This is a genomic window from Brevibacillus laterosporus DSM 25 (assembly GCF_002706795.1).
GTDB classification, from domain to species: Bacteria; Bacillota; Bacilli; order Brevibacillales; family Brevibacillaceae; genus Brevibacillus_B; species Brevibacillus_B laterosporus.
Genome location: NZ_CP017705.1, coordinates 700001 through 757671, shown reverse-complemented (window position 1 = coordinate 757671; position 57671 = coordinate 700001). Strand labels below are relative to the sequence as shown.

At 41.8% G+C, this 57671-nt stretch carries 57 protein-coding genes, 7 tRNA genes and 1 rRNA gene (2 of these 65 running past the window's edge); 54 read left to right on the top strand and 11 right to left on the bottom strand.

Annotated elements, in window-relative coordinates:
- From BrL25_RS03680 to BrL25_RS03595, 21 genes are all read left to right on the top strand, one after another.
- Positions 1-673, top strand: partial view of an XkdQ/YqbQ family protein gene (locus BrL25_RS03680; RefSeq protein ID WP_018674080.1) — the 3' portion only. Its footprint begins 275 nt before the window's first position; only the last 673 of its 948 coding nucleotides appear in the window; its start codon lies off the left edge, out of view; the stop codon is at positions 671-673.
- A 2-nt stretch (positions 674-675) separates the two neighbouring features.
- Entirely contained in the window at positions 676-930 is a 255-nt protein-coding gene (locus BrL25_RS03675; protein ID WP_018674081.1) for a hypothetical protein, read from the top strand.
- Positions 931-1359: a DUF2634 domain-containing protein gene (locus BrL25_RS03670; protein WP_018674082.1), complete on the top strand. Its 429-nt coding sequence runs from the start codon at positions 931-933 to the stop codon at positions 1357-1359.
- Entirely contained in the window at positions 1347-2162 is an 816-nt protein-coding gene (locus BrL25_RS03665; protein WP_018674083.1) for a baseplate J/gp47 family protein, read from the top strand. Before BrL25_RS03670 ends, BrL25_RS03665 begins: the two co-directional genes overlap by 13 nt.
- Before the next feature lie 68 nt (positions 2163-2230).
- Positions 2231-2710, top strand: coding sequence for a hypothetical protein (locus BrL25_RS03660; RefSeq protein WP_155803085.1), 480 nt, complete (start codon positions 2231-2233; stop codon positions 2708-2710).
- A complete protein-coding gene (locus tag BrL25_RS03655; RefSeq protein WP_018674085.1) occupies positions 2704-3003 on the top strand; it encodes a hypothetical protein in 300 nt (99 codons plus the stop codon). The genes BrL25_RS03660 and BrL25_RS03655 overlap by 7 nt, the downstream gene beginning before the upstream one ends.
- A complete protein-coding gene (locus BrL25_RS03650) occupies positions 2996-3616 on the top strand; it encodes a hypothetical protein (protein WP_018674086.1) in 621 nt (206 codons plus the stop codon). Before BrL25_RS03655 ends, BrL25_RS03650 begins: the two co-directional genes overlap by 8 nt.
- A 12-nt stretch (positions 3617-3628) precedes the next feature.
- Positions 3629-5146: a hypothetical protein gene (locus BrL25_RS25075; protein ID WP_018674087.1), complete on the top strand. Its 1518-nt coding sequence runs from the start codon at positions 3629-3631 to the stop codon at positions 5144-5146.
- Positions 5146-5370 carry a hypothetical protein gene (locus BrL25_RS03640; protein ID WP_018674088.1) on the top strand — a complete coding sequence of 75 codons (225 nt, stop codon included), beginning with the start codon at positions 5146-5148 and terminating at the stop codon, positions 5368-5370. The genes BrL25_RS25075 and BrL25_RS03640 overlap by 1 nt, the downstream gene beginning before the upstream one ends.
- Positions 5364-5516, top strand: coding sequence for a CD1375 family protein (locus tag BrL25_RS25070; RefSeq protein WP_018674089.1), 153 nt, complete (start codon positions 5364-5366; stop codon positions 5514-5516). The genes BrL25_RS03640 and BrL25_RS25070 overlap by 7 nt, the downstream gene beginning before the upstream one ends.
- A gap of 86 nt (positions 5517-5602) precedes the next feature.
- Entirely contained in the window at positions 5603-6430 is an 828-nt protein-coding gene (locus BrL25_RS03635) for a baseplate J/gp47 family protein (protein ID WP_018674090.1), read from the top strand.
- Positions 6427-7014, top strand: a complete 588-nt coding sequence (locus BrL25_RS03630) for a putative phage tail protein (RefSeq protein ID WP_018674091.1) — start codon at positions 6427-6429, stop codon at positions 7012-7014. Before BrL25_RS03635 ends, BrL25_RS03630 begins: the two co-directional genes overlap by 4 nt.
- Positions 7014-7310 (top strand): hypothetical protein, encoded by a 297-nt coding sequence (locus tag BrL25_RS03625; RefSeq protein WP_018674092.1) that lies wholly within the window; start codon positions 7014-7016, stop codon positions 7308-7310. Before BrL25_RS03630 ends, BrL25_RS03625 begins: the two co-directional genes overlap by 1 nt.
- Positions 7294-7569: a hypothetical protein gene (locus BrL25_RS03620; protein ID WP_018674093.1), complete on the top strand. Its 276-nt coding sequence runs from the start codon at positions 7294-7296 to the stop codon at positions 7567-7569. Before BrL25_RS03625 ends, BrL25_RS03620 begins: the two co-directional genes overlap by 17 nt.
- A complete protein-coding gene (locus BrL25_RS25065; protein WP_198405896.1) occupies positions 7570-9009 on the top strand; it encodes an Ig-like domain-containing protein in 1440 nt (479 codons plus the stop codon). It begins immediately after the preceding gene.
- Positions 9006-9170 (top strand): hypothetical protein, encoded by a 165-nt coding sequence (locus BrL25_RS25060; RefSeq protein WP_018673616.1) that lies wholly within the window; start codon positions 9006-9008, stop codon positions 9168-9170. The genes BrL25_RS25065 and BrL25_RS25060 overlap by 4 nt, the downstream gene beginning before the upstream one ends.
- On the top strand, positions 9170-9298 hold the full coding sequence (locus BrL25_RS26180) for a CD1375 family protein (protein ID WP_018673615.1): 129 nt from the start codon (positions 9170-9172) through the stop codon (positions 9296-9298). The genes BrL25_RS25060 and BrL25_RS26180 overlap by 1 nt, the downstream gene beginning before the upstream one ends.
- Before the next feature lie 132 nt (positions 9299-9430).
- On the top strand, positions 9431-9697 hold the full coding sequence (locus tag BrL25_RS03610) for a BhlA/UviB family holin-like peptide (RefSeq protein WP_018673614.1): 267 nt from the start codon (positions 9431-9433) through the stop codon (positions 9695-9697).
- Positions 9698-9712: 15 nt separating this feature from the next.
- Positions 9713-10438 carry an N-acetylmuramoyl-L-alanine amidase gene (locus tag BrL25_RS03605; RefSeq protein ID WP_018673613.1) on the top strand — a complete coding sequence of 242 codons (726 nt, stop codon included), beginning with the start codon at positions 9713-9715 and terminating at the stop codon, positions 10436-10438.
- Entirely contained in the window at positions 10439-10624 is a 186-nt protein-coding gene (locus tag BrL25_RS03600) for a hypothetical protein (protein WP_018673612.1), read from the top strand.
- 254 nt (positions 10625-10878) lie between these two features.
- Positions 10879-11307 (top strand): GNAT family N-acetyltransferase, encoded by a 429-nt coding sequence (locus BrL25_RS03595; RefSeq protein WP_018673611.1) that lies wholly within the window; start codon positions 10879-10881, stop codon positions 11305-11307.
- 325 nt (positions 11308-11632) lie between these two features.
- On the opposite strand, the gene BrL25_RS03590 is transcribed toward BrL25_RS03595, so the two are convergent.
- Positions 11633-12139, bottom strand: coding sequence for a DNA-deoxyinosine glycosylase (locus BrL25_RS03590; protein ID WP_018673610.1), 507 nt, complete (start codon positions 12137-12139; stop codon positions 11633-11635).
- A 725-nt stretch (positions 12140-12864) separates the two neighbouring features.
- On the opposite strand from BrL25_RS03590, the gene BrL25_RS25055 reads away from it, so the two are divergent.
- The 4 genes from BrL25_RS25055 to BrL25_RS03575 all read left to right on the top strand — a co-directional run bounded on the left by BrL25_RS25055 (position 12865) and on the right by BrL25_RS03575 (position 16677).
- A complete protein-coding gene (locus BrL25_RS25055; RefSeq protein ID WP_018673609.1) occupies positions 12865-13008 on the top strand; it encodes a hypothetical protein in 144 nt (47 codons plus the stop codon).
- A complete protein-coding gene (locus BrL25_RS03585) occupies positions 13001-15172 on the top strand; it encodes an acyltransferase family protein (protein WP_018673608.1) in 2172 nt (723 codons plus the stop codon). Before BrL25_RS25055 ends, BrL25_RS03585 begins: the two co-directional genes overlap by 8 nt.
- Before the next feature lie 309 nt (positions 15173-15481).
- A complete protein-coding gene (locus BrL25_RS03580; protein ID WP_018673607.1) occupies positions 15482-16300 on the top strand; it encodes a TrmB family transcriptional regulator in 819 nt (272 codons plus the stop codon).
- The gene (locus tag BrL25_RS03575) at positions 16297-16677 is read left to right on the top strand and encodes a hotdog family protein (RefSeq protein WP_018673606.1); all 381 of its coding nucleotides are present in this window, start codon (positions 16297-16299) and stop codon (positions 16675-16677) included. The genes BrL25_RS03580 and BrL25_RS03575 overlap by 4 nt, the downstream gene beginning before the upstream one ends.
- Positions 16678-16738: 61 nt before the next feature.
- Here BrL25_RS03575 and BrL25_RS03570 read toward each other — a convergent pair whose 3' ends face one another.
- The 3 genes from BrL25_RS03570 to BrL25_RS03560 form a co-directional block, all read right to left on the bottom strand.
- Complete coding sequence (locus BrL25_RS03570; protein ID WP_018673605.1) at positions 16739-17521, bottom strand: zinc ribbon domain-containing protein; 783 nt, start codon at positions 17519-17521, stop codon at positions 16739-16741.
- 79 nt (positions 17522-17600) lie between these two features.
- Complete coding sequence (locus BrL25_RS03565) at positions 17601-18536, bottom strand: helix-turn-helix transcriptional regulator (RefSeq protein ID WP_018673604.1); 936 nt, start codon at positions 18534-18536, stop codon at positions 17601-17603.
- A gap of 285 nt (positions 18537-18821) precedes the next feature.
- Positions 18822-19370 (bottom strand): hemerythrin domain-containing protein, encoded by a 549-nt coding sequence (locus BrL25_RS03560; RefSeq protein WP_018673603.1) that lies wholly within the window; start codon positions 19368-19370, stop codon positions 18822-18824.
- 304 nt (positions 19371-19674) lie between these two features.
- On the opposite strand from BrL25_RS03560, the gene BrL25_RS25050 reads away from it, so the two are divergent.
- The 13 genes from BrL25_RS25050 (at position 19675) to BrL25_RS03500 (ending at position 35973) form a co-directional block, all read left to right on the top strand.
- Positions 19675-19830 (top strand): hypothetical protein, encoded by a 156-nt coding sequence (locus tag BrL25_RS25050; RefSeq protein WP_018673602.1) that lies wholly within the window; start codon positions 19675-19677, stop codon positions 19828-19830.
- A gap of 39 nt (positions 19831-19869) precedes the next feature.
- The gene (locus tag BrL25_RS03555) at positions 19870-20304 is read left to right on the top strand and encodes a GNAT family N-acetyltransferase (protein WP_018673601.1); all 435 of its coding nucleotides are present in this window, start codon (positions 19870-19872) and stop codon (positions 20302-20304) included.
- An 82-nt stretch (positions 20305-20386) separates the two neighbouring features.
- On the top strand, positions 20387-21490 hold the full coding sequence (locus tag BrL25_RS03550; protein ID WP_018673600.1) for a C45 family autoproteolytic acyltransferase/hydrolase: 1104 nt from the start codon (positions 20387-20389) through the stop codon (positions 21488-21490).
- Between the two features lie 34 nt (positions 21491-21524).
- The gene (locus BrL25_RS03545; RefSeq protein ID WP_018673599.1) at positions 21525-22421 is read left to right on the top strand and encodes a GyrI-like domain-containing protein; all 897 of its coding nucleotides are present in this window, start codon (positions 21525-21527) and stop codon (positions 22419-22421) included.
- Between the two features lie 416 nt (positions 22422-22837).
- Entirely contained in the window at positions 22838-23947 is a 1110-nt protein-coding gene (locus BrL25_RS03540; RefSeq protein ID WP_018673598.1) for an extracellular solute-binding protein, read from the top strand.
- A 73-nt stretch (positions 23948-24020) separates the two neighbouring features.
- Complete coding sequence (locus BrL25_RS03535) at positions 24021-25154, top strand: ABC transporter ATP-binding protein (RefSeq protein ID WP_018673597.1); 1134 nt, start codon at positions 24021-24023, stop codon at positions 25152-25154.
- A 162-nt stretch (positions 25155-25316) separates the two neighbouring features.
- Positions 25317-26999 (top strand): ABC transporter permease, encoded by a 1683-nt coding sequence (locus BrL25_RS03530; RefSeq protein WP_051088616.1) that lies wholly within the window; start codon positions 25317-25319, stop codon positions 26997-26999.
- Between the two features lie 148 nt (positions 27000-27147).
- A complete protein-coding gene (locus tag BrL25_RS03525; RefSeq protein WP_018673595.1) occupies positions 27148-29694 on the top strand; it encodes an NEW3 domain-containing protein in 2547 nt (848 codons plus the stop codon).
- Positions 29695-29793: 99 nt separating this feature from the next.
- Positions 29794-31314: an argininosuccinate lyase gene (argH, locus tag BrL25_RS03520; RefSeq protein ID WP_018673594.1), complete on the top strand. Its 1521-nt coding sequence runs from the start codon at positions 29794-29796 to the stop codon at positions 31312-31314.
- Complete coding sequence (locus BrL25_RS03515) at positions 31311-32297, top strand: N-acetylglucosamine kinase (RefSeq protein ID WP_018673593.1); 987 nt, start codon at positions 31311-31313, stop codon at positions 32295-32297. Before argH ends, BrL25_RS03515 begins: the two co-directional genes overlap by 4 nt.
- Positions 32298-32347: 50 nt before the next feature.
- Positions 32348-33190 carry a PIG-L deacetylase family protein gene (locus BrL25_RS03510; protein ID WP_018673592.1) on the top strand — a complete coding sequence of 281 codons (843 nt, stop codon included), beginning with the start codon at positions 32348-32350 and terminating at the stop codon, positions 33188-33190.
- Positions 33191-33391: 201 nt separating this feature from the next.
- Positions 33392-34150: a metallophosphoesterase family protein gene (locus BrL25_RS03505; protein ID WP_018673591.1), complete on the top strand. Its 759-nt coding sequence runs from the start codon at positions 33392-33394 to the stop codon at positions 34148-34150.
- 254 nt (positions 34151-34404) lie between these two features.
- Positions 34405-35973 (top strand): site-specific DNA-methyltransferase, encoded by a 1569-nt coding sequence (locus BrL25_RS03500; protein ID WP_018673590.1) that lies wholly within the window; start codon positions 34405-34407, stop codon positions 35971-35973.
- Here the strand turns inward: BrL25_RS03500 and BrL25_RS03495 are convergent.
- The gene (locus BrL25_RS03495; RefSeq protein ID WP_018673589.1) at positions 35939-37153 is read right to left on the bottom strand and encodes a helix-turn-helix domain-containing protein; all 1215 of its coding nucleotides are present in this window, start codon (positions 37151-37153) and stop codon (positions 35939-35941) included. The genes BrL25_RS03500 and BrL25_RS03495 overlap by 35 nt on opposite strands.
- 108 nt (positions 37154-37261) lie before the next feature.
- On the opposite strand from BrL25_RS03495, the gene BrL25_RS03490 reads away from it, so the two are divergent.
- Positions 37262-37621, top strand: a complete 360-nt coding sequence (locus BrL25_RS03490; protein WP_026315319.1) for a hypothetical protein — start codon at positions 37262-37264, stop codon at positions 37619-37621.
- 147 nt (positions 37622-37768) lie between these two features.
- Here BrL25_RS03490 and BrL25_RS03485 read toward each other — a convergent pair whose 3' ends face one another.
- Positions 37769-38200: an EamA family transporter gene (locus BrL25_RS03485; RefSeq protein ID WP_018673587.1), complete on the bottom strand. Its 432-nt coding sequence runs from the start codon at positions 38198-38200 to the stop codon at positions 37769-37771.
- 50 nt (positions 38201-38250) lie between these two features.
- Positions 38251-39504: a hypothetical protein gene (locus BrL25_RS03480; RefSeq protein WP_018673586.1), complete on the bottom strand. Its 1254-nt coding sequence runs from the start codon at positions 39502-39504 to the stop codon at positions 38251-38253.
- A 230-nt stretch (positions 39505-39734) separates the two neighbouring features.
- Between BrL25_RS03480 and BrL25_RS03475 the strand changes: the two genes are divergently transcribed.
- Complete coding sequence (locus tag BrL25_RS03475) at positions 39735-40706, top strand: aldose 1-epimerase (protein ID WP_018673585.1); 972 nt, start codon at positions 39735-39737, stop codon at positions 40704-40706.
- Positions 40707-40837: 131 nt separating this feature from the next.
- The gene (locus BrL25_RS03470) at positions 40838-41170 is read left to right on the top strand and encodes a DUF1904 family protein (protein ID WP_018673584.1); all 333 of its coding nucleotides are present in this window, start codon (positions 40838-40840) and stop codon (positions 41168-41170) included.
- 74 nt (positions 41171-41244) lie between these two features.
- On the opposite strand, the gene BrL25_RS03465 is transcribed toward BrL25_RS03470, so the two are convergent.
- Positions 41245-41727 (bottom strand): small multi-drug export protein, encoded by a 483-nt coding sequence (locus tag BrL25_RS03465; protein WP_018673583.1) that lies wholly within the window; start codon positions 41725-41727, stop codon positions 41245-41247.
- Between the two features lie 198 nt (positions 41728-41925).
- Complete coding sequence (locus BrL25_RS03460; RefSeq protein ID WP_018673582.1) at positions 41926-42129, bottom strand: helix-turn-helix transcriptional regulator; 204 nt, start codon at positions 42127-42129, stop codon at positions 41926-41928.
- Between the two features lie 384 nt (positions 42130-42513).
- On the opposite strand from BrL25_RS03460, the gene BrL25_RS03455 reads away from it, so the two are divergent.
- Both BrL25_RS03455 and BrL25_RS03450 read left to right on the top strand, forming a co-directional pair.
- Positions 42514-46497, top strand: a complete 3984-nt coding sequence (locus tag BrL25_RS03455) for an S-layer homology domain-containing protein (RefSeq protein ID WP_018673581.1) — start codon at positions 42514-42516, stop codon at positions 46495-46497.
- Between the two features lie 85 nt (positions 46498-46582).
- Positions 46583-47455 carry a hypothetical protein gene (locus tag BrL25_RS03450; protein ID WP_018673580.1) on the top strand — a complete coding sequence of 291 codons (873 nt, stop codon included), beginning with the start codon at positions 46583-46585 and terminating at the stop codon, positions 47453-47455.
- A 20-nt stretch (positions 47456-47475) separates the two neighbouring features.
- Here BrL25_RS03450 and BrL25_RS03445 read toward each other — a convergent pair whose 3' ends face one another.
- Positions 47476-47850, bottom strand: coding sequence for a hypothetical protein (locus BrL25_RS03445; RefSeq protein WP_236847743.1), 375 nt, complete (start codon positions 47848-47850; stop codon positions 47476-47478).
- A gap of 487 nt (positions 47851-48337) precedes the next feature.
- On the opposite strand from BrL25_RS03445, the gene BrL25_RS03440 reads away from it, so the two are divergent.
- The 3 genes from BrL25_RS03440 to bluB all read left to right on the top strand — a co-directional run bounded on the left by BrL25_RS03440 (position 48338) and on the right by bluB (position 54965).
- Positions 48338-52933, top strand: a complete 4596-nt coding sequence (locus BrL25_RS03440; RefSeq protein WP_018673578.1) for an immunoglobulin-like domain-containing protein — start codon at positions 48338-48340, stop codon at positions 52931-52933.
- A 19-nt stretch (positions 52934-52952) separates the two neighbouring features.
- Positions 52953-54158, top strand: coding sequence for a hypothetical protein (locus BrL25_RS03435; protein ID WP_018673577.1), 1206 nt, complete (start codon positions 52953-52955; stop codon positions 54156-54158).
- Positions 54159-54311: 153 nt separating this feature from the next.
- A complete protein-coding gene (bluB, locus tag BrL25_RS03430) occupies positions 54312-54965 on the top strand; it encodes a 5,6-dimethylbenzimidazole synthase (protein ID WP_018673576.1) in 654 nt (217 codons plus the stop codon).
- A gap of 127 nt (positions 54966-55092) precedes the next feature.
- Here the strand turns inward: bluB and BrL25_RS03425 are convergent, their stop codons facing one another.
- Positions 55093-56394, bottom strand: coding sequence for an NCS2 family permease (locus BrL25_RS03425; protein WP_018673575.1), 1302 nt, complete (start codon positions 56392-56394; stop codon positions 55093-55095).
- Between the two features lie 410 nt (positions 56395-56804).
- Between BrL25_RS03425 and BrL25_RS03420 the strand changes: the two genes are divergently transcribed.
- The 8 genes from BrL25_RS03420 to BrL25_RS03385 all read left to right on the top strand — a co-directional run.
- Positions 56805-56881 (top strand) — tRNA-Glu (locus tag BrL25_RS03420).
- Positions 56882-56939: 58 nt separating this feature from the next.
- Positions 56940-57016: transfer RNA gene (locus BrL25_RS03415), tRNA-Asp, on the top strand.
- 31 nt (positions 57017-57047) lie between these two features.
- Positions 57048-57123 (top strand) — tRNA-Thr (locus tag BrL25_RS03410).
- Between the two features lie 6 nt (positions 57124-57129).
- Positions 57130-57205 (top strand) — tRNA-Lys (locus BrL25_RS03405).
- Between the two features lie 29 nt (positions 57206-57234).
- Positions 57235-57311 (top strand) — tRNA-Arg (locus BrL25_RS03400).
- A 6-nt stretch (positions 57312-57317) separates the two neighbouring features.
- Positions 57318-57394, top strand: a tRNA-Pro gene (locus tag BrL25_RS03395).
- A gap of 20 nt (positions 57395-57414) precedes the next feature.
- A tRNA-Arg gene (locus BrL25_RS03390) sits at positions 57415-57491 on the top strand.
- 175 nt (positions 57492-57666) lie between these two features.
- Positions 57667-57671, top strand: a 16S ribosomal RNA gene (locus BrL25_RS03385); it runs 1531 nt beyond the window's last position.

Below are 57671 nucleotides of genomic sequence, written 5' to 3'. Positions count from 1 at the left end.
AAAAAATGATTGCTCAAGACCCTATGTAAAAGGAGATGCAGGGAAGGAGCTGGAGAAGATTATGAAGGGGGCAGGCATTTCGTTTCAATGTCCAGCCTTTGGATTTACCGTAAAAGAACGGCTCCCTTCCCAGCCGTATACTTCGTTGTTCACCGATATAGCAGAGAGAGCCTTTGAACGAACAGGACTTCGTTATTTTATCCAGCATGAACGCGATAAGCTAATCGTACTAGCAGAGGGGAACAATCCCTATGTCCCTGTGTTTCAAGCTAACATGCTGGAGGCAAGCTCTACGGGAGAAAGCCTGGAGGAAGTGTACACGGCAGTAACGGTAGAACGCTATGAAGGAGATCGGGTGGCAGGTAAAGTCACGAAGGAACATAGTGAGTTGATGAAAAAGGTAGGACGAATGCAGAAAATCATTGATGCAGGTGAGGAGAAGAACCTCACCTCTTTGGCGTCCAAACAGCTTGCTACGTTAGCTAAAATACCGCGAACACGCTCCATAACCGTTCGTCACACAAACTCACTCATTGCTAGATTGCGGGCAGGCTGGATGGTGAAAATTCAGGAGTCAAATGGTCAACAAAGTAGTTGGATCGTGACCTCCTGCAATACGCGGTGGAAAAACAGGGAGTTTGTGATGGACTTACAACTGGAATGGAGAGGATAGGGATGCAACAAGCAATTAATAGATTGTTTACCCAAGCAAGAAGTGGCATTAGTGATACCCAGATCGAATTTGGTACCCTACAAAATGATGCCCCAGTGGTCATCAAGCTAGATCAGGACCCCACGCCATTAAAAGAGGAAGAGGATGATCTAGTATTTTTCAAAAATGAGCTATTTACACAACTTCAACTGGGGGCAACCTATGCCCTGATGCGGTGTTCCACGGGGCAATATCTGGTACTGGGTGAGGTGAAATAAATGTTTCCTGCTTTAGAGAGTAATGTAGAGCTGACAGATGCTACTTCCCCGATACCCTGGACATATAAATTAGATTGGACTACGTTTCAATTTATCAAAGGAACAGATGGTCGACATGTAAAGACCAGTACTTATGCTGAGTATTTGGAAGAGATTGCGAAAAAAATTCTGCATACCAAGCGCTTCCAATATGCGATTTACAGCGATCGAATAGGGGTAGATTTTTTTGAGCATATTGGCAAGCTACCAAAGCATGTGCCCTTGGCTCTTATCAAGCGTGATGTGGAGGATGCGCTGGAAGCTCATTCAGAGATTGAACGAGCAGAGGTTTTGGACATTAAGTATAGAGACAATCGGATTGCCCTGAGGCTAGAAATTGAAGGAGTACGGGGAAAGACTAAGGTGGTGGTAGATATTTGGAAACGTTAGAGAAGCCGCAAATGCCGATTCTTCAAGAAAGCCCAGATCATATTTATCAGCGAATAGCCAATCGTGCGATTGCTTATGCAAGAGAAAATGGACAATCTCCTCCTGCTACGGAAGAAGGAGAGATTTTTTACGATTTTTGGTATCCGTTAGCAAAAGAAATTTCGGAACAACAACAATTATCTCAATATAGTCTCTTACAGGCATTTGTGGTTTGGAGTGATGGAGAGTTTCTGGATGCCCATGGATATGCAGAAGGAGTAGACCGTAAAGAGGGGGAGGAAACCGAAGCTTATCGGCAACGAATTCTCCATAAAAAGAGAACTGAGGAGGGAAGTGGACGTGCAGAGGACTATATAAGGTGGGCTTTAGAAGTGGAGGGAGTTGGTGGCGCAGTTGCCATTGAACACGAGCGTCATGATGTATCGATTGATTTATATCTGACTGACTTGCAGGGTCAGCCTGTTACATTAGAATTTGCTTCTCTCTTACAGAATCAACTGGAGCCAAAACGTATTGCAGGTCATGATTTAAAATGTTTTCCTGCTGAAATTTTCAACCTTAATGTGAGGGTAAAGCTTCAATTAGCTGATGTATCGAAGAGATCGGAGATAACTTCACTTATTACAAATCGAATTCAAGAATATATAAAAGGCAGCACTTGCATCGTTTATCATTTGCTAGGTGCACTATTTTGGGTTGATGGCGTAAAGGACTATTCAAACTATACCTTAAATGACGGAACAGAAAATCTTAGTAAACCAATAAAAGCTGTACCGTTTGTTAATTTGGTGGTTGAACTATGATTCCTATTCGATATCGCAAGCAATTACCGTCATATTGGTATGATAACGAAGTGGCTAGGCTCCACTTGGTGTCAACAGAAGAAGAGATTTTGTTTCAAAACAATAAAATAAAAGAGCTGGGAAATCAGTATCTTTTGCCTTATGCAACTTTTGGATTAGATATATGGGATTGGATATATTTTGGAGACAAACGGAACGGTACAGTAGAAGAAAGAAGAGAAGAGATACGTAAAAAGAATATAGCAAAAGCCAATTTTACATTAGATACATTGTACGTATTAGGCAGAATGGCAGGAGATCTAAAGAAAGTTACAGAGGATTTCACTAATAAGGAAATCCTATTTGAGTTCTCAGGTTATCGATCAATAAATCTGATGCAGCTAGCAGTTGATTTTGAAAAAATACGACCTGTTCATGTTCTGAAAGAGAAAATCATTGCAAGTAGTTATGGAGGGATCACCTTTACATCAGGTCCGACAAAGTTTTATGAAACACAAAAAAGGGATTGTGGTGCTTTTTTTAGCGGAGGAGAGAATGATTTATGCTAACTGACCATCTATTAGAGGGACAGGCTAATGCCTTGGAATCTGCTTTTTATTCGGCAGAGGTAGAACTGGATGATAAAATCGTTCCTGTTAGTTTATTGAAAATACGACAAAGTGTTAATAAAGTTACTTTTTTGATCCGTATCTCAGCCTCCATGACAGGAATAGTAACGAAATGTATTGTAAAAGATGTCAACGGACAGGTAGTTTGGGAAGATCGCTTGCAAATGGAGAAACCTAACCGTGAAATAACTCTTAGCATACCAATCGAACTACAATGGAAGGCAGGTGAATGATTTGGCGTATGAAAAACAGCTCCACATCAACCGTCTTGTTGATCGCCCCAACATATACAACTTTCATCAAAATGAAGACGGTACAGTTTCCATTGCCCCTGCGTGGGAACAGATTGCAGGTACGCCTGTAGATGAAATTCGATTGAACCACATTGAGGAGGGGATTTATAATGCCCACTTTTTGATTGAAAAAGCGAGTCGCCGTATTTCCCGTATTGAAGCCCATCTAGACATTGATAGCCGAGGAGTCTCAGGAGCACAGGCAAGATTTGCAGATACCTATGATGGACAAATAGACCCTGTTTTACAATTGGATGAGACGAAAACCTATGCCACAGTAGCTCTATCCTCTAGTGCTTTTGCTGTGGCTATTTCTGTTGCCTCAACAACAGGCTTCACGGTTGGACAAGAAGTTACGATTTGTGATGATGTAGCTTTTGAGAATCAGGCTATCACAGCAATTGGATCAGGGAAGATAACTCTTTCTAAGCTGGTCAACAGCTACAAAAAAGGAGCCATGATCGCACGATCAACGGTGAATCGAGATACAACTGTGCAGAAGATGAGAATCGGTGGTTGGAATACACATACGATTACGATTACGCAGGTATAAAGGAGTGGGAAAATGAAAACTGCCGGTAACGAAAAAACGATGGTGATAAAGCTTCCGGAAACGGGTGATAGTACCACGCGAACCCAAACGAAGGAAGTTACCATTCCGAATATAAAAAATATTGTTAGTGTCAAGTCAAGTACGGGTAAAGCCACCACATCCCTATCAGGATCTACGGTTACTGTTACAGCTACGAACGGAACCCGAGTGAGAGAAACAACAGAACATTCTTTACGACAGGTAGGGCCTACCACGATCACTTGGGTTGACATTTTTTATGGAACAGAAACAGAAAAGCCTACCTTACCTTTAGAACGTTTCCATACCTTGACTTCGAATGATATAAACAAAATTTATACTAACCTTGGTTGGAGAGAGATTACGGAAACTACAACTACTGGTACGCTTAATCCAGATAAAAGCCATTTTCAATTTAATGAGGTAACAAAAAAATGGAATGGTTATGGCAACTACTACGGAGGAGGTATATATGGAAAAGCATTAATAACTGAGATAACACTCTACTATGCCTATGAAGTCACCATCACTTATGTTGATAATACGAAACCTACAATTTCTGTTACAACTCAGAACAATCAATCTTTAACAGAAAGTAAAACACTCACATTACAAGGAACCACGATTGACATTGACAACGGTAATGTCGTCACAGTCAAATACCAAATCAATACAGGAACGGCAAGGGCGGCGCAATCCGGAGTATCAAACGGTAGCACGCCTCTTTCTTTTTCCAAGGTACTAACTTACCGGGGTGGAAGACTGTACGACGGCTCCATAGATGTATCAGGATTACTGGCAGAGGGAACCAATCACACGGTAACTATATGGGCAGAAGATAACCAAGGTGGTAAATCTGATGTCGTCACCCGTACTTTTACCGTTAAGCACAATAAGGCTCCCATTATTACTGTTGATACTTTCCCTGCTGTACAATCTGGTCTGATACCACCGGATTCTATTACTGTCTCAGGTACTTCATCCGATCCCGACGGAAATACCCTCACGGTAAAGGCAAAGCTCAACAGCGGTACAGAACGAACGTTACTTAATGGTGTTACAAGTGGAAATTGGTCTTATACATGTAAAGTTAGTGATCTTAAAGCTGGGGCTAACACTGTAACCATAACGGCTACAGATCAATTTGGAGCCTATACAGTAAAGACATTTAACATCAACAACACCGTAACGGAAACACCCATGAAGAAAGCTGTTGCCCGTTATAAAATCTTAGCACCGAAAGGATCAACTAGAGAAATACTTGCTTGGCTAAAGAGAGAAAAAGGCAATCTTGTTGTTGATGCTGAAGCATCTTTTGTAGATAAGGGACAGCCAGAGCAATATACAGCTATGACTAAGGAAAGTGTTGATCTTACTACTTCAATTTCAGAGGATGAGTTGCTTGGAGCTGTAACTACAGCAAAATCCGACGCTATGTTCAAGCTTACATTGAGCAGGACCAATACGAGCACAAATGAATCAGCCGTCATGCTAGTGGGGGTGATTAGCTAGTGGAATATATAAAAAGAAACCCAGACGGGACACTTGGTAACATGGTAGAAACACCTGGGCATCAATTTCTATTGCCTAGGGAATTGATATCTATTCTGGAGGTAATTGTACAGTTGGATAAGCAGAACGTATCGTCACAAGTGACAATAAAACAGCTAAATGATCGAATATTAGCTTTGGAAGATGAAGTGAATTCAATGAAAGCAGGTGAGAAACAATGGTAAAACCATACATGATCCCTGTCTATGCATACCTAGTAAAGTCAGGCGAATGGGCAATAGAACCGGTGAAAAACGCACAAAAAATTCTACCCGAAGCATACAGGCTGCCAGTGGCAGAATTCTTAGCAGATCAAGTAAATAAGAAATAGGAAGCGCCACTCATGTGTAATGAGTAGGCGTTTTTTCATGGGAGAGTCGGTTATACGGCTCTCCAATTAACAAGGTGGTGATAGAGATGTCAGAGGCAAAAAAACCGGAGATGCCCCTGTTACGCGAAACAGCAGAAGAGATTTACCAACGGATGTATAATCGGGCAAGTGAACTTGCTCAGGCCCGTGGTGAGACGCCACCTTCCCCAGAAGAAGGCGAAATTTTTTATGATTTTCACTATCCTCTCGCTTTAGAAATATCCGAGCAACAACAATTGGACGAATATCGTTTTTTGCAATGGTACTTACCCTGGGCGGATGGAGAATTTTTAGACGCCTGGGGAGTGTTTTTAGGCGTGAAGAGAAAAGTCACCGAGCCAGACGAGCTGTATCGCCAGCGCTTGTTTGCCAAGGCTGGGGAAGAGGAGGGATCAGGCGCTGAATATGATTACAAGCGCTGGGTGAAGGAAGTACCTAATGTAGGTGAGCTGTTTATCTGGGGTGAGGCGCCAAACACAGTGCATATTGCGTTAACCGACCAGAATGGGCAGCCTGCCGACGAAGCTTTAGTAAAAACAGTAACGGAGCATCTAGCACAGCCAGATAAGCATAGTTTAAACGACAAAGTAGTGGTTCAAGCTGCGAAAGCATTAGAGATAACCATCAGCGGAGACTTATTGGAGTGGGAATCTTCTGTATCTGTGGATGAAATAAAACAGCAGATACGAGCTGGCATTGTGGAATATATCAATAAGCAGAGCAAGAAGATCCTTTATTCTGAAATCTATCGCTTGTTTAAGGTAGCTGGAGTGATAGATTATCGGAATGTTTTGCTCAATCATGCTCAGGAGAATATCGACTTCACTTTTTCAACCATACCGATTGTGAAAAATGTGACGGTGAGTAGGCCATGACGATGATCCCAGAAAAATATCGGGCTATGTTACCTCCCTATTGGTATGAGAATCAGGTAGCGGTGCACCATTTTGAGGCAGGAGAAGCAGAGAGAGCGTACCAACAGACTCGGAAGCTAGATTTGGAACGGCAAACGATGATCACCACAGTTACATGGGGACTACCGTATTGGGAGTATATGTTTCAGGTTACTCCCAAGCAGGGTGATTCCTATGAGACGCGACGTGCACGTGTGATGGCAAAGTATCGGGAGCGTCTGCCCTTTACGCCAGCGCTGGCAAGTAGTATTACCAAGCTTTTTATCAAAGAACAAGCTGCTGAACAAGTATTCATAGAGGAAAATCCCGATGCTGGTTATTTCTATATCTCGGTACCTCTATGGTCGATTTTTGATGTAGCCTCTTGGGTGTATGACATTCATAAGCGAAAGCGGGTTCCGCATGTGTTTATACCACAGCTGGCGGTGTCAAATGAGATTGCGATTAGTGAAATTATCAAAATCAATCGGAGACGTTATCACAAGGTTAGCGAATTTCGAGTTGGTATGACTCCTATTAAATATCAGGATGAGGTGATTATTTGATGGATAAAGCCTATTTGGAACGGGCGGCACAAGATTTAAGTCAACGTACTTCTAGCCTCATATTAAACAACCAAACAGTCCAATTGAGAACTACCAAGCAGGATGGAAATAAGGTGGTGGTAATAACAGAGCCAGTGAGCGGGATAACGAAGGTGTCCTCTTTAAAACTGCTGGATGAAGCAGGCAATCTCATAACAGAAAGAACGGCTAATGTGGATGTATTAAGCGATCAATCGTTGGAATTCCGATTCGAATTTGAAGTGAAAGGAGTGAAATCTGATGCCCTACAATCCTAAATTAGATTGGAACTATGACGATCCTGTCATGGAAACGGATATTAACCGATGGGAAAAAGGAATAGACGATGCCCACAAGCTACTGGAACAGCACACAGTGGCTATTTCGGCTTTGCAGATTGATGTGAAGACGATAAAAGATGCGGTGTTTAACAACTTCACGGACAATGTGTTCTTTGAAAACTTCGCAACGCTTAATGACATCACGTTAACAGAAGGCTGGTATGACGAGGCTAATAAAAGGCTGGTGATTTTGTAGATGGCAACCATAAAACAACAAGTAAAACAATTCAACGAATCGACATTCAGTTCGCAAACGCAGACCTTGACCATACCAGGATTAAAAGGCGTTACATCTGTAAAAGTTAACACAGGAACCGTATCTTATACAGTAAATGGTTCGACTGTAACGTTTACTCTCTCAGGAGGTTCCTACACACGAAGGATTCAAACAGGTGGCTCCTATACACCGCCTGATAGTAAAGAGGTAACTACTACTCAGGAAAAATTTACAAGTCAGCCAGACTATTCTTTTCCAAGTAGCATTTCCTACAATAGCGGTGGTTATAGCGGAAATCTCAGTAAGGATGGAAGCCCAGATAAAGTCAATCGTTCACCTGAGTCCGCAGTGTCGATTTATCAATATACGCAAAAATATCGTGGTACAGTAACTAAACCTGGAAGTGATACGAGAACCTATGCCTATTACTATCAATATACGGTAACTATCGAGTATTCCGATAACTCTAATCCGACTATCGTACTCACGTCTCCACCCAACAACCAAACCCTAACCGAAAACGCTACACTAACCATCCAGGGCACCGCATCCGACACCGACAAAGACAACGTAGTCACAATAAAATACCGCATGAACAACGGCACCACAAGGGCGTTGCAATCCGGAGTATCCAACGGTAGCACGCCTATTCCTTTTGCCAAAACGCTAACCTTCCGAACCAAACGCCTTTATGACGGCACCACCGATCCCACAGGCTCTGACCTAGCCGAAAACACCGATCATACGCTAACCATCTGGGCAGAGGACGACCAAGGTGGCAAATCAACCGAGATTACCCGCAAGTTCCGAGTCGTCCACAACAGACCACCCGTTATCAGCGGACAAAATGTAGACCTCGGCGTATTAAGCGCTATCCCTTCCGAGAATTACACAGTCACAGAGCCAGAGGGTGACGCGTTTACCATCACGGAGAAAATCAACGGCAAAGTTATCCGCACATTCGCTGGGACTGACAGCAAGGAAAATACCGTGACCATCCCACAAGTCACATGGCTAAGTCTCTCCTTAAACGACAGTCACACTATCACTATAGAAGCAAAAGACAGCAAAGGTATGACATCTACCAGAGCATTCACTTTTCGGAGAACGGCAGAGCGACTATCGTTTCATTTGAAAAAACCATTCTCAACAGACATTGCTGCTAAACGTATTTTGGTAACTATCGATGCAACCGTTCCATCGGGAGCTGATTACAGGGTTGAAGTCTCAAATAACGCTTTCGATGAGTTACCAACATGGGAAGACGCAACGAATTTCGTCAAATTCAACCGAGGCTTTATCTTCACCAACAAGGAAAAAACAGCAGAAAAATGGGGCGTTAGCTTACGTTTTTCTTTCACCAAAGGAACAGCAGCTGAGCCTGTTATCGTAAAAGGATTCGGAGGTGCATTCGATTGATCCTAACTAAACCAAAGGCATTATCTCAGATCCAAGCTGATCGTGAGCAAAAGGAAATGTCTCCAGAGCTGGTAGTAGCCTATGAAGCTATTGCACAGCTTTTTGAAAAAATAACTACTCTTCAGGAAGCACTCGATGAATGGAAAGGAGGTGAAGAATAATGGTCAAAGAATACATGATTCCCGTCTATGGATTGCTTGTCAAAGCGAAGCGACGTTCCATCGATTCTCTCCCCAAAGATTATCAAATTCCAGTAGCTGAGTATCTATCGAAACAAAACGAGGAATAAAGGGACGCCTGCTCATGTTGAGTAAGGCGTTTTTATTTTCTCAAATCAGGAAATTCTCACCCAGTCTGGGCATCTTCGGTAATGAAGGTGCTCTTTCTTTTACACAAAATGCGTCAAGGAGGGAAAAATGGCATGGAAGAGAGCGTACTGAACGCATTGCTCCAACAAGGTCCGTTTGCTGCTCTGTTTGTCTGGCTGTTATTCTCTACCAAAAAAGAGGGGAGAGACCGCGAGACTCGATTAGTGAAACAGGCTCAGGCACGCGAGGCTAAGCTCATGGAGCACAATGAACGCATGGTGATTCAATTGGAGCGAAACACGTCAACGCTACAGCAAATTGAACGAAGCCTATCTGGTTTGGAAATGGAACTGCAAGAATTAAAAGAAAAGGTAGAATAAAAGGAGGATATGCGTATGGCGAAACCGATTTTAATGATTGATGCAGGGCACGGTGGAACTGATCCGGGCGCAATTGGGAATCAGATGCAGGAGAAGGATTTGACGCTACAAATTAGCTTGTACCAGCTACAAAGGTGCAGGGAGTTACTTCTTCCTGTTGTTATCACTCGGACGACAGATACCACACTTACCCCATCTCAGCGTACTACGCTCGTCAAACAAAGCGGGGCCACCTACTGTATTTCCAACCACATCAACTCAGGTGGTGGGGAAGGTGTGGAAGCCATTCATTCTATTTTCACTACTAATAAACTAGCAAACGCCCTTGCTCAAGCAGTAGCAGCAGAGGGACAAAAATTTCGTAGAGTATACACACGAGTAGGCGCAGATGGGCGAGACTATTATTTCATGCATCGTGAAACAGGTGCAGTAGACACGATCATTATGGAATATGGATTTATTGATCATGCTGGGGATGCCCAAAAACTAAAAGACAATTGGAAACGCTATGCAGAAGCAGTGATCAAGGCTTTTTGCGGACATATTGGTCACCCGTATTCTCCTGCTATAGAAGGGCCTAGTGATGATTTTGAATTGGCTGTGGATGCTCTCGTACAGGCAAAAATCATAACCTCTCCTGACTATTGGAAACAGAATGCCGTCCCTAATGGAATTGTGGTTGGTGATTACGCTGCCCAGCTCATTAAAAATATGGCAAACTATCTGAAAGCGGGTGCCTGAGTGAAGGAACAAGGAAATATACCGTTACTGGTTGCTGGGATAGTTGGTTCCATCAAGCTACTAGCTGATACATTAGGCTACCAAATCATTACAGATGAACAGGTGAATGCCATTGCGAACGGTGTTTCGGCCGTGGTGGCTATTATTGCCGTGTTTTTAAATAATAGACGAGAAAAACAACAATAGACTCATGCACTCTATCATATTTTTTTATCATCATCATGAATGGATTTGACCTAGTAAAGCCTTCCAGTAGAATTTTTAGCTGGAAGGCTTTTTGGGTTTCTTCGGTACTATTAGGGAATAAAGGTAGCATTTTTTTCATCACGATAATAAGCTATTCTCTCTTGAAAAACTTGCAACCAGGTTCTATCTTTTGTAAAATAAAAATAAGAACATACATTCTGATATATCTTATAACTTTCCATAAAGAGGTACATATGCAAATAAAACTAGCGCATCCGTTGATGGCCCAAGAGATCGCACAATTCTTTCATGAACATATCGCTGAAAATTCTGATTCGATTGCAAATCGTGAATACTTATGTCCAGATGGGTCCAGAGCAGCAGTCCGCAGAAACCAAGTGCTTGTGGCGCTAGAAGGAGATGTGATTGCCGGAGCTCTTCGATTTTATCCTAAAAAATCTACACAAACCATATCACTTTATCAATTTGCAGTTGCTAAAAACTATCGGAGCAAGGGATTATTGTATACCATGCTACAAAACCTTGGTGATTATCCTATCGAGGTTCTTTGTCCTATTCAGGGCAGTTTAAATACCTACTATTCTATAAAAGGATGGCAGTGTAAAGGTCAGAATAAAGGCTGTAACCTTTGGCAGTGGAGCGTAGGAGCCACATGTAGATAACGGTTCTTTAGCGCTCGATTCTTATAGGATCAAAGAGAATTTGTATCACTGTAGAGCCTTTGTATACCTGATTCCTGACTAATCAGAAAAAGAGTAAAAGTAATCTAACTTTACACAATATCCCTATACTCATATGCAGAGCTGAATGTAAGCTCTGCGTCTGTTCCCTATTCTCTTTTACTAGTATAATGTGCTAGCGACATTAGCGAGCCATTCCACCAGCCATTCCACCAGCCATTCCACAAATCGATGACGGCAATAGAAAATCATATTCATCTATCTGCCTAATCAAACAACATGAAAAACACACAAAATATTCTTGTTTCTACTCATCTTTTTTCTCATCTAATAGCTCCAGTACAATCTGCCACTTTCCAAGCTTATCCTCCATGGTCTTTATGTAACGACTAGGTGTAGGACTTGTTGAAGGTAATGTCAGATAGAGACGATCGTCTAAAAAACCACGATATTTTTTGTAGCTTTGATAAGCTTTTGTTCCATTAAATAATACAGCTTTAATAGCTGGATACTGTTCATATAAGCTGTCAAAATCATTAATCTTTTCTTGTTTGATCGCTGAGTCGAGACTGCCTTCCCGCTCGCAATTTTGTATAACATCCCAGAGGGCAATCCTTTTATCTAATAAAAACGCCAGACGCTGTTCGTAGGACTCGGAAATAGGTTCTTGGAATAGTTCATACATAATGGGCCAGAAATGATTACGTGGATTTCCATAATACTCATGTTTGCGTAATGAGACGGCACCAGGCATACTGCCAAGGACTAGGAGTGTACAGGATTTAGTAATAACGGGTGGAAAAGATTGAAGCATGAGGCAAAATCCTTTCTGTAGGGACGGATGTAAAAAATTTATTCTTCTCTTTACTAGTATCATTAGTTTAGCTTTCCGATTTAAAAAAGGAGCCATTTAACGCAATATAAGCTACCGAAATACTAATGTCAGTAGAGTTACACGAAAATAAAGTAATAATGTGGAGAGAGATTACCTCTATTGGTAGTCTTTTTTTACAATCTACAGGAAGTACGAGGAATGAGCATATAAAAGCATGTAAATAACATAAAAGAGTTTTGTTACCTTAAAAGGATAAAATTAATTTTTATACTAATAAAATCACCAATAAACAACTATTTACAAGTGAAGAAAAAATCAACATAATCAATTCTTGAGAGTTCGTGTAACTTGTCGAATTGTTTGTGGAAAATTCTGTTTTTTATTTGCATTATGAGGGAAAAACACTGTAATTGTAAAACTGTAAAATCGTAAATTTTTTGTAACGATTTACTGGTAATAGCGTCTTATAATCATGGTAGTTATTGTTGTTTGATCAGGAGGGAATGGGGCATCAGAATAGGGTAAGCCCATAACATAGAGAACCATTCCTTTTGCAGATTTTGTTGGTTTTTGGCTGTTTGTTTGTCTACATATGAGTACTGTTTTTGTCTACATATGGCGAATGAAGACGCCGAATACAACGAACGAATGAGGAAGAGATCAGAAACCAGTATGATTTGGATAGTGAAAGGGTAGTGTGCATCATGGGTATCGGGACAGGTAAGAATGTAGACAGAAGTAGAGGATGGATAGAAAAAGCGAATGACATAACGCCAAAAACAACACAGCACAACGCATCCACAACGAAGGAAAAACAGAATGGCAATGGGGGTGGACGTAATGCCTAAACCGCTTCAAGGGCATGGTCGCTACATGCCGGGACTGGATGGATTACGTGCGCTTGCCGTATTCGCTGTCATTCTTTATCACCTCAATGTCAATTGGGCACCAGGTGGTTTGTTGGGTGTTGGAGTTTTTTTCGTGCTATCTGGATACCTGATTACGGATATATTGATATCACAGTGGAAACAGAAAGGAAAAATTGATCTAAAGGATTTTTGGATTCGGCGAGCGAAGCGATTGTTGCCGGCTATGCTAGTCATGCTCATAGCAGTAGTTGTTTGGTTAGCTTTATTTGATCGCTCTCATCTACAGGCATTGCGAGGCGAAATTGTAGCAGCACTTCTTTATGTGAGCAACTGGTGGCTGGTTTTTCACGAGGTGTCTTACTTTGAAAGCTTTGGTCCAGCTTCACCTTTTGGTCATTTTTGGTCTTTAGCAGTTGAGGAGCAATTCTACCTCGTTTGGCCGTTATTGTTACTCGTGGGGCTACGAAATACACCACGTCGAGGTAAATTGCTAGGTCTTACGTTAGCTGGAGTGGTTGTATCCGCTTTCGCGATGGCCCTTTTATATGAGCCAGGCGTTGACCCCAGCCGTATTTATTACGGAACAGATACGAGGGCGTTTGGGCTATTGATTGGAGCGGCACTTGCAATGATCTGGCCTAGCTCCAAGCTCTCTGAAAAGGTCTCACTTCCCGCACGCATTACCCTTGAGGTTTTAGGGATAGCAGGACTGGCAACCATTCTTTGGATGATTTGGTATACCAATCAATATGAGGACTTTTTGTATCAAGGCGGTCTTGTATTGTTGTCGATTGCTACAGCTGTAGTCGTAGCAGTGATTGCGCATCCGGCGAGTAGCTTTGGCAAGCTAATGGGAGCTAAGCCACTGCGTTGGATCGGCGTTCGTTCGTATGGAATGTATTTATGGCACTACCCGATTATTGTCCTGAGCACACCCACCATACATACTAATGGAACGGACATTCCTAAGGCCATATTTCAGATTGGAGCAACCATTGCGCTTGCCGCTTTATCCTTGCGCTTGGTTGAGGAACCGATTCGTCGTGGTTCATTTGTGAAACCTGCCAAATATCGCCGAATGCAAGATGGACACTGGAGATTTGTCATGTTTGGACGCTGGGTTGTTTCTATGGTTGCTATTTTGGCTTTTAGCTCCACTTGCATTGCGATAGCAGGATGGGGAGAGAATGTGACCGCCAGCGCTATTCCAACAGCTAGTACGATAAACACTGAGACGAAGCATCTAGCTGAACAACCAAATGTTGAGGAAGCGAATCTGTTTATACCGAAAAAAGAAGACACGACTTCAGCAGACACGCCTGAGCAAGCGGATGAAAAAACAGCAGAAGCAGACAAAACAACATCAACATCAACACAAAAAAATAATTCTTCACAGCAGGAGAAGGTAAAACGAGAAACGAGCGAAAAAAATAGCGCTACGCAATCTACTGCTGATACAGAGCAAAATCCAACAAAGACGGAGCAAAAACCACCTAATACCACAACAAATGGCGACGAAGCTGAGCAAACAACAGGCTCTGAGGAAAACGAAAGTGGCTCGTCAGCTCCAGAAACTGACAAAGATGATTCTACTGCTCATCAATCGAAGGAAAACGATTCAAAAATAGAGAAATCTTCTAAGACAGATACAGAAGAGAAGAAGGCGCCTTCTACTAGAGCAGGAAGAGGAATCACAGTGTTTGGAGATTCCATTATGCTAGATGTTTCTCCACACCTGCAAAAGCTACTTCCAGGGATTACCGTTGATGCAAAAATCGGTAGACAATTGCACCAGACCCCTGAGCTAGTAGCCCAATATAAAAAGAGAGGGAAGCTTGGAAGTCGGGTTGTTCTTGAGCTTGGTACAAATGGAGCATTTACCAAGAAGCAATTGGAGGGCTTATTGAAATCGCTTGGAGATGTGAAGCAGATCATTCTCATTAACACTCGTGTTCCACGTCCGTGGGAAGGCGTAGTAAACACTACACTAGCAGAGGTAGCGAACAGTCATCCCAATACACTACTCGTAGATTGGTACACAGCCAGCGCAGGGAAGGATTCTTACTTCTCTCCAGATGGCGTTCACCTGGAGCCAGAGGGAGCGAAGGCATTTGCTGCCTTACTATCTGATGTACTCAAGTAAATGATAAAACAATAAAGCCTCTTTTACTGAACGGGAATTAAACTATTGTTGCCTGTACATGAAAGGAGGCTTTTTTGTACGATCAGGAAAAATTCTAGCTATCAGTAGCGTCTACGCCTTTTGAAAAAGAATGGCGTACATATTCTTCTTTCAACAAAGAGATCCTGCCTGCCCTTCCTTCTGTGATGGAAGCACTTATTGTGGCTGGAATGCTTATTTTTCATACTTGTAAACAGGAAAAAAGGGTTATGATTCCTAATAAGTATTGTGACTACCACTTTTATCTTTGGGCAAAGGGGGGGCGAAGCAGTGGAGACGATCTATAGTCAGCTACATAAGCTGGGATTTTCCCAATATGAGAGCAAGGCCTACGTTAGTTTGATTCAGCAAGCGCCGGCCACTGGATACGAAGTGAGCAAACGTTCAGGGGTTCCGCGTTCCATGATTTATGAGGTACTAGGAAAATTGATCGACAGAGGAGCCGCTTATTTGGTACCGACTGATCCAGTTAAATATGCGCCTGTTCCTGCTAAGCAGATGCTGGAACGTCTGAGAAATAATATGGAGGAAACCATCCATTATCTGGAGCATTCACTAGAGACATTGGAAAAAGATCCTGCTATTGATGTGATTATGCATCTGAGTGGATATGATCATGTGATACAAGAGCTGTCAGATACGATTCATCAGGCGAAGAGTGAGCTGTGGCTATCCATTTGGGAGCCACAAGTAAGCGAATTATATGAGCAAATCCAACAGGCAGTCAGTCGTGATATTTCGGTATTTTCGATAGTGTTTGGTGCTGAGGGAGTAAGTCTTGGCTACACCTTTCCCCACAACTATATGTCACCAGAAGTTGTGCAAGAGAGAATGGGAGGGCAATTAACGATAGCAGCAAGAGATGGGGAAGAAGTTATTATTGCCAACTTTAATGAACGTGGTGTCCCCTGGGCTATTAAAACAAGAAACCCAGCACTTGTGCTCGTAGCTACCGAGTATGTAAGACACGACATCATGATTGAAGAAGTTACGCGAGAATACGGGGCTGATAAGGTAGAGCGGCTTTGGCGTAATCGGCCTGATCTATCTCATGTAGTAACAGGCTATAAAGGAGGAGGGACCCTATGAAACCGGGAGATACGTTAACATGGACAAGAACCTTTACGGAGGAAGAAACACTCCATTTTGCAGAGATTACGGGTGACAAAGGTAGACATCATATGGAGCGTGACGAACAAGGTAGGCTTATGGTACATGGTTTATTAACAGCAAGTATTGGAACAAAAATAGGTGGTGATCTCCACTACATTGCTAGGGAGTTTAACAACGAGTTTCTGCGTCCGGTGTTTACGGGGGATACAATCACCTGTGAGATAACAATCAATGAAATTACTCCTATGGAGGGCTTTGATAAAGTAGCGTTATCGTTTGTATATTACAATCAAGTAGGGAAAGAAGTACTAATCGGAACCAGTCACGGCATTATTCGAAAGGAAGCAGAATGAGGACAAAATAAAAAAGCAGGCACGATTGAGAAGGAAGCTACTCACGTGTCTGCTTGAGTTATTATTGGAGTGGGGCCTCAACAGCTATATATATTTCAACAATAGCGTCATTAGGATTGCTAGCTCGCTCATCGTAGTGTTCAAAATCACCAGTGAATGTGCGACGAAGATCACTATTCATGGACCACGTCCAAATGAATTGCCAAGCCTCTATGACAACCTCAGACAAAGGACCGCGTCGGGAAGTAAAGACAGCGTACTGAGCGGCAGGTAATGTGACTGTAGTGATGTTTGAGCAAGTCATCGCCGATTTTTCTGCCATTCTGTGCCCAATTAAACTAGTGTATTCCCCCATTGCTCCATTCTCGTAATCTGCATAGACACCATAGATGTCCTTGGATAGACTATCCGAAGACAGTTGCTCAGCTATATTTTCAGCGAAATACCGATCCCACAACCCACTGATCACACCACTTCCAGCCAGCTCACGAGCGTTGGTTGTACGGGCAGAGATTCCAGAAATCGTGAGTTCTTCAAGATGAACGAGTCGAGGTTTTTCAAGGTGTTGCTGGGAGCCTGTTGCATTATTTTCCTGTGCCCAACGTTTTAACTGAGGGAATAGTCCTGTTAACATTGTACGGGCCTGTTGCTCACTCATTTCATCTCCTACCATGTGGGGAATACATATTTCTATCATTTGCTCCATTGTACAGTCTGGTGCAGTAAACGCTCCCTTATCATAGCAGTATGAGCAATATTCCTGTGATTTGCTGTTGTCTTGCTCTGTACCTAACACTTCTTCATGAAGAGGCATGCTACAACTTTGGCAAAAGGTAGTTGTCATTTCTATCACTCCTTCTTGGTTTACTAACAGTATAAGAGGTGGAACCTGACAACTATCTGTCAGGTTTCGATCAATCGTTTTATACATATTTTTCAACGATGGCTGTTGCTAATTTTTTTATTTTAACTTTAATAGACTCAGGCTCTATTACTTCTACAGAAGGTCCAAAACTAAGAATAAATCCATAGAGCCAATTATCCTCAGGAAAAGAGGCGGATACTGTTACATACCCCCCAGCTTGATCACATAATTCTTCTACACCAAAGTACTCTTCAGCTAAATGACGAGAATCTGGGGCAAAACGTAAGACAAGGTGCACCATTTGAGTAGGATCATTCCATTTCTGTACCCATGGAAGCTCGTCTACTTCAATATTTCGTCTGGTAAATGTTGTATCAAGCACGTTGAGCCTCTTCATGCGATATAGTTTAAACAGGCGAAAATCGAGCTTGTTTTTGCAAAAACCGTACAAGTACCAGGAACGACCCTTTACGAGAAGAATATGAGGCTCGACATTTCGGTCACTCTGTTTCCCCTGTGCATTCGAATAGGTGAAGCTTACTAAATGACTAGCTTCAATTGCCTGTCTAATGATTAGAATGGATTCTTCCAATCTTTCGTTTTGTCCCCAAGGTGAAAGATCAACGAGAAATTGCTGCGTTTTCCAAAGAAATTGTTCTTTTTGAGAATGTGGAATAATACTAGTAATCTTTTCTACTAAAAACTGATGACTCTCACTTTTGTCCATGGTCGAGAGGCTCTGTAGCGAGGTGACGATCGTGGCTAGCTCGTTATTAGTCAGCAATTGACGATCTAGCCGATATCCTTGAGCTAGACCAATACCTCCATTCGCTCCCTGATAGGTAACGATAGGAATACCGGCTTGATTAATCGTTTCAATATCGCGGTAAATGGTTCGAATAGACACCTCAAATTGCTCAGCCAAATCCTTCGCTTGTACGAGATTACGGTTTAGCAAGATAATAATGATAGAAAGTAAGCGGTCTATTTTCATCTGGATGTATGTGCTCCATTTCTACAAAAAATGATGGGTGAAAAAAATCCATGTTTACTGTATGAGGAAGGTTAGACTGTTTGGTAATCAACTGATTTCTTAAAATACAGTTCGGTATGAAAGAATAGCTATCCTTGTGGCTTTTTTTTATATTTGTCTCAGATAAGCTTACCATATTACCACATGAAGCAAAAAAAGCACGCTCAAAGCTTACGAGTAAGGGTGAACGTGCTTTTTCGGATATGATAGCAGTTATCTAGTTTTCCATAGTAATAGAGCCGATGACTAGGCTTGTCTTTGTAAATCTGCCAGACGTACTTCTTCGGCTATTGCTCTTTTTTCTTCCTCTGATAATACAAGGCTTACTAATGGGAAAATATAATGATCCTCTTTTTCAATATGCTTTTTCAAAAGGTAAGCTAAGAAGTTCATTTTTTGCATTAACAATTCACTGCATTCCTTCGCTTGCTCTTGCTCAAACAGCTCCTTCGCATCGTTATAATGCTTACGAATGACCACATGGTCTTGTACTAATTTTGCGATGGGACCTACTTCTGTTTCAACGATGTGGTTCTGTAGCTTGCCTAAAATGAATGTTTCCTCATACAGAAAATGATGCTCCAATTCTTCTTTTATCTCTTGTAAAGCCAGGCGATATACTTTTAAATCGTAACCTTCTCGTACCTTATCCATCAAGTTTTCCAGCATGGCATGTTCAGCGACAAACGAGTGTAGGTGTGGGTCGATGATCGTAATCAATTTGTTGTATTTTTCCTGATCGGATGTAGTCCAATCTGTCATGTCCAACTGTGGTTTGTATACAGGAGTATTCATAAGCGTATCAACTCATCTTTCGTTCTGATTTCTTACAATAGTAAATCTATCGAAACAAATGAACAAACGGTGTGATTCAGATCACGTATTTTTCAAAAAATTCGAGAAGATAACGATTCAAGGTGCCAAGCCAGTAGAAATAGTAGCGGAACTAGACTGTTTTACTTTTCCGTAAGTAATCTGTTTCTTGCGCAATTAGTGCTAGTTTTTTATTATTTGCAGAAAATTTGTTACAATAGTAATGTGTAACGTGCGGATTTGTATGTGAGCAAGATTTTAATCTATGAAATGGAGACGAAACCATATGAATAACGAGTACATAGTAGGGTGGGGGACGCTTGCCCTCATTAATGCTGGACTTGCACAAGGGAAAAATCGATCGGGGCTTGCATGGTTTGTCTTGTCATTGTTAGGAGGTCCTATTGCTACGTTCATTCTAGTTATTTTACCTAAGGAGTAAGGCGTACATCACTTTATGAAAGCAAAGGAGACTACTCACATGGAAATCAAAATAGCAACGGAAGAGGATCTGAAGTTTTTATATGAAAAGACACCGCAGGCCCTGCTGGAAGGCACCTTGGGTCACATCGATGTGGATTTCGAAAAAATCGAGGAGCCAATTCATAAATTGCTGGAAAAAGGAGCTTGGTATCTAGTAGGTAAGCAGAACGAGCAAATCGTAGGTTGGGTGTTAGCTGGTAGTATCATCGAGCAATTCACTGACACAGAGCTCGGTTATATTTTTGAGCTATATGTCATGCCTGAGTCCCGTGGAAAGGGATATGCTACACCACTGATGGAAGCAGCTATTCAGAGGCTAAAAGAACAAGGATATCCCGAAATCAGACTAAATGTCTATGTAGCTAATCAAGCGAAGGCGTTATATGAAAAGCTTGGGTTTCGGGAACGCAATGTTATTATGAGCTTGATGTAAACAGCAAAAAGTATCAAAATTTTTTATTTCCTCCTCGTTATAATGACATTACATCACATGTTACTTTCAAGGAGGAAATCTTATGCAAACCAGACAAGGCTATTTCACGTACCTAGAAGGCACAAATAAAGAAGTTGGCGAGCAACAAGCCGAAATACTACGCCACATCCCCTACTTATATCAGGTTTATTTTTTAGAGGAGGAGGAGGCGATTTCAGATCAGCGCCTGTGGACTCAGCAACAGATGCTTCAACAGTATTCTCCAGGTATTTGGGAAGAGCTTGAAGCCTTTTGCAGCCAAGCTAAGATGCCGATGAATCGTTTGCGCTATCTACATGAAAGCTGCATTGTGTCTGGATGTACTCACTCTGTTGTACTTCCGGCTAAGATGCGGGATGGTCATCTGTACGTATTGCGAAATTACGAATTTACCCCTGACTTAGACGACATGAGACTATGCTCAACTAACATAGGGGGAACATATGTACATACAGGCTTTAGCGGCTTATCATTTGGACGAATGGAAGGCATGAACGATCAGGGTCTATGCATCACGATGTCAGCTTGCGGTCAACCGGTAGGGATTCATCCAAGCTTGCGTTCTCCAAAAGGGGAGGGTCTACAATTCTGGACAGCGATTCGAACCGTACTGGAACAATGTCGCAATGTGGACGAAGCCTTACAACGACTGCGCGAGATGCCCATTGTGTCAAATGTGAACCTATTAGTAGCAGATCCAAATGAAAATGCGGCATTAGTGGAAATCATGGATGGTGACATTGCGATTAGGAAAATAGGAAAGGAGAGAGACACTCCTTACCTGGTTGCAACCAACCATGTATTATTTTCTGAATTGGAACATACTTCTACACATAGCATGCATAACTCGCTCATTCGTCAACAGCTTCTAGAAAGCGTGCTTCAAGAAGAGGCGCTGGTAGAGAAGGCAGATTTACTTGCTCTAATGAACAGTGAATATCCAAAGGGCTTAAGCACGCATTATTATCAGGAGTATTTTGGGACGCTACGCTCTATGCTCTTTGATGTAACGGCAAAAACGATTGAAGTCTGTTATGGTTCCCCTCTCCACAACAATTGGCATACGTTGTCTGTGGGAGGGAAGCTAGCCTTTCCAACCATTGAGGTAGCCCTTCCTCAAGGGATTGTTCCCGCTCATTTTTGGTAGAAAAAACAGTGTGATAAAGAGAGGAGAACCAGGCTTGGCATCCTATGACAAAGAAATTGAAGTGGCGATTGACTACATGGAACAGCACCTAGATAAGCCCTTACAAGCAGATGAGGTAGCCCGCCTGGTGAACTTCTCCTACTATCACTTTCATCGAATTTTTTACGAATGCACAGGCGAGACAATCGGTGATTATATTCGGAAGCGAAGACTTACAGAGGCAGCCGTTTGTCTCTTACAAACAGAGCGATCTATTTTAGAAATTTCACTAGACTACCAGTTTGATTCCCAAGCTTCGTTTAGTCGTTCATTTAAGAAGCAGTTTGGTGTGTCACCGTATTTTTTCCGTAAACAAAGATTGCAACCAATCTCCTTACAAAAGATGCCACTTGTTGATAAACGCTTGGAGCATCGCTTGCAGCAGATTAGCCTGCAACCCGGCTTTCAACGAATTAAGACAGAACGATTGGTTATTGGCGTTAAAGAGATCAATAATCTGCATGAAAATCAGTTTAAACAAATCTGGCAACGGTATTTCCAACGAGAAAGGGAGATAGCGAATAAGCAGACGATTTATAATCCTGAGGTGAGATACGGAATCTGTACCGCGGAAGTGCCGCTTTCACTCAATCATTTGACAGAGTTGACTACCTTTTATGGTGTAGCGGCTATTGAAGTAAAGGAGATTGTAGAAGTTCCAGAAGGCATGGTCGCTCATACAATTCAGCCTGGTGAATATGCTGTTTTTCGTCATCAAGGACCAGGCAGTGAACTTAGAAGCACCTACGACTATATCTGGGGGACATGGTTTCCTAGTGTAGACTTTGAGCTTGATGCACGAGATAATTTTGAGGTATATGGGGCCGAATTCACGCACATAGAAGACGAAGATTCTATTATTTTGCTATATATCCCCGTTAGAAATAGATGAATTCCCTCATACAATAAAGCGAAATGAAATGATGTTACATCGCAGGTAGGGTAGTTGCTTGCGATTTTTTGTATTGGGAAAATACTGTCTTAGAGATGATAGTATGACCGATCGTTCTACTATCTTTACATAAAATGAAAATCAATGCGTTTTAGTAAAATACAAGCATAATTCACAAGTCCTATCCATACTTTGGTAGTAATCATTACAAATCATCCGGTGGTGAGTGACATTGTTTTCAAAAGGACAGGAAATACCCTTTAAAAAGTCAGAATAAACAGTCTGTTCGATATCAATGCAGGAAACAGAAGCAGGCTAGCAAGCTGATTTGGATAGAGAAAAATGGTGAACCTGTTTTGGGAATTAAATAGGAAGTCCAAAAGGAACAGGATAATGTGGTGAAAGGAGAAGATGGCATGCACAAAATAAGGCAAACCATAGTGGGAAGAGGCGAAATCTGGATAAAGATATTTCTATTGGTCGCGTTATTAATCTCACTTGTAGCCTGTTCTTCCCAAGCAGGTACAGATGATTCGGCTAAACGAAGCGAATCACAAACAAAGCAAGGCTCCCAACAACAACTGGTGATTTACACGGGACGTGACAAGAGCGTTGTAGACGATTTTATTCCCAAATTTGAAAGCGCTCATCCTGAGATAAAAGTGGATGTCTTAACAATTGGAGCGCAGGAAATTCTAGAGCGAATCCGAGGAGAAAAAACGAATCCACAAGCCGATTTTTGGTGGGGAGGTACACAATCGAGCTTGCTGACTGCCGCTGAGGAAGATTTGCTAGAAAGCTACAAACCACCCTTCGGTGATCATATTCCAGCCTTGTATAAAGACCCACAGGATCGTTGGTATGGAGAAATGCTATTGCCCGAAGTCATTATGTACAATCCCGAGATGTTACCAAAAGCAGAAGCGCCAAAGGATTGGGACAATTTACTTGATCCAAAATATAAGGACAAGATTATAATTCGTGGCGTTTTGAAATCAGGTACAATGCGCACAATCTATTCGGCGATGATGTATCGGCAGGGTGTAACAACTCCGGAAAAGGGCTATGAATGGCTGGCAAAATTAGATGCAAATACAAAGGAATATGCGCAAGATCCTACCAGTTTATATTTGAAGCTAGCTCGTCAAGAGGGGGCAATATCTTTATGGAATTTACAAGATATCATGATTCAAAAGGAAACAAAAAAGCAGCCGTTTGATTACATGTATCCAGTCAGCGGTGCACCAATTCTAGTAGATGGCGTGGCAATCGTAAAGGGTGCCAAAAACATAGCTGCCGCTAAGAAATTTTATGACTTCTTATTTGATGAAAAGATCCGAATTGAAATGGCGGAAAAGTACTATCAAATTCCCACACTCTCCACGATCAGTAAAGAAAACCTACCTTCCTGGCTACAGGATGTTGAGTTAAAACCATTGGAGATTGATTGGCAGGTCATAGGGAATAAGGAAAAAGAATGGATGCAATATTGGGATGAAAATATCAAGGGAAAAGGAAAGAAATAGTCACTAACAGCAGTCCGGAAATGTGAGCCATCCTTTGTTTTGCATGCTGCATAAAAAGAGAGGAGGAAGAGAGTTGAGTGGAGTCACGTTAGAGCATGTAACAAAAGCATTTGGCAAAGCAAAAGGAGTCCAAAACGTCCACATTGAGATTAGACAAGGTGAGTTTTTCACATTTCTTGGACCAAGTGGATGCGGAAAAACCACTACCTTACGTATGATCGCTGGTTTTTATTATCCTACTAAGGGGCGTATTTTATTTGCTAATGCTGATATGACATACGTTCCGCCACATAAGCGAAATACAGGTATGGTGTTTCAAAATTATGCCCTTTTCCCCCACATGACGGTGTTTGAAAATATAGCCTTTGGTTTACAGGTACGCAAGCTTACCAAAAAGCAAATCAAAGAAAAAGTAGAGCGAGCTCAGAGGCTCGTACATTTGGACGGATATGGAAACAGGCGAATTGATCAATTATCTGGAGGACAACAACAGCGTGTGGCTCTAGCAAGAGCCTTAGTTATTGAACCATCGATCTTATTATTAGATGAACCCCTATCCAACTTGGATGCCAAATTGCGAGAGGAGACACGCATAGAGATTAAACGGCTGCAAGTGGAGTTTGGTATCACTACAATCTATGTGACCCATGATCAAGCCGAAGCAATGTCGATGTCCGATCGCATCATGGTGATGAAAAATGGTGAAGTGCAACAGATTGGTACACCAGAAGATATTTATAATCGACCGTCTAATCGGTTTGTTGCTTCTTTTATTGGAGAAACAAATCTATGGGAAGGGGAGGTTGTGCAGATAGATGGGGATGAAGCAACTGTGCAGGTAGAACCTGATTTATTTGTGACAGGGTATTGTGATCATTCATCAAATAGAGAGAGTGTAAAAAAGGGTACCAAGGTATCTATTTCCATCCGACCAGAGGCTATACAGGTCGTAAGTGATCAGCAAAGCATCCAGGGTGACGATAATGACCAACGACAAGTCTACGGAACGAATCAGATGAATGGCCAAATTAGCATCTCTGAATTTACAGGGGCCAGCGTGACGTATGTTTGTAAAGTAGGCGACAAACAACAGTTGAAAGTATTGTTTATTCATGCGGGCAGTCAAATCAAACAGCGAGGAGAAATGATTTCCTTCTTCATTCCGAAAGCCAGCGTTTATTTTATTACTAATAAAGAGCCTTACTAATGTACTCAGCCAATGAATTCGTGCCAGCATAAGGGCTCCTAGAGCCAGCGGTTTAGCTTTTCACCTAGTTTTCTTTACGGATAGGGGAGGTACTAGATGAATACTCGACCAAAATCATTGCGAAATGAACCGGTACCACAAGCTACTAAACAACGCCACTTCATGCTTTTGTCCTCCAACTCTTTTGTCTATGTTCTAGTTGCTCCTTTATTTCTAATCTTACTTGCCTATGTTGTTTATCCGTTAGGGAAGACCTTTTTCCAAAGTATGAATATAGACAAACAGTTCACGCTTGCTAATTATGCTCGTTTTTTTAGTTTGGAGCATACGGCAAATCTGGAAGCTCTTTGGACCAGCTTATACATCTCGGTACTTAGTGTGATTACCTGTGGAATCGTAGGGATAAGCTTGGCATTTCTATTAGAACGCTATGACTTTCCAGGGCGTAAAATCTTGTCTGTACTAGCCATGGTTCCGATGGCATTACCCCCTCTGATTGGGGTGCTTTCCTTTACTTTTTTATATGGAGAGAGCGGCATTATTCCCCGAGGCTTACAAGAATTATTTCAGCTTCAGCAGGTACCTTTTTCGTTAAAAGGCATGTGGGGTGTACTGATTGTCCATACTTTTACCATGTATACGTATTTTTACATGACGGTCTCAGCCGCAATAAAAGGGCTAGATCCTTCACTTGAAGAAGCCGCAGCCAATCTTGGTGCCAATCGGGTCATCGTCTGGAAGCGCGTCATTTTGCCTATGCTGACACCAGCTATTGTGGCGTCGTCTTTGCTGGTATTTATGATTGCAATGGCCTCCTATACAGCTCCGCTTATCTTTGGGATTGATCGCACGATGACAATGCAAATCTATTTATCTCGCACGAACGGCAATCTCGATATGGCAGCAACACAATCTACTATATTATCGATCGTTTCAATTTTGTTTTTGCTATTGATGCGCTGGTATCAGGGTGTACGCAATTATCAGAATCAGAGCAAAGGCATTAGTATACATCGGACAGAGGTAAAAAGTACAGCCGGTCTGTATACAGCAATGGTACTCTCTACGATTGGTGTTGTTATTCTGCTGCTACCAATTCTTGTGCTTGTGCTTCTATCCTTCTCAGTAGATGCTACCTGGACAGTACAGGTTTTACCGCCAGCTTATACGTTCTCTCATTATCTCGATTTGTTTACGGACAGTAAAACATGGAGGCCAATTTTTACTAGCTTTGAGATGAGTTTCATTGCCACCCTTGGTAATGCCATCTTTGGAGTAGCAGCAGCTTATGCTATGATCCGACTGAAATTTAGAGGGAAAACCTTACTTGATGTCCTGATTATGCTTCCGTGGGCATTGCCTGGCACCGTTGTGGGTGTTAACTTACTCGCTGCTTTCAGCCAGCCGCATCCATTTGGTTTTAATCAGGTTTTGGTGGGAACGATCTGGATTTTGCCCTTGGCTTATTTTGTACGTCATCTACCGTTAGTCTTTCGTTCCACCTCAGCTACGTTGATGCAGACGGACCATTCAGTAGAGGAAGCGGCACGTAATCTTGGGGCTTCCTGGTGGTACAGCTTCCGACGTGTCATATTTCCCATGGCGTTACGTGGAATTTTAGCAGGGACATTATTGGCATTTGTGCAGGGAATCGGGGAATTTGTAGCTTCTATCCTGCTGTTCACTACAAGCTCCACACCAATTTCCGTAGAGATATTCCAGCGCATGTATTCTTTTGAATTCGGTACAGCTTGCGCATATGGTGTTTTGCAGATTGTGTTGATTATCATTGTTCTGTTCCTTTCCAAAAAATGGACGAAAGATCAAGCTAGCTCAGCCGTTTAGGGCTAAGGAGGAGGGGGAGAAGCAATAATAGCCAATAGGAACTAGTTTGATTACATGGCGAACCCGCATAGGATTCCAAGAAAAAGCATCAAGTATCATTACAGGTTTTTTCAAAAAAGAATGACCTCAAATAAGGGGGGAAAATCCATTGAGAACAGGAATTTTATATCTCCGTCCGTTTTTTACATGGTTTGCAGGATTCACCAGCATAGCTCTTATTGCTTCACTAGTAACCTTACCCCCTTCACAGACCGTTCATGCCGATCGAGGTGTTGTTGATTTATGGAAAGCGATTCTACCGTTGACTACGGTGGCAAGCGCGATGAATACCGGTGCTCATCCAGACGACGAGCACAGCGCTACGCTTGCGTATCTTAGTTTAGGCAAAGGAATAGAGACAACGAGCCTGATCGCCAATCGTGGAGAAGGTGGGCAAAATGAGATCGGTGGTGAACTAGGTAATTCGCTAGGCATTATTCGGACGCGGGAATTACAAGAAGCATCCAAAATTACTAACGTAAATCTAATCAATCTCAGTGAACAAATGAATGATCAGATTTATGATTTTGGCTTTTCTAAAAGTCCTGATGAAACATTAGAAAAATGGGGTGAACAGAATACCTATGAACGTTTGATTCGTCATATCCGTCAAGTTCGCCCCGATGTAGTGATCCCTGCTTTTCTCAATGAAGAGTCTACTCACGGCCATCATCGTGCAATGAATGTGATTACGGTGAGAGCTTTTGAAGATGCCGCTAACCCGGCTGTATTTCCTGAACAAGTAAAAGCAGGATTATCACCCTGGCAGGTTAAAAAGCTATATCTACCAGCAGGTGTTAAGGATTATACAGTTCGGGTTCCTATAGGTGATTACGACCAAATATATGGAGCCTCTTACAAGCAGTTGGGGGAAGAATCACGTTTTATGCACAAAAGTCAGGGGATGGGACGTCACTATGAAGAAGGACCGGACTTCGTTTACTACAAGCTAGCCAAATCAGTTGGGCCGATAAAGCAGAAGGAAGGAGATTTGTTTGAGGGAATTTCCACTACGTTTGAGGATTGGTCAAAAGAGATTGCTCAACAGAAGCTAGGAGGTCGGTTATCCCAAAAAATCCATCAGCTACAAAGCGATGCAGAACATATTCTCAGGTCATATCCTGACTTTTTGAAAGTGGCTACGGGAATACATCAAATGAAAAAGGATGTAACAGATACGATCAAGGAGGCTAAATCAACTGATCTAGATGCAAGAAGCATGGGGGATGTGCTTCATCGATTACAGATAAAAGAACGCCAATTAAATAAAGCGAGTGCAGAGGCATTGTCGTTGGTGGGCAAAGTAAAAACTGCCAGCAATGAGCTGATTCCTGGGCAAACGACTAAAGTGACGGTAACAGCATATAATGGCAGTCAGGTCGCCATTAAAAATGTAAGGATATCGCTAAAGACACCAGAAGGATGGAAGGTGAACGCGACTGGACCTACGACGTTTGGACAGGTGGGCTACAATCAGACCATATCAGTAACTTATGACGTACATATTCCAAAACATGCAGTCAAATTTCATCCGTTCCGCTTACCGATCTTCTCTAGTGATATTACCTATAGTGCTTTTGGAGAGGATGCGACATTACATGCTGTACCGCAAGCTACGGTGGGGATCTTGCCACCATTTTCTCTATCGCTTAGCCCGGATGCTACTGTGTTAAACACCCTCCAGCAAAATCAATCAATTCCAGTCAATGTTACGGTGAAAAACAATACGACAGGTGCTTGTGAACCAACCATCTCGCTTGTGTTACCAGCCGGCTGGATTGCGAAGCCAGCGTCGAGTAAACTCATCTTTGCTAATAAAGGGGAAACCAAAAGCGTTTCATTTCAGGTAACCCCGTCCCAAAGAGTAAAAAACGGTACGTACGAGGTCACAGCAAAAGCCAGCGCAAAAGGCTTACAGAGTCAAGAAAACGTGCAAGTCATCACATATCCACACATTGGCACCACCTATTACATCCATCCTGCTACACTTGCCATTCAAGCTTTTGATCTGCAACTGACAAAAAATATAAAGGTAGGATATATTTCTAGTGGTTTTGATCAAATCGATCAGTATCTGCGGCAATTAGGTATAAACGTGGTCAATTTGGATGCAAAAGCAGTAGAATCAGGCGATTTAGAGCAATATGACACAATTGTGCTTGGGATACGCGCTTACGGGTTCCGCCCAGAGCTGATCCCAAGTAATAAGCGTCTACTTCAATACGTAGAGAATGGTGGTAATCTTGTCGTTTTGTATCATAAACCCGAGGATAAATGGACACCTGATCTGGCTCCTTATCCCATTACAATTGGGCAACCGCTTATAAAGTGGCGTGTTACGGATGAAAATTCCAAAGTGACGATGCTACAACCAGAACACCCTTTATTTACAACTCCCAACAGAATTACTGTACAGGACTGGAATCATTGGGTTCAGGATCGCTCTGCCTACAATCCATCTGCTTGTGGCAAAGAGTATATCGAGTTAATAAGCAATGGAGATGCCAAAGAGAAGGAGTTCACAGGTACCTATCTTACTGCGAAATATGGCAAAGGAACCTACACGTACAGCTCCTTGGTCTGGTATCGTCAAATACCTAGTTTAGTGCCAGGTGCAATTCGCATGTTTGTTAATATGATCAGTTTGAAGCAATAAAGCAGTCTATTTATTTACATCCGTGAGGGGTCTCAATCTAAAGGAGACCCACGGATGTGGAATACAAGACCCACTAAAATAGACAAGGAGGTATCAAACATGAATTTTCAAGCTCAACAAGCGAAAATGTACGCTAAGGAAGGAACCAGCTTCCCAGGGAAAACCTATGCTAAGGTAGTTCTAGAACCAGCCTTTGAAGAAGCCAAAGTCCATCTGTTAGCCCCCATGATGGCCATCAATAAGGCTCACGTAATCATGCTAAAAGAACAGGGCTTACTTTCTATGGAGGAAGCGAGACGAATCGCGTATGCATTACAGAAGCTAGATGTAGACACCCTACGTCAGTCTAGTTACACAGGTGAATATGAGGACCTATTTTTTCAGGTGGAAAGCCAGTTGCTAGAGCTGGCAGGTGACATCGCTGGCAATTTACATATTGCTCGTAGCCGCAATGACATGGGAATTTGCATTTATCGGATGGTGCTAAGGGAGAAGCTACTGGCAACGTATTCATCTGGAATGCTTTTGCATAAACATTTGTTACTAGTTGCACAGGAGAATATTGATACCATCATGGTTGGTTATACTCATACCCAACAGGCACAACCAACCACTTTGGCTCACTATGTAATGGCGATGGCAGATTCCCTGGAACGCGACCTACGTCGATTACGTTCTGCTTACGAAAATTGTAATCGAAGTCCAATGGGAGCGGCTGCCCTGACCACTTCTGGCTTTGCGATTAGTCGCGTTCAAATGAAAGAATTATTAGGTTTTGATGAAATGGTGGAAAATTCTTACGATGCCATTAGTGGAGCAGATTATCTTGGTGAGGCGATGCTGGCAGTTCAATTAGCGGCGATCAATCTTGGCCGATCGGTACAGGATTTCCTGTTGTGGTGCACACAAGAGTTTAGTGCTGTGAGAGTGGCCGATCCATATGTGCAAGTCAGCTCCATTATGCCGCAAAAGCGCAATCCCGTTTCATTGGAGCATATGCGTGCCTTATTATCCAGTTGTGTAGGTACAACCAATACTGTGCTTTCGATGATGCATAACACCCCGTTTGGTGATATTGTTGATACAGAAGATGACATGCAACCGTACGTATGGAAAAGTTTGTCCATTTTGGATAACATGTATCATTTATTGATGGCTGTGATTACAACGATGCAAATCAATAAAGAGTTTCTCTTGGCACGTGTTAAGGGAAGCTTTGCCACAGTGACCGAACTAGCGGATACATTAGTCCGTACGGATAAGCTGTCTTTTAGAACCGCGCATCATATTGTCAGCTATGTAGTGCAGCAGGCGATCAAACAAGGAATGACAGCTGATCAAGTAACCCTTCATATGGTAAATGAAGCAGCTCAACAAGTGATTAAAAGAGAAGTACTACTAACTGAGGCAGAGCTTGCTGAAGCGCTTGATCCTGTACATTTTGTTACCATTCGTTCTTTACCGGGTGGTCCTAGCCCTAGAGAAATGATACGTATGATTGAAGCTCGAAAAACAACACAGAAGCTGATGCAAGACTGGTGGCAGACAGCAACATTGCGTTGTCAAACCGCCTTGTCGCAATTGGATTATACCCTGTCAACATGGAGTGAAAACACATGAATCAATGGCATATTCCTCTTCTAGCAGTAGACGGAGGAGGCACAAAAAGCTTGGCGATGCTACTTACCTACAACCAGCAGGTACTGGGAACGGGAAGGGCTGGATCATGTAACTATCATGGAAAAGGTGTAGAGCCAGCTACATATGAGTTAAAAATGGCAATTCGAAGAGCAATGAATGAAGCCATGCCTCCACAGTTACAAGATCACTCTCAAACAAACGCTTCTCTACACGTAGACTGCGCCGTTTTTGGCTTAGCTGGTCTGGATACTTCCTACGATCGAGCTATCCTATTGAAGCTAGTGAACCAAGTGCTTTTTGGTCTGAACATTCAAATAAAGCAACTGGTAGTTGAAAATGATTGCGTTGCTGCCCTTATAGGTGCCACAGGTGGTAAGCCTGGTATATTGGCCATTGCTGGTACAGGGTCCATTGTTTGCGGTATTGGTACGGATGGGAAGAGAGGCAGAGTAGGGGGCTGGGGGCATCTAGTAGGTGATGAAGGAAGTGGTTATTGGATCGGTAATCAAGCGTTAACCGCTATATTTCGAGCATCAGATGGTCGCTCGGATACTACATTGCTAACAGATGGAATCCTTGCTTATTTGCAAATGGATGATGTAGAACAGCTTTTTCACTGGGTCTATAATGAGAGGACATATTCGGTGGACAGAGTGGGTGAACTCTCCCGCCTTGTAAGTATAGCAGCGCAACAAGGGGACCAGACGGCACATAAGATTTTGGAAAAAGCCGCAGATGAGTTGTTTACAGGTATAAAAACAGTCATGGATCAGCTTGATCTACAAGAACAAGCTTGTCCTATTATTTTACAAGGAGGCGTGCTGAAGCATGAGCCAATTGTGAGACAAAAGCTTATTCAATTGATTAGTAAGCATGCTCCAAAAGCAATCGTGGATGATAACGAGCAAGAACCCATTAAAGGCGTAATTGCTATGGGGTTTTCTGCCATGAGGAATCACTAAGATTCTACTGTCATTCAAATGAAATAAGGGTAGAAAAGGAAGGAAGTAGCATGGGTTATTTTATCGGAAATTCGAAAAAAAGACGCCTCCTGTTTCTTTTTCCACATCCTGATGATGAATCGTTTGCCTGCGCAGGAACCATGGCGAAATATAGTGAATTAGGGCATCATATTTATTTGGTGACAGCTACATCAGGAGATAAAGGGAAGTGCGGACCGTATTCGATCACCTGCCAAAAAGAACTAGCTGTCTGGCGTGAGCACGAATTAACCAATGCCATCCGCTGTTTGGGAGTATCCGATTTGTTTTTATATCGCTATCCAGATGGCGGGCTTGCGCAGATGGACCAAAACGTGTTGGCAGAGCGCGTACTTCAGACGTTACTTTCTATGAAACCGGAGATCATCATCACCTTTCCACCAGATGGAGTTACAGGGCATCCTGATCATATTGCGCTTTCTCTTGCGGTAGAAAACGCGGTAAAACGCTTTGAAGCACAAGCATCCCCACAAGACTATCCCGATTTGTATTATGTCTTTATTCCACATTATTATGATCATTGTACAGAGTGTGCTCCACAAGCAGCTTTCCCTATTACCGCGAAGGTTGATATTTCAAAATATAAAAATCAAAAAGGCAAAGCATTGCAGGAATACAAGAGTCAGGAATACTCAGTTAATAAAGCATTTCCTGGGGTGCTACAGGGTGATTTTTCTGTAATAGACCCTTATGAATATTACACACTTATACGTTCACAGGGACGAAATGAGTTTGCCAATCGATCAATCAAGCATATAAATACAGTAGAGGCGTTTACGAAAGGTGAGCATGATCCCAAGCTCCAGGTCGCCAGTGTACCGACCATTTGTTTTTTTAAGAATTGGGATGAGTAAGCTAGCACTATGCTACCTATTGTAATCATGGGATGATATACAAAACGATTCGTGTGTTTATATGTTTCTCTGTTTGTATTTATGTTTTGAAAGTTACCTTTTTTCTGAATAAACCTTGCCGCCCTCTCCTTGCTCATGTAAGGTAATACAATGGAAACATGAACTCCCCATACCCCAGACAGATAAAGGAAGTGAGACAGCATGAAACGTACTCTGGTAATGAGCGATATTCACGGAGAATTAGATAAAATGGAGCAATTGCTGGCGAAAGCTAATTACCATGCAGATAAGGATCAACTCATCCTGTTGGGTGATTACGTAGATCGTGGGCCCAATGCCAAGGGAGTCATTGCTAAAGTAAAGGAACTAACTCAAGCAGGAGCTATTGCCCTAAAAGGAAATCATGAGGATATGATGATTAAAGCCTTAACCATCGCCAATGAATTCTGGATGGGCAGGTGGATGCGTAATCATGCACCTACAACATTACGTCCCTACGGTTTTGAATTGCCATTAACAGAAGAAGAAGCCTTACAACAGGTGATCAGACCAGGAATAGGCTCAAATGAGCCACCCAAAATATTGCCAAAGAAAGAGGCACCTGGGGTTAAACTGGAATTACCCGAGCAGTTAATAGAGGATATTCGTTTCCTAGAACAATTGCCACTCTATTATGAGACAGAGGAATACATCTTTATCCATGCAGGAGTGAGTCCAAACAAATCATTGGAGGAAATGGACGAGCAAGAAATGATCTGGATACGTGAAGAATTTCATAATGGATATGCGGGAGAAAAGACGGTGGTTTTTGGTCATACATCTACGAACTATTTGCATCCAGATGGTAGTACGGATGTTTATTTTGGAAAAAATAAGATTATTGGAATTGATGGAGGCTGTGTGTACGGCGGTAAATTACACTGTCTGGAATTGCCAAGTCGCAAGGTATATACGATCTAATCTTCATCATGATAAGAGGGAGGGGCTGTTTTCCTAAATGGGAAAGCAGCCTTTTCTTTATGAAATCACCCCGAAAATCAACATCTGCAAATACATGCAAAAGGTAATTTTTTGAAAATGAATGACTAGGCCTCATAGGTCATCCGTCTTTTGTAGACACTGCTCTATGAAAGGAAAAAAATTGAAAATGACGAATATGTATCCAGAGAATGTAATAGAAGTAAGTTTGATAGCATAGTGGAGGTGTCGACTAAGTGGAGGAACGAAAGCAACACCTGCTTGAGCGGCAAAGGGAAAATCGAAAAAAGCTCATAGAGCATTTCCCTAGCTTGATGCATCAAGGATTTCTGGTAAGGGACGAATGGTTAAAACTGTTTGGGGAGGATACCTTACACGATGATGGATACGGGTTGATTTGGCCAAACAAGAAGACTGCTTTACAGGAGGGATCTCAGAAGCCAGCTTTTTTGTCCACTCCCATGCTGAATGTACCACGCTCTAAAAATGCTAGCAAAACAGAAAATCTGTATATAGAAGGCGATAATTTAGATGGATTACGACTTCTATGCAACACATATACAGGTAAAATCCAATGCATCTACATAGACCCGCCGTATAATACAGGTAAAAACTTCATTTATAAAGATAATTACCACAGGAAAACGAAGAGCAATATCATCGCCCATAAACACTCTTCTAGGTTTGATCAACAATGGCGAGAAAATATGCATAACGATTGGCTTACGATGATGTACCCCCGCTTGGCGATTGCACGTCAACTATTAACAGAAGACGGGGTCATTCTCATTAGTATTGATTCAAAAGAATTTGCAAATCTGCGCCTTATCTGTGATGAGCTTTATGGTGAGCAAAATTATCTCGGTGAGTTTGTTTGGAGTGGAGGGAGAAAAAATGACGCTAAGTTTATATCCATCTCACATGAATTTATATTGGTATATGGAAAAAATGTAAGCTATCTTCAACAACACCGAAAGGTCTGGCGCGAGAAAAAAGCGGGGTTGGCGGAAATTTATAAGCAAGGGAAGCAGCTCACTAAAAAGTATAAAGGACGATTTCGAGACGCGAGTCTTGAATTAAAAAAATGGTTCAGGGCATTACCAGACGATCATCCCTCGAAGCAACACAGCCATTATTCCGCAATTGACGCTAACGGTGTTTACTTTCCAGGAGACATCTCTTGGCCAGGCGGAGGGGGGCCTGTCTATGATATATTGCATCCAATTACAAAAAAAACAGTTAAGGTTCCATCGAGAGGATGGGCTTATACTGAAAAACGTATGAACGAATTCTTACAGGAAGATTTGATACATTTTGGTATAGATGAAACAACGATCCCCTGTATAAAGCGTTATTTACATCACACAGAGTATCAGGTTCCGTATAGCGTGTTTTATCATGATGGCAGAAGGGCGATGAAACGCCTGCGACAGCTAATGGGTGGTCAGCTTTTTCCCTTTCCTAAAGACGAACGATTAATGAAAAAGGTGTTGGAGATTGTAACGCATAAAGAATCCATTGTCTTGGATTTTTTTGCAGGCTCATCCACTACGGCCCATGCTGTGATGCAGCTTAATGCAGAGGATAATGGAAAGCGTAAATTTATCATGATTCAACTGCCAGAAGCTATACCGGTCACTTCCACAGCCTACCAACACGGCTACCGAACCATCTGTGAGCTAGGTCAGGAGCGTATTAGACGTGCAGGAGAACAGATTTTACAGGAAACAGGGAGCCAGCAGACTGATTATGGATTTCACGTCATTACTCTTAACGGTGTTGATACAGATACAGTAGCCGATTAAGGCATTCTTGTTTGCCTTGTGGATGGTAATCACCATAACAAATAAGGCTGTGCAAATAACTTTGTTCCGCTTGCGTAAACTCACCTAACTGCTGATAATATTGACCTAATAAACGATAAAAATGGCCATAGCTTCTTTTTTCTAAATAGGTCTCGGGTTGGATGTTCCAAGGGGCTTTATCTTCAAGCAAAGAGGAAATATTCGATATGTGACCATAGTCTAAGTATATTTCGATGAGCTGATTGACTACTACTAGACTGGTTTTACGACTAGCAAGCGTTAGACATTTTTTTAACTGCCGAATAGCAGTTGCCTTGTTGCCTATTCGATACTCCAGTAATGCTCTCATTAGTCTATAATGCTCAGAGGAGGAGGTACGGGAGATTTGGCTATAGCACATAAAAGCCTCTTTCGCCCCCTGGAAATCTTCCAATGCATACGATGAGTAAAATAAGGTGCTGTACGCATATATCGAGTGAGCAGGCTTACGTTGAGCAATCTGCAATAGCTCCTTACTATACAAGATGGATTCATCATAACGGCATAACAGATAGGCATGCATACTAATATGTTGATATAGCTGAATTTGTTGCTCAACAGGTAGGAGAGCTGCATAAAATAACACATTTTTTCCTAGGTAAAAGGCGGATTCGAAGTCCGCTTCTTTTTGTTGTGCCATCAAATATAACTGGAGAAAAAGCTGGGCCAAATGCTGGAGCAAGCCGTGATCTCTCGCATACTGAGCCATAAGATCGTATAGAGTTTGTTTCAATACAATGTCTTTTACTTGTTGCGTTTGTTCATATAGCTTTCTAAGCAGACGATCGGTCTCTTCCTGAGGAGACTTTAAATAACTTAGTGCAACTTTACGAACGAGCTGCAAATTACCTATGAAGAGGGCATCCTCCAACAGTTCCTCTAAAATTTCAAGCCGTGGTTCCACCAATAAATAGGCCTCAATAATTTCTGTATAGGGAATGTTGAGATGTTCGACGAGGGGTTTCAATGTTTTTAATTCTGGCCGCCTAGTATCAGCATTTTCAATTTTTGAGATAACTCCCTTACTGATCCCAGTCATGTGGGCAAGCTGTGTGATTGAAAGGTTGGCTTGTTGCCGATAATTGCGAATGATTTCGCCGATAGTGACGTAATACATACTATCTTGAAATAAAGTACTCATGAGTCGACCCCTTCTTTCCTCACAGATTTTTACCAAAAAGTAGCCCAAACAAGGTATACAATCCTTAAATTTGTTTATAACAAGGCTAAGAAAGTAGATAGAGGAGGTGTGAAATCGTTGAGTGGATTTTGGATAAAACTTGTGATAACTCCTTTTTTATTTCTGCTACTAGATAATGTATATGGTGGCATTTATTATCCTTATTGGTGGGAACCTGTGGTAGCAGGTGTGGTGGTAGCACTTCTTGGTCAGTTAATGGAATTAATGTTTTTGCAACCTGGTACATTATGGTTAACGACTCTTCTTGATATGATCATGTGTCTGGTTGTCGTCTTCTTTACTAAATTTATCTTTAGTGGAACTAAAATGGGTATGGACGGTATTTTCTTTTACGCTGTCTTTTTTGGGATAACCGAGTATTTTTTGCATCTTTGGCTTATTCGCAGTGGTCGAGTGGAGAAAGTATAAGCTAGAAAGCCGGAGCTTATTATTCTGTAGCGATCTTGTGCTATCGTGCCAAGATCGCTTTTTTTATAGGGTGAATATACAGGAATATACGTTCTCTTCGGTCATAAAAGAAAGGCCTGACAAGCATCAGGCAATAACAAGGTATGGTTACGAACCAAATGCCACTAATAAAGTTCCAACGGCAATTAGTCCAATGCCGATACCACCAATTAAGCTAACTCGTTCGCCGAGAAATACAAAGGCTAAGCCAACAGCCAACACGACGCTTAATTTATCAATGGGACCAACTTGTGCGACCTTCCCGTACTTTAAGGCCACAAAATAAAACAACCACGATAATGCTCCAGCTACACCGCTTAGTACGATAAAGGAAAGAGCTTTTTTGTTGGCAATAACTTCGCCAATGGCATTCCATTTTCCTTCAAAAAGAACCACACCAAGTAAAAATAAGGCCATAATAACAGCTCGAATAGCAGTTGCTGTATTTGCATCCACTTGATTTAAACCAATTTTGCCAAAAATAGATACCAATGCTGCCATTACGGCAGATAACAATGCAAAAATCAACCAAGCCTGCATAGAAAGAACCACCTTTGATGTATAAAATGAGAATTACTTATGTATAGCACTTAGGTTGTTTGACGTTCAAATGTCTGAAGCATGTGCCCTAAAAGGTGAATAAATTCTGTTTTTGTACAATAATAGCATTGATCAAGCCAAAATGGGTGAAGATTGTGCCAAGATGTTGGCTCCGACACATGACGAAAACGCCCAAATAGCTGACGTGGGTAGGTTGCATGTGTAAATGATATTTCATATTGATCATTTACATAGATGGTGTGTTCGTCGGTTGATTCACGTAAGAATCCGCGAGATATCAATGATTTATCCGCAATGTCAAGTAAGAGATCACGAGGTGAAAATACCTCCAGATTATGATCGATTTGCTGGAAGAAAGTGGGGCCATATTCCACAAATAGATGAACCACTTCATATAAAAACTCCACCAGCTCTTGTTCGTCTGCATAGCTTCTCCACTGAGCAACACCGTGTGTACGACCCCATTTCCCTTCAGACCAGGTCCAAAGATCAATACTGCCATAGTTCGCATGTTGTAAAAGAACAGTGAACTTCCGTTGTCGTTTGTGAAACGTTAGGAGCAAACCAGTATTCGTTGTAGCAGGAGTTGCACGATAAAAAGCAAACTGTTCGAGGACTTCCCCTCCTTTTTTTCCACCCTCTTGGTTTGGAGTAGGTACCGCTTCAGACAGAACAAATCCAGCTTTGAATAACTGTTCCTGCAAGCAAGCCTTGATCATTTTTTTTACTCGAACAGGTGAGCGCCGACACTTGTTTACAAGGATACGATGCTGTTGCAGAAATTGAGATGTTTGTCTGGATAGATATGCGAAGGACCAGCCTTCCACATCGGCTATATCAAAGGCTTGAAGAAATAGTGCTCTAGCTTCTTCATGTGCCTTCTCCTCTGATTCATTTTGTAGCGTGTAGTTCATAAACCTCTCAAAGCTTGACGGGGATGTTACCCAATCAGACAAGGTGGATAGTGTACCTTCCAATTGAAGATCAGAAGCGACATCATTATACTGAATGAACCAGGAGACCAAAGCTTCACCGTTTAAATAGCAGGAAAATCCCCAAGCCTGATTGGGCAGACTAGCTACATACATGCTTAGCTGTCCAGTAATCTCCGAGATGTAGGCAGCGAATTCGTCACCTCCATCTTCTTCATCTGATAACATGACTGCTGTCCAGCTCTCATTTATCGGATAGAGGTAGGATTTGATGTTATTTTGCTTTAGAATCGTTTGCACATGTTCTTTATCTATCTGATAAAGCAATGTGGCATAAGTAGTGTAACCCATGCCGTCATTCCCTCCTGTCATTTTACACTAGTTCTCTATTGGAAATCGTACCATATGAAATCAAGTGGCTTCCAGCTAGTAGCCCCTTTCAGGCAATTGGCCCTTTTATCGCTTTTGCTTGTGTTCTAATTTCGGATTGCGTTACACTACAAAATGATAGAACATCAATGATGATGTAAGTCGAGTCATTACACATTTGTGGATGCTTTACAGAGGGAAAGGAGATTGTCATGACAAGATATCAAGTAGCAGAACGCAAAATAGACGATTACATAACATATGTCCTGACTGATGCAGAATATCCAGCGGAAGCTCATCTAGTGCCGGGGCTCGGAAATAATTTATTTCGTTTTACAGTGAATAACCAAGAAGTATTTGTATCACCTGAAAAAATATCCATGATTAAAGATGCTTCTGCACGATTCGGGAATCCGATTCTGTTTCCGCCCAATAAAATTAGACACGGAAGCTTTTCCTTTAACGGGAAAAAATATCAACTAGGCTTAAATAAAGGCGAGCACCATTCTCACGGAGAATTACGCGTACGTGCTTGGAACGTTATAGATCGCGGTGCAAAAGCTGATCGTGGAGCATTCGTCGTATCCGAATTTGATTTTGCGGATCATCCAGATTTATTGGAAGCATTTCAGGCACGTTTGGTGTTCCGATTTACTTATGTTTTACAAGATGGCGTACTGCGTTTGGAAGGGGAAGTGAGGAACGAGAGCGAAGTAGCTGCTCCGTTTATGTTAGGATTCCATCCCTATTTCAACGTGAAGCAAGGTCACGAACAACAAACAGTGATGCAGGTTGACTCAAAGCTAGAGTGGCCGGTAAACGAGGAAGGATTCGTAGATGGTGCTCCCACCCCAACTGACCTGTGCCAGCAATTAACGAAGGGGCTTCTCTATCCTGACATGCCAAAAGGTCGCGATCATGCCTTTGTCACAGTAAAGGATGGAACCACCAGCTGCCAACTGATTGACCAACAAGCTAATCATAAAATCGTTTATGAATTTGGCGATCAATTCCCATTCATGTTAGTCTTCCAACCAAGCTGGAATACAAGTGTGTCTCTTGAGCCATATACGGCTGTCACAGATGCTTTTAACTTAGATGTAGCAGAACAGACGGGTGCTCGTGGTCTAGGGCCAGCGGAACAATTCGTCTTTACACATTCTTTCCGTGTAGAGAAACTGTAAGTATTTCTTGTGATATTTGGAAGTTTGTCAAATTACATTTACTTGGTACATGTAGGCGAGGAATGCGATATAGATGTATTCCTCGCTTTTATCTAAAAGGGCAAGGTACAGAACAAAAAGGGGGAAGGGAAATGCCTCAATTATTATTACGTGGGATTTCTACCGAACAGGCATGCAACATGAGCGAGTCTTTGCTTCGTGAGTTAGCAGAGATTTGTGATTGTGGAACAGACAATTTCATCATGGAGTGCATACCAACTATCTCTATCTTTGAAGGAAAGAGAGTGGAAAGATATCCCTTTATCCACGTGTATTGGTTCGAACGTGGAACAGAGGTAAGGGATCGCTTTGCGGAATGCGTATCTAGACATGTTTTGGCGCAGGGGATATCGGAAGTGGAGATTGCGTTTAGTACTTTTGAGACCAATAGCTATTATGTGAATGGCAAACGATGTTTTGATTAAGTGATATAGTCAAAAGCCTGCGGAACATGATATCCCTCAGGCTTTTGATTTTTAGAGCAATATTATGTAACGAACTATTTCTGTAGCATTCGAATCAAAAATCCATTCTGCTCACCCATATTCATAAGATCAGCCCCAAAATACCCAATGATCATTGCTAACCCTGTCCATGCGACAAGACTAATACCAATCCACAGCAACATTTTTTGACGGGTTGCCCCAAAGGACATTCCCATTATTGCAGTAAGATGACTTCCGACTAGAGCAGGTCCTAAAATGGATAGCCCAGGTAATCCATACTTCTTAAAGAGCTGTTTTGCACGTTGCTGACGTTTGCTAGGTTCTTTGTCACCACGCTTTTTCTGCAACCACATTTGAACTTTTTCCATTAGTAAGATAAGTAGAAAAACTGTAATTGCGTTCCCCACCAGCGCTACTAAGGAAACCAAAATGGGATTCAGTCCAGCAAAAATCCCAATCGGAATCATGGCAATAAGCTCAAACATGGGAGTAGCGGCAAATAGGAAAATAATGAAATAGGGCCAAAGTAGATTCATAGTTGATAGTTCCTCCTGATCTTGGTGATCATCTAATGTTGAATGTTGTTTGAATTACCGCGAATATCGATACAGCCTCTTTTTTATGGAAGACGTCGCTGGGCCAGTGCGAGTACAACCTACATAGAACACAAAAATACATTAAGACTGAACAAAATAGGAAACACGGGAGAGCGCATGAAACGTGGTACATGAGAGTTATCCTTCCACTGTCAATTGAAATAGATCTTCTACTGACACCTGAAAGACATGTGCCATTTTTAGAGCCAGTGCTACTGAAGGAGCGTAGTCACCTTTTTCGATCAGACCAATCGTTTGACGGGTCACGCCTATGGCAGTAGCCAAATCCTGCTGAGACCATTTCAGACGAGCCCGGTGCTCCCGTACTCTGTTTTCTAACATTCAGAAAATCCTTTCTGTTTCAAATCTTATGTTTAATGTAAATAATCCTTTGCATTATGTCAACAATCAGTTGCATATTGTTATGTTTTCTTGTCATAAAACGTAAGATATCCACCTGGAGGGGAAACAGGCTTGAATAGGTTTGAGGCTTACTATGTTTTATAATGAAAGCTTCCACTTTGATACGGTATGTCTTTAGACCGTGAAGGATTGTTTTCCATGTTTGGATGCTAGGATTGGAATAAATTTGGAAGATAGAAGTTTTTCTTTTGCTGAAAAATAAAGCTAAAAACCTTAATATTTACAACGTTCTTACCGATATAAAGAAATGGGTATGTTTTTCTTTGAGGAGAAACACACAGCAAAACTAGAGGAGGGGAACGAATGACCAGAAGGATATTGCACGCACTGTTAGCGTTAGTCATGATGCTGACCGTGATTCCGTTTTATCCGATGGGCGTAGGTGCAGCTAGTAGCGGGAATAACTTTATATTTGAAAATCTCCCTGAGATCGTTAATTACAAGTATCTATCTCTTGAGGGAACATTAAATCAGGTTTCTCCCATTGGCGTTAGTTACACGGTAACACCGAAAAACGGAACAGAGGGTCCACAAAAGACGACGGGAGTTATCGTTTCAGATGACGGTAGACGGATTCGTGTTGCAAACATTGAATTGTTCCCAGGTGAAAATACAATTACGTTTCGTGGGAAGAATGGTGCTTCCGAGATAACTTCTTCGATTAAAGTGACCTATATTGATACGCCACTTTTGTATAACCTACAGTTCAAATCGGGTTCACAAAAACTACCTTTGAACGAACAAAATGCAACGGTTGTAACAAAGCGTTTTACAACTAGTAACGACATTTTTACAATTGAGGGGAATGCTCCTAACGTTACAAAGGTAATCGTGGAAAGCGACGGAGACTCACGTTCAGCATTTGTAAATGAATCAGCAGATAACTACTTTATTATCAGTCAGTTGAAATTAAAAAAAGGAAAGAACGTCCTTACATTCAAATTGACCAATAAAGATCAGGTTATTGAATCAAAACGAGAAGTCATTTATTTTGATGGATCAGCTACTTTTTTTGATACAAAAGTATCCGTACCTGATTCAACAGGTAAAGTAAATGATTATGATTTAAAAGATTTTCCAATGATCTTGTCTCAAGGTACACCACAGCCTGCTGACTTTACCTTCACAGGTGATTTGATGATACCTGTGGACAGTAGCTTTACTCCGGCTGCGAGTACAGTAGAAATTATGAAGGTTCGCTTCTTTGAAGGCAGCCTATCTGGTACTGCAAAGGCGAATATCACGTTCAAGGATGCAGAGTTAACCAAGCAGCCAGACGGGGCTGAGTATCATCATTACCGCTATACCTTTAAAGGTAATCAGTTACTTGAAGGAAATCCACCTGATGATCCAGCAGCACCAAAGCCAGGAGCACCAGCAGTATTCCCATTTGAGATTGGCAAGCGCTACACAGTGGCGATGGATGGATTTAATCCAGTGCAGTCAAATAAAGAGGCTTCTAGCGTATACGATACAAACAGCGATTTTGGCTATACCATCAAGGATGACAGCAAGTTCCAAATTACAGGTGCAGAGTATATCCAATCGGACAAAATACCGACCGGAAATGACGAAGGTAATAAATTTGATGCGAATACTACCATCAATAAATTGCCATTCTCAATTGCTCTATTAACTAAAAATCTAGGTGCTGTTAATAAAATCACCGTTCATGCGATTGGACAAGGCGGTGGTAAAGTTCCAGTTACTGTTAGTCCCGCTACGGGAACAATTCGCGGTGAGCGTCTCTGGTTCACAATTAGAGAATTGCCAGTTAATGGGACACAAACGCTAGAGATTGAGGTTGAAGGCACAACTGGTAATGATAGTTATTCCATTCAAGTGACATCAGCTTCTGGACCTGTTCAAGAATTTTCCAAGATTAAAGACGGTCAGGTTTTTGATTATGATCCAACGATTACTGGTTACGAAGACAAGCTGGTTTCTAGTATGAAAGAATTTGAGGGTACCGTTAGCAATGTAGAGCTTGATGCAGCTAGCTATACAAACGGTACGATCAAGCTGACTTTGAATAACAGCGATATTCCTTTAGAACCAAAAGGTGACAACTATCACTTTAAAATGAAATCTGGTACAAAGGTTAGCTTTATTGAAGGTCAAAATACCTTGGTCTTCAAGTACAAAAAAGGCAATGTCCTGTACGAAAAAACGTACAAAATTACACTGCTATCCAATAACTATCCTGAAATTCCAAAAGGCGGTACGGAAGGTATCTACCCTTATGCAACAGAGAAGCCTTCTAAAGACAATCGCTTTACTGGAAAAGACGGAGTGTATACAACTAAAGAAAAGAAAATGAATATCTTTGGTACTTTTGATTTTATTGATCTGCCAGATTCAACTGCCGGTATCGAAGCCAGACTTAATGATATGGAGAAAGATATTGAAGCTGGTAATGAACCAAAATATGTACTTGAAATCAAGTCTTCTGATGATAAGTATGACAAAAAATGGATTTTAGGAAAGAACAAATTATTAATTGATGGAAAAGACACTTGGGGAAGCAAAGAAGTCGACAATTTGGAAGTTAAGTATTTGAAGGACAAAAAATACTTTACGTTCATTCTATCGAATATTGAATTACCTAAGGATGGCACAAAACTAGTTTATACCTTTACTGTCTACAATAACGGGGTAAATGGTACTTCCAAATCAACTGCTCGCTTAGAAGTTCGTGCGCCAGGCTTAATGTATGACATTGTTCGACCTATCCTGCCACGTCAAGCAACCTTGAATCAAAACTTTGTTGAAGTAGTAATTGATGCACCAGGAGCGGATAGTATTACATTTGGCAAAAATAATGTTGCGACAAAAGTGGACTATGACAGCGATATGGACGGAAAAATTGATTACCCGAACGCCTTTAGAGCGGTCATTACAGATCTAAAACCTAACAAGGCGAACAAAATTAGCTTTACGGTGAAGAGTGCTAACGGCGATGTCGTAAATGATTCGTTCGAGGTATTCTATGCACTAAGTACTATCCCAGGCGCGCAACATATGGCACCAATGACTGCGAAAACGAATATTTTCGAAAAGCAGTTAAACCTGACATTCCCGAAAGATACGTATCTGGTTCGCTACGATTATAACGTACCAGAGAATTTGAGAGGTCAAGTCTTCAAGGGCCATAACATCCTATACGGAATTTCTAACAAAGAGGATGGCGTTGTTGACCGTTTTGATTATCTACAAGAAAGACCGAAAAACTTTGATGATGTGATTAAGGACTTGGGTCGTGATTTCGAGCATTCCTTTGATACACATTTTGTAAAAGCATCGAATGTATTCTGGATGGATGCAGGTTTAGCTGATGATCCAGGTACAAAGGAAGACTATGATCCGTATCCATATGGTATGCTACCAATCATGCCACGTGCGTTAACAGATAGCCTGAAGCTGTATAATTTCAACGATGTTCCTGTAAATCGCGTGCTTGTACCAAACAAACGCGGTACGTTAGAGCTTGCATACGATGCGAATGTTGTTTCGGATGCAGCTAATCATCTAACCGTAATGAGATATGACCCGAACAAGTTCTTCTGGGAAAATCTTGGCGGTAAGGTGAATGTGAGCAAGAAAACGATCACGGTTCCATTTGATAAGTTTGGCTATTATGTAGTAGCTAAGCTAAACGATTCCTTTGTAGATGTTGTGACTCATCAATATGCACGCAACCAAGTAGAAGCAATGTTTGCTAAAGGAGTTATTAAAGCGGATAACGAAGTGGAATTTAAGCCAGATACAGAAACGACACGTGGTGAATTTACAGCGATGATCGTGCGTGCCTTGCAGCTTCCATTAGTAGAAAAGCCGCCAAGTCAGTCGTTTGTGGATGTACCGTTTGATTACAATGGTACTCAGAAGTACGACTACCGTCACATTGAAACAGCAGCGCGTTTGGGAATCGTTCGCGGTAAAGAACCGAAGATTTTCGAACCAAATAGTAAAATTACTCGTGAAGAGGTTGCCGTTATTTTAGCGCGTGCGTTGAAATTAAAAACGGAAACCAACGCAGCAAAAACAACTGCAAACTTAACAAAATTGTTCAAGGATGCACCATTGGTTGATCGATATGCAGCTCCTGCTGTAGTGGAAATCGCCAAGAAAAAACTGATCATCGGTTCTCCAGTAGATCCGATTGACCCGAAACAAGGTTATATATTTGAGCCGAAAGCTAACATGCTTCGCGGTGATGCAGCTATCTTGATGGCTCGTGTCATGGCAATGCAAAAACTGATTCCGGCTGTTGCTGAAGTCAAGTAGGAACTGGATGAAACAAAAGCGAAAACCTTCCTGGCCATTCTGGTTACAAGGAAGGTTTTCTGCTAATCACAGGGGAGGACGTTGTATGAAAGGATTGAAGTTAGTTGCCTTATCTGCCGCATTGCTTGCGATTGGAGGCACAACCGTTTTCGCGGCAACTCAAGTAGTGAGTCCATATGGGCAAGAGGGAAACTACCAAAAGGTAGCCTTGACGGTAGATCGTTCCCCCATTAACGAGCGTGGAATTGTAATAGACGGCAAGGTATATGTTCCGGTTGAACCGTTGCAAAATTTGCGTAAATTAGCTTACTTGAAGGATGATGCCACTTTTGTAACACATCTGTTCTTTGGGGGAGCAGGGGGTTCCGCGGCTCTTACTCAGGAAGCTCAACGCGTAATGGGGAATAAAGATGTTCTAAACACCTTAATGCAAAGCATTCCCTACGAATCCAAGAATTACCATTCGGGCATGATGCTCCAGGATTTACAGAACATTGCCTCGCTAGCATCCCAGATGAAAAAGACAACGGATACGTTAAATAAAGCGATCTACAGTAAATTAAATCAAAATGTTACTCCTAACGTGGGTATGCTAAAACAGACGTATACGTATGCAACAGTTCCGATCGAAATTATGCGGGATCGGATGGAGGCTTTGTCTGATGAAATGGGAGACAAATTAAGTAAAAGTGATAGACGGAGAATGGATGACGTCATTGAATTGCTAAATGATGCAGTAAAATATAAGCAAAAATCAGTACGTACTTTTGAGGATTGGCTGGAAAGCTCTGATGAGGACGATTTAGAAGACATGCGTGATTATGAAAAGGATGCCAATAAATACATTGATGAAGCCATTAAGTATTTAAATGGATTTGACGCTAAAAAACCAGGTAAAAAATATTCCAACAACTTGCGAGATAGTGTGTTGGAATGGATTCGTAAAACAAATAAATAAGCAACAGACAGGCGCGGCTCTTAACGAGTGGCGCCTGTATTTTTATCACTTAGTAGTCTCATTTGCAACACCTCCTCTATATCCCCGACCTGAAGTACAAACTGTCTAATTTCTTGATGATCCACCCCATGCCTTTCAGCCTGTTCTTTCAAGGCTCTGAGATTAATCCCAAACTTTCCTGGCTTTTCAGGATGAACCAGCAAATCTCCTAATGTGACAGTAAGTCCTAATAAATCTGGATCGAAGTCTTCTGCTTCTTTTCTTTGAAAAGGGGCTGTAATCGGTATATAAGCTCGCTCTTTGTTCCAATCAAGTTCGGTTTCCCGAAAAGTAATGACATACCAGAGAGGAGCTAAATGATTTTCTAAGTAGTCGTAATAAACATTGATTTTCATGATGTAAATATCCTTTCCCGGGAAACGTTTCGTGTTTTCCCCGTAAGCATCCATCTTTTTCAGGAATTTGCCTGCTTTTGAAAAGCTTAAACATGTAATACCTTTGCCAAGTAAACCACCATGGTGACAGTAATACAACTAAAAAAGTCGAGAGTAACACCGCATGAGTTCATTAAAACGGTCTATGCTCAGTCCGTTTACCCTGATACAAGTTCAGAGCTTATGAATTTGAATTTAGAAAATTTTTACAATTTCCTAATACTAGCTTTGTCTAAAATTCACATTACCATTTTATAATAACAGTGAGAATGATCGTAAAAGTTTCATTTTTTGAAAAAATCCTACCAAATGATCATGTAAAAAGTGAAACTCTACCATATAGTGAAAATACCAGAATATTTTTTCCTATTTTTCTGAAATAGGGAATATACTGGCAGATCTCATTATCGTTATTTTTCAAAAAAATGATCCAAAAGGAGTGAATGAATTGTCACAGCGAAAAAGGCATTTGAAATGGTTGAATGTTTTCATGGTTCTCTGTATGGTATGTTCATTTAGCCTACCAGCTGCTGTACAAGCGGCAGACACATCGGAAGTGCAAGAAGAAGTCGCATCCCAAGAAGTAGTAACATCTCAAGAAGAAATAACACCCCAAGAAGTGATTGAACATGTAAAACAAAAGAAGGTGAAGGTGAGGGATGTATCTGCGGTCAATGGGGAGATGACAATCACGTTATCTGATATCCCAGAAGATACGCCGGAACCAGGGAATTTTCAGCTTTCAGTCAAAGAGAACATCTTTGAAGGGTGGTCTTCATTAGAAGCGACTGACTTCGTTTGGGATGAATCTAATAAAACTGCCCGTGTCCATTTTGAATCAATAAAAGGCGGAGAGCTGGATAAACGGGTGACTGTGCGTGTTGAGGCGTACGGCTCGAAAAAAACAGCAAAACCATTTCTTGTACAGGCTACCTCTAGCAAAGTGTTTGCTGTTAAGATAAACAACCTAGCAGACGATAATATCCTAGAGATCGATTCTGCTTTAGATGGAAGTCTAACTTTGAAAGCGGTTGCAATTGATAGTAGAGGAAGAGAGATTGAAGGAAAAGTAGTGAATTGGAGTTCTTCAGACAGGCGAGTCGCTACAGTGAATGAAGATGGTGTGGTTACAGCAAAAGCAATTGGACTAGCCATTATCCAAGCGGAGGTAGATCATCGAATTGCACTGTTTCCAGTCGTAGTAAAGAAGCCTGGTCCATCCATCACCTTGTCTACTAGTAGCATACATGAATCGGATGCTAATGATGGAGGTGTTGCCGACTCACTTCTAGTAGAGCTTCATCATGCCAAGTTCCTGCCTCTGTTTTTTAAATCAAGCGTACAAGTAAAAGGCTTACCAGAGGGACTCAGCTATACAGCTAAGCTGGAAGGAGATGATCGACTTAGAATCACCTTCTCGGGGAAAGCTGTGAGACATGAGGCTAAAGACAGCGTTGATCATGTGTACGTAATTGTGAAGCATGATATGGTATTTGGTGCTATTACTCATTTAGTTTCACCAGAATTTTCCATAAATTTCAAAGATTCCAAAAACGAAAAAGCACCTATGTACTTGGATGCGAAGCTAGATGAACATAATAAACGAATTACCTTACGTTTTGATGAAGAAATTACCTCGGCTGTTTCCGAGGACGCGTTACGTGGGGCCATTCAAATAGCAAGAGACGGAAGTGACTTCGCTCCTCTTAAAGAAGGGGATCATGTTTCCTTTGATGGGCAAAAACTAATCGTTTCATTGGCTCAAGGTCTACGAGGAAGCGATAATAAGATTCGTCTTCAAGCCAATACGATTCAAAATGTAGCTGGTAATCGGTTAACAGAAGAAGTTGTATCGGAGTCGTTGGTAGCTAGTATTGCTACGATCGCAGATTTGAAACAACGAGTAAATGAAGTTGTAACTCTCCAAGGTATCGTAACAGCGGATAACGCTTCGATTGGCGGAGGAAAGCTGTCCACGTATATACAGGACGAGACAGCAGGTATTAATTTGTTTGCAAGTAAATGGGCCAGTTATCCAGATGTAAAAGAAGGAGATTTGGTTCAAGTAACAGGTAAAATTGTTGTTTATAAAAATTTGACAGAAATTACCCCAGAAACATCAGCGGATATCGTGGTGATAAGCACAGGGAATCATGTGCCTGAAGCAAAATCCTTGACAGTAGCCCAACTTAATGAAGTAGCTCTAGCGGAAAAATACGAAGGAATGCTGATCTCCTCACAAGTATATTTACTATCCGTTCCGAGCAGTGAATCTGGTGGGGGCTATAACTTACGTATGATTGATGAGAATTTCCAAGGGATTACAGTTCGTGTTATGAAAGAGAGCGTAGACGTAGCACAGCTCACGGCAGGTCAGTGGTATCAAGTGGAGGGTGTTTTAGCTCAATATAATGAACTGTATCAAATACTTCCACGTAAACAAACGGATTTGAACTTATTACAGGATCAACCGCCAGCTCCTCAGCCAGGAGAAGCTTTTCCTTCTGTTGTGAAGGATGTGGTGGATGGCGATACGATTCACTTGTCTCAGCCGGTTCTTGGGGTAGATACGGTTCGATTTGTAAATATGGATACGGCGGAAACCTACCATATGAAAGATCCTAATTTTGACTATACCAAGGTTTACAACGGTACAGACGATAGCAGTAAAGATAAAAACCAAAAAGCTCATGGAGAACGTGCTAAACACCATTTAAAAAAATTAATAGCTCCAGGGGACTCGATTACGATTAAACCAGCGTCCACGCCCATTGATGCATACGGTCGTCTTTTAGCAGAAGTAATTCTTGCAGATGGTCGCAACGTTAATTTGGAAATGGTGAGAGATGGATATGCCAGCATGTATATCATCTGGCCAGTCAAGGATGAGACATTTAAGCAGTACTCTAAAGCCGTCAAGGAAGCAAAACAAGCAGGAATTGGTATTTGGAATGCACAAGACCCGTTGACTGAATTACCGTTTGAATTCCGTGCTCGTGAACAGAAAAAGACACTAAGCCGTCCTGTTGGCGATGCTAGTACAAAAACCTATGTACAGCCTTTCGATTTTCAGAAGGTTGCTGTAGAAAATCGTCTGTTCTTTAATAGTACGCAAGAAGCAGAACAAGCTGGTTATACTTCGGCACCTACTGACGAAAAAAATAGCTTGTTAACCATTCGTCAATTACCAGACAAAACCCCGATCGTGACAGCTACAGGTGTGGTAAGTACGGTTTCAGACAGTCGAAACAGTTTTTATATACAAGATGACAAAGCAGGTATTCTGGTATTCCAACCTGCTACACAAACTCCAGTGAAACCAGGAGATATGATTACCATTTCAAAAGGCTTGAAAGATACGTACAACGGAGAAGTAGAAATTATGCAAGCCGAATTCTCGATCACAGGTACGTTCACTGAACCTCAAGCTATTTCTGTAGAAGCAAACCAACTAGTAGACAAGCAGGGAATGCTGGTTCGCTTGGCAGAAGCAACCGTTTCACAGGTTTCCCCTAGTAAGCTTGTAGTGACGACCTCGACTGGTTCAATCGAAGTTTTTTTAGGGAAGTACGGCGTCAGCTTGCCTGAATTACGTGAAAAAGACGTGGTGGATGTAACTGGAATTGCTTCTATCTTTAAAAGCACCGCTCAGGTATACCCACGATCTGTAAAAGATATTGTTATTTTACGCAGTGGACTTACTGATGTAGATCGAGTTGCCGCAGATAAAGCTTCTCTGTCCGTAGGAGATGAGAGTGGCACAGTTCGTACTGATGTGATTTTGCCTACCAGTGGTGCTTATGGATCGGCAATTACCTGGGTATCTGATCAACCAGCTATTATTTCGGAGCAAGGAAAAGTAACTCGCCCAGCAAAGGGTTCGCCAGATGCAAAAGTGACCTTAACAGCTACCCTCAAAAAAGGGACCAGCAGTGATACGAAAATGTTCTTGCTTACCGTACCTGCTCAAACAATCACGGACGAGGAAGCAGTAGAGACAGTGAAAGCAAGTTTGAACGTAACCTATGATGGTACGGCTACAAGCGTTTCTTTACCAAAGATGGGTGCAAACAATGTTTCGATCCAATGGAGTTTGCAGGACAACGCCCATTCAACCATCGTGCAGATTGAAAACGGACATGTGAACAGAGCTGCTGTTTCTAAGGCCACAGACGTGGTGCTAATCGCTACTATTAAGTTAGGGTCTGCCCAATTACAGAAAGTATTTTCTATTAGAGTAACTCCTTTAGGGGATGTACCTGTTGTTCATCCGATTACAGCAGCAGACACGCAAATAACTGGCACAGCTAAGCCGGGAACAGACGTTACAATTCGTACAGGAACGATATTAGTAGGCACTGGCAAGGTAGACCAGCTAGGAGCTTTCAATGTGAAAATTCCAGCGCAGCCAGTGGGAACTGTACTCGAAATCATTGCCAGCAATTCAGCAACTCAGTATGAGAGTGAAGCAGTCTATGTATTGGTAACAGAATCAACAGGAGCACCAAGCATCATCAGTGTTGACGATATTACTGCTTCCGTACGAAAAGGAGCGAATTACACCTTACCTACGACCGTATTGGCCTCGATGAGCAATGGCAGTAAACAGCAAGTACCAGTAGGGAGCTGGAATCCGAATGTAGCAGATACAAGTAGCTTAGGAACATTCAGCTTTGAGGGAACAATCGAAGGGTATGCGCAAAAGGTTCGTTTAACATTGCAGGTGACAGAGGAGGAAGCGGGTCTGACAGTAGCTCAAGCCTTAGCTCTACCACAAGGTATAACAATTACACTTGAGGCGTACGTACAAACGGTTGAGCCAAATGCGCAATTTGCTGGTTATGGTATTTATCTTGCTGATCAACCAGGGGACGAGACTACGAATGCGCTGATCGTAAAATTTGTCAATGCAGACCGTAATGGACCGTATGCTGTGGCAAATGCTGCTGGTAAAAAAGTAAAAATCACTGGGATACTACATGATAAAGCGTATTTTAGCAAAAAAGGAATCGCCACCTATACACATATTCAGCTCGTACCATAACGATAAGGAGGAATCTACGATGTTTCGTTCATCTTATTTTCTAGCTAAGAAGGTTTGGAAGGGGGCTATTGTTCTTACACTAGCAGCTTCCACTTTGTTCACAAGTTCAGTATGGGCTGAAGGTCCTCAAGATTCAGCTCCGTTTATCTCTGCAAAGGGTACCCCTCTCGGCAAAAAGGTGTTATTTGACAATACGCATGGACAAACAGCAGGAGCGGCAGATTGGGTTATTGATGGTGGTTTCTCTGACTTTGCTAATGCGATTGCTCAAGCCGGCTATGATGTGAAGGAATTACGCAAATCAATGCCGATTGTATATGACGATCTGAAAGAATATGCTGTGTTTGTCATTGGTGAGGCCAACATTCCTTATAAAGTATCCGAACAAGCAGCAATGATTGAATTTGTAAAAAATGGCGGTAGTATCTTCTTTATTGGTGATCACTATAATGCGGATCGTAACAAGAATCGGTGGGATGCCTCTGAAGTGATGAATGGATATCGTCGTGGAGCGTGGACTGATCCGGCTAAAGGAATGAGTGACGCAGAGCGTAATTCTGAAGCAATGCAAGGGGTAGCTAGCTCCGATTGGCTGGCTGATAACTTTGGCATTAGGTTTCGCTACAATGCGCTTGGAGATATAAATGCAAATAACATTGTGAGCCCTGCGCAAGCTTTAGGAATTACAGAAGGTGTGTCTAGCGTAGCAATGCACGCGGGTAGTACACTTGCTATTGTTGAGCCGACAAAAGCGAAAGGAATCGTTTATTTGCCAAAAACGAATGCGAAATGGGCAAATTCTGTTGATAAAGGTGTATATAAAGGCGGTGGAGTGGAGGAAGGACCGTATGTAGCCATCGCTAAGCTTGGAAAAGGTAAAGCTGCTTTCATTGGTGACTCCTCTCCGGTAGAAGATGCTACACCGAAGTATCTACGTGAGGAAAATGGTCAAAAGAAGAAAACCTATGATGGTTTCAAAGAGCAAGACGACGCTGTGCTACTTATTAACCTAATAAATTGGTTAGCCAAACAAGAGAATTACGAAAACCTTCAACAGGTGCAAGGCTTAAAGCTGGATACGATGACCCCGCTCATTACGACTGGTCCAGAAAATGAAATACCTTCCCAAACGATTGAACCACAAAAAGAGCCATGGTCAGCTCCTGCCGCTGGTTATAAATGGTGGGATCCTAGTACTTTTGCTAAGGGTTCTTACGGAAAATAAAAATTGTCACAAAAAATCTCCTACTGTTGGTGGGAGATTTTTTGTACGATTAGAGAGGAGAAAAAATACTCCAAACGCTTGGTGAAGTTCGACTCCTACTTTTTTCTAAAAATGAGTAACTTGAACAAAAAAACATCTAAGGAGATAAGCAAAATGCTTCAATTTACTGAACAAGAAAAACAAGGCGTGTATAAAGCGATTGAAGGGAGACGGGATATTCGAAGTTTTTTGAAGACACCATTACCTGAAGATGCTATTCAACGAATTTTAGAAGCGGGGCATCATGCTCCTTCTGTTGGTTTTATGCAACCATGGAATTTTATAATGGTCACAGAGCAAGAAATCAAAGATAAGCTAGCTTATGCTGCAGACAAAGAACGACGTGCACTGGCTATTCATTATGAAGGTACAGATCGAAGTGATCGTTTTATGGGGATCAAAGTTCAAGGGCTACAAGAAGCTCCCCTGACCATCTGTATTACAAATGATCCGACGCGGGGAGGTGCGCACGTCCTTGGTCGTAATTCAATTCCAGAAACGGATGTCTTGTCAGTAGCATGTGCGATTCAAAATATGTGGTTGGCTAGCTGTGCAGAAGGAATTGCACTTGGATGGGTTAGCTTTTATAAGAAAGCCGATGTTCGTGAAATCCTGGGAATACCTCCACACATTGAACCAGTGGCCTTACTTTCACTAGGTTATACAAATGAGTACCCAGACCGTCCGTTATTGGAAGTTCTTCAATGGGAGAAACGGCGTAATTTGCAGGAATTAATTTTTCAAAACGAGTGGGGCGTACAAAAATAAAGATGTAATGGCAACCAAGTCTTTGGATACTAGAGCGGTCTTAATTATAAGAATTAGAATGTACGTTAGGTTCTTGTTTAGTAAAAAAGAAGCCAGGATTTATATCCCGGCTTCTTTTTTGTATCTATTAGTGAGGCACAGCGATTAGCTGAAAAGCAAATAAAACGCCAAATAGATAGACCAAAGGATGAACTTGACGCCAGTTACCTCTTAGAATTTTCATCAGTGGGTATGAAATAAACCCTAGTGAGATCCCAGTAGCGATACTGGAGGTAAGCGGCATGCTCAACAAAACCAAGAAAGCAGGAAAAGCTTCATCGGGTAACTCCCAATTAATGTGACGAACACTGCCAACCATCAATGAGCCAACGATAATGAGCGAAGGAGCGGTGATCGCAGACAATCCTGATACAGAGCTAATTAATGGACCAAAAAAAGCACCAATTCCGAGTAACAGGGCAATAAATACGGCAGTAAGTCCGGTACGACCGCCAGCAGCAACACCAGCAGCAGATTCTACATAAGCAGAAGTAGGAGATGTTCCTAGCATGGAACCGAATAAAGTAGCGACAGAATCTGATAACAGGGCACGCTCAGCTCTTGGAAGCTTATTATCTTTCATAAGCCCTGCTTGTTCAGCTACTCCAAGGACTGTACCAGTCGTATCAAACAGTGTAACAAGTAAAAAAGAGAATACTACTGAATATAGACCATAATGAAGGACATCTCCAAAGGCTGTTACAGGATTTGAGACAAGGATTCCCTCAGGAAGTGTAGGCATAGCGATAAAACCGTTTGTAAATTGAAGTTGGCCTGTTAGAAAAGCGATTAGACCAGTAAGAATCATTCCAAAAAATAAAGCCCCATTTATATTCAGTGAGTAAAATATTAGGGTAATCAAAAGACCGATTAGAGCTAGTACGACAGAAGGAGAATGTAGATCACCTAATGCAACCAAATTGCTTGGATGAGCGGTGATTAACCCACTCATACGTAATCCTAAGAACGCAATAAAAAGTCCAATCCCAGCAGTAATGGCATACTTTAAATTACTAGGGATGGCCTCAATTAATTTTGAGCGCAAAGGCGTAAGGGAGAGGATGACAAATAATATCCCTGCCACAAATACAGCTGAAAAAGCAATATGGTAATCAAGTCCTTGATTTGTTTTTACAACCGAATAAGCAAAATATGCATTCAAACCCATTGCAGGTGCAATTGCTATAGGATAGTTTGCATAAAGTCCCATGATAAGTGTTCCGATCATGGCTGCTATTACTGTTGCCGTGAAGCTTTGTTGGAAAGGAACGCCCGCATCTAATAAGATGAGAGGATTGACAACCATGATATAAGCCATTGTAAAAAATGTAGTAAACCCCGCAGTTAACTCTTTTTTGAATGAGGATTTATGTTTTTCTAGTTGAAACAAGTAGAACAGCCCCCTAAATCCGAATATTAAATTCAATAAAATAGATATTATACGTAATTTATCGTTTGTGCAAGATGAGGAGCGTTATTTTGTGAAAATCATTTATGATAAATCCAGTGACCATAGAATCAGATGTTTATTTATGGTAAAGCAATTGACTAAACCATCAATTGGAGCTAGCAATTATCGTAATAAATTTATATGATAAGTGTAGTGTAACAATTGATTTTGTGGATTATTCTAGAGCGACTTTTTCAAGTCGCTCTTTTTTAGTTTTTTTGCTTAGGGATAGATAGCAATTCTTTACACAAGTTTTTTGTAAAGAAAATTTTAAAAAACCATTGACTATACTGAATTGTGTGTGGTAGACTAAATCTCGTTCCCAAGAAATACATAATAAAATTGTATATGGCCCGTTGGTGAAGCGGTTTAACACAGCAGCCTTTCACGCTGTCATACAGGGGTTCGAATCCCCTACGGGTCACCATTTCTTCATTAAAATATATGGATTAGATTTCTGGTTTTTTTTGAAGAAAGATTTTTAGGGAGCTGTGGTGAAGTTGGAGTTCACGCCGGTCTGTCACACCGGAGGTCGCGGGTTCGAGTCCCGTCAGCTCCGCCATCTTTTTTGAAAAGCTTCATATCCTTAATTTGCCGGTGTAGCTCAATTGGTAGAGCACCTGACTTGTAATCAGGGGGTTGTGGGTTCAAGTCCTATCGCCGGCACCATATTGAGAGCCATTAGCTCAGTTGGTAGAGCATCTGACTTTTAATCAGAGGGTCGAAGGTTCGAGTCCTTCATGGCTCACCATTTTTACATGTATAAATTTAATTTTTAATGTGCCCTTAGCTCAGCTGGATAGAGCGTTTGACTACGAATCAAAAGGTCGGGAGTTCGAATCTCTCAGGGCACGCCATCATGACGGGAAGTAGCTCAGCTTGGTAGAGTACTTGGTTTGGGACCAAGGTGTCGCAGGTTCGAATCCTGTCTTCCCGACCATTAAAATGAATTGGTGCTATGTCTCAGTAGCTCAGCTGGATAGAGCAACCGCCTTCTAAGCGGTCGGTCGGGAGTTCAAGTCTCTCCTGAGACGCCACTCCTTCTAAAAATAGAAGGTACAAAAAAGCGGGCTAGGAAAAAGGTTGACAAACAAGTTTGATTGTGGAATAATACTGAATTGTACTTTAAAAATGATCTTTGAAAACTGAACAGTAAAATGTTTGATAGAAACACTAGCCAAGCAAGTTTTGAAGCTTTGATCAAGAACTACTTTAAT

Excerpts from the sequence above, each read along its gene's own strand:
- BrL25_RS03675 (WP_018674081.1), top strand. The coding sequence starts at position 676 with ATGCAACAAGCAATTAATAGATTGTTTACCCAAGCAAGAAGTGGCATT.
- BrL25_RS03670 (WP_018674082.1), top strand. The coding sequence starts at position 931 with ATGTTTCCTGCTTTAGAGAGTAATGTAGAGCTGACAGATGCTACTTCC.
- BrL25_RS03655 (WP_018674085.1), top strand. The coding sequence starts at position 2,704 with ATGCTAACTGACCATCTATTAGAGGGACAGGCTAATGCCTTGGAATCT.
- BrL25_RS25075 (WP_018674087.1), top strand. The coding sequence starts at position 3,629 with ATGAAAACTGCCGGTAACGAAAAAACGATGGTGATAAAGCTTCCGGAA.
- BrL25_RS25070 (WP_018674089.1), top strand. The coding sequence starts at position 5,364 with ATGGTAAAACCATACATGATCCCTGTCTATGCATACCTAGTAAAGTCA.
- BrL25_RS03635 (WP_018674090.1), top strand. The coding sequence starts at position 5,603 with ATGTCAGAGGCAAAAAAACCGGAGATGCCCCTGTTACGCGAAACAGCA.
- BrL25_RS03630 (WP_018674091.1), top strand. The coding sequence starts at position 6,427 with ATGACGATGATCCCAGAAAAATATCGGGCTATGTTACCTCCCTATTGG.
- BrL25_RS03625 (WP_018674092.1), top strand. The coding sequence starts at position 7,014 with ATGGATAAAGCCTATTTGGAACGGGCGGCACAAGATTTAAGTCAACGT.
- BrL25_RS03620 (WP_018674093.1), top strand. The coding sequence starts at position 7,294 with ATGCCCTACAATCCTAAATTAGATTGGAACTATGACGATCCTGTCATG.
- BrL25_RS25065 (WP_198405896.1), top strand. The coding sequence starts at position 7,570 with ATGGCAACCATAAAACAACAAGTAAAACAATTCAACGAATCGACATTC.
- BrL25_RS26180 (WP_018673615.1), top strand. The coding sequence starts at position 9,170 with ATGGTCAAAGAATACATGATTCCCGTCTATGGATTGCTTGTCAAAGCG.
- BrL25_RS03610 (WP_018673614.1), top strand. The coding sequence starts at position 9,431 with ATGGAAGAGAGCGTACTGAACGCATTGCTCCAACAAGGTCCGTTTGCT.
- BrL25_RS03605 (WP_018673613.1), top strand. The coding sequence starts at position 9,713 with ATGGCGAAACCGATTTTAATGATTGATGCAGGGCACGGTGGAACTGAT.
- BrL25_RS03595 (WP_018673611.1), top strand. The coding sequence starts at position 10,879 with ATGCAAATAAAACTAGCGCATCCGTTGATGGCCCAAGAGATCGCACAA.
- BrL25_RS03590 (WP_018673610.1), bottom strand. The coding sequence starts at position 12,139 with ATGCTTCAATCTTTTCCACCCGTTATTACTAAATCCTGTACACTCCTA.
- BrL25_RS25055 (WP_018673609.1), top strand. The coding sequence starts at position 12,865 with ATGGGTATCGGGACAGGTAAGAATGTAGACAGAAGTAGAGGATGGATA.
- BrL25_RS03585 (WP_018673608.1), top strand. The coding sequence starts at position 13,001 with ATGCCTAAACCGCTTCAAGGGCATGGTCGCTACATGCCGGGACTGGAT.
- BrL25_RS03575 (WP_018673606.1), top strand. The coding sequence starts at position 16,297 with ATGAAACCGGGAGATACGTTAACATGGACAAGAACCTTTACGGAGGAA.
- BrL25_RS03570 (WP_018673605.1), bottom strand. The coding sequence starts at position 17,521 with ATGACAACTACCTTTTGCCAAAGTTGTAGCATGCCTCTTCATGAAGAA.
- BrL25_RS03565 (WP_018673604.1), bottom strand. The coding sequence starts at position 18,536 with ATGAAAATAGACCGCTTACTTTCTATCATTATTATCTTGCTAAACCGT.
- BrL25_RS03560 (WP_018673603.1), bottom strand. The coding sequence starts at position 19,370 with ATGAATACTCCTGTATACAAACCACAGTTGGACATGACAGATTGGACT.
- BrL25_RS25050 (WP_018673602.1), top strand. The coding sequence starts at position 19,675 with ATGAATAACGAGTACATAGTAGGGTGGGGGACGCTTGCCCTCATTAAT.
- BrL25_RS03555 (WP_018673601.1), top strand. The coding sequence starts at position 19,870 with ATGGAAATCAAAATAGCAACGGAAGAGGATCTGAAGTTTTTATATGAA.
- BrL25_RS03550 (WP_018673600.1), top strand. The coding sequence starts at position 20,387 with ATGCAAACCAGACAAGGCTATTTCACGTACCTAGAAGGCACAAATAAA.
- BrL25_RS03540 (WP_018673598.1), top strand. The coding sequence starts at position 22,838 with ATGCACAAAATAAGGCAAACCATAGTGGGAAGAGGCGAAATCTGGATA.
- BrL25_RS03530 (WP_051088616.1), top strand. The coding sequence starts at position 25,317 with ATGCTTTTGTCCTCCAACTCTTTTGTCTATGTTCTAGTTGCTCCTTTA.
- argH (WP_018673594.1), top strand. The coding sequence starts at position 29,794 with ATGAATTTTCAAGCTCAACAAGCGAAAATGTACGCTAAGGAAGGAACC.
- BrL25_RS03515 (WP_018673593.1), top strand. The coding sequence starts at position 31,311 with ATGAATCAATGGCATATTCCTCTTCTAGCAGTAGACGGAGGAGGCACA.
- BrL25_RS03510 (WP_018673592.1), top strand. The coding sequence starts at position 32,348 with ATGGGTTATTTTATCGGAAATTCGAAAAAAAGACGCCTCCTGTTTCTT.
- BrL25_RS03505 (WP_018673591.1), top strand. The coding sequence starts at position 33,392 with ATGAAACGTACTCTGGTAATGAGCGATATTCACGGAGAATTAGATAAA.
- BrL25_RS03495 (WP_018673589.1), bottom strand. The coding sequence starts at position 37,153 with ATGAGTACTTTATTTCAAGATAGTATGTATTACGTCACTATCGGCGAA.
- BrL25_RS03485 (WP_018673587.1), bottom strand. The coding sequence starts at position 38,200 with ATGCAGGCTTGGTTGATTTTTGCATTGTTATCTGCCGTAATGGCAGCA.
- BrL25_RS03480 (WP_018673586.1), bottom strand. The coding sequence starts at position 39,504 with ATGGGTTACACTACTTATGCCACATTGCTTTATCAGATAGATAAAGAA.
- BrL25_RS03475 (WP_018673585.1), top strand. The coding sequence starts at position 39,735 with ATGACAAGATATCAAGTAGCAGAACGCAAAATAGACGATTACATAACA.
- BrL25_RS03470 (WP_018673584.1), top strand. The coding sequence starts at position 40,838 with ATGCCTCAATTATTATTACGTGGGATTTCTACCGAACAGGCATGCAAC.
- BrL25_RS03465 (WP_018673583.1), bottom strand. The coding sequence starts at position 41,727 with ATGAATCTACTTTGGCCCTATTTCATTATTTTCCTATTTGCCGCTACT.
- BrL25_RS03460 (WP_018673582.1), bottom strand. The coding sequence starts at position 42,129 with ATGTTAGAAAACAGAGTACGGGAGCACCGGGCTCGTCTGAAATGGTCT.
- BrL25_RS03455 (WP_018673581.1), top strand. The coding sequence starts at position 42,514 with ATGACCAGAAGGATATTGCACGCACTGTTAGCGTTAGTCATGATGCTG.
- BrL25_RS03450 (WP_018673580.1), top strand. The coding sequence starts at position 46,583 with ATGAAAGGATTGAAGTTAGTTGCCTTATCTGCCGCATTGCTTGCGATT.
- BrL25_RS03445 (WP_236847743.1), bottom strand. The coding sequence starts at position 47,850 with ATGAAAATCAATGTTTATTACGACTACTTAGAAAATCATTTAGCTCCT.
- BrL25_RS03435 (WP_018673577.1), top strand. The coding sequence starts at position 52,953 with ATGTTTCGTTCATCTTATTTTCTAGCTAAGAAGGTTTGGAAGGGGGCT.
- bluB (WP_018673576.1), top strand. The coding sequence starts at position 54,312 with ATGCTTCAATTTACTGAACAAGAAAAACAAGGCGTGTATAAAGCGATT.